The sequence below is a fragment of the bacterium genome (assembly GCA_036504735.1).
GTDB lineage: Bacteria > Electryoneota > RPQS01 > RPQS01 > RPQS01 > DASXUQ01.
Window position 1 is genome coordinate 1 of record DASXUQ010000012.1, and the last position, 57,671, is coordinate 57,671.

Here is a 57,671-nt window from a genome sequence, read left to right on the forward strand (position 1 = left end):
AGGATGCGGGGCTCCTTTCTTCCCCTCATACCCACTAGCCAGCATGCTCCGGCGTGCTGATCCATGGCCACACTAACGCCCAGCGGGGCAGGCCCCTATCCCCAGCCCTTTCCCCACTAAAGTGGAGAAAGGGGGAAAAACGAGAGCCCTGCCGCCGCGCAGCTCTGCCCTTTCCCCCTTTGAAAAAGGGGAATCAGAAGGGGGTTCTGTGCGCTTGTCCTAATATACACCGAGGTGGTATGGGTTTACAAGGGGTATTTGAACTAATGCGCAATTCCCGCAGACATGGGGTCTTGGATCCGGACCGGAATGGGCGGAATTGTTGATTTTGCGGAAGGGAGAGGATGTGAGATTTGGGGGGAAATGGTGCAGGCGGGAGGCTGAGCCTCGGGAAGACAAGACCGCGCGATGAATCGCGTAGCTACCCAGACTATTTCAGCAACACCAGTTTGCGGATTTGGGAAGCGGTGGCGGTGTGCAACTTGGCAAAGTAGATACCGGAGGACAAAGCCGTAGCATCGAAGCGGTGCTGATGCTCCCCAGCACTCATCCGTCCCAAGTTCTGCTGATAGACACTGCGGCCCAGCAGATCAAACACCTCCAGCTTGACCTCGGAGGATGCGGGCAAGGTGAAGGAAAGCGTAGTGGTGGGGTTGAAGGGATTGGGGAAGCAGGAAAGGCTGAAGGATGAAGGCGGAAGGATGACGGATGAAGTTGCATCGGTAATGTCGGTATCTCCGGGCAGGGCATAACAGAGGTAATACCCGTAGCCCAGCACCCCGTGATCGGTCGGGATCAAGGCGTTGGGGGTCACGGGAAAATCGTGCGACTCAGACGACCCGGTCAGCCACAGTCCCCGCCCCGGCTCGTAGAGCACACTGTTGATATAATCACCTGCCCCGGCATCGCCGCCAAGAAACGTGCTGTACTCAAGGCGGCGCAGGTCGTGGCTTAAGCGGCTGACAAACATGCTGTGCAGCGTCGTGTCCTCAGCATCGGCGGTGAGGGGAAAACTGCGGTCGTAGGGCATTCCCGCCGCCAGAAACGCGCCATGGGCATCGACGGCAAAGTGCGGGTAGAGAGCGCCCAAGCCTCCCAGCAGGGTGCCGTGCAGCAGCGTCCCGGGCAATCTCAGCATCGTCAGGAAGGCCTTTTGCAGATACGAGCCGTCGACCACACCGACCGTGTCGAAGCCGTCAGGGCTCGTGGGGAAATCGCGGGAATAGGTACTGCCGCATAGCACCACCGTATCGCCCCCCAACGGCAGCAGGTAATTGATCCACTCGTCGAAGGAGAGATCGGGGGGCGCGATTCCGCCGATATACGAACTGTACAGCAGCGTATCGGCCTGCCAGTCCAGCAGGGCAAAGAACGCATCTTCCTGTCCATGCAAGTCAGGCTGATAGGCGTTAGCCGTGATCGGGATGCCGCCGTGCCAGGCATCCCCGTAGATCCAGACTTGTTGCCCGGCCTGAACTGTCAGCCCGAGAGGTTCGACAAGTGTCCCGGGAAAGTAGGTGGAGTAGCGCAGTGCAGAGCTTTGCGGATCAAACACGGAGAAGAAACCACTCCTGAAGCGCATAAAGTCTCGGTACAGGGCATCGGCACTCAGCGGGAAGTCGGGAGAAGAGGTGGTGCCGCTGACATAGATCAGGCCGGCAGAATCCGCCGCCAGCGCACTGGACAAGTCCCGTCCCGATCCGCCTAAATAGGAACTGAATTCCAGCGTCGCCCCATCGCTGGAAATGCGGGCGAAGAAGCCTTCACTGGGGCCGCTCCAAGTGGTGTCGAAAGCATCCGGCGTCAGCGGATATTGGTTGATCCCGACGCTGTCAAGGTCTCCCGTAACGTAGACCGCGTTCTGGGCATCGCAAACGGCTGACCGGACCGAGTGGTTAACACCTCCGAGGAATGTCGAGAACAGCAGCGAATCGCCGTCAGCGTTGAACTTGGAGAGGAAGCCGCACCACCCGCTGGATGTCTCGCGGTAGGCTCCCGGCGTAGTGGGAAACCCAAACTCGCCCCCATTCACGTCTCCGTAGAGCACCTTGTGATGCTCATGGTCCTGGATAATGACTTCAACCGCATCGGCGAATCCCCCACCCCAGTAGCTGCAATACACGACCGGATCAATCACCACCTCTTTGGTCACATCGTAAGCACCCAGTACAAAGCGGTAGCCGCCCTCAGCGGTCAGTTCATAGCGGCAGGGAATGGTTACCTGAGTATGGTTGATGTTTTGATAGGCAAAGGGGGCTGCTTCGGTCACCGCGCCTAAAGACGTCGATAAGAGCAAACTGCCGTTTGCATCTACGGCTAATGGGGTGTCTTGGCCTTCGTAGCGCAGTTGGATAAGGGAGGGATCGGCACCGGGATGGAGGCGGTAGACGGTTTCCACCCCGGAGGGTGCGATGCGGTATTCGACATCGATGCCCGGCCAGACGTCTTGGGCGGTGACGCTGCGATAATGGCCCACACGGCTGCGCCACTTGCAGCTATCCTTGGACAGGAAGTAGTTGCTGTAGCTGGGGAGTTTGTCTTCGCCGGTTAGGATGGGGGTGGGGTTGGCATTGATATAGGAGAGTTTCAGCACGTGTCCGTGGACCAGACTCGCCCGAGGTCCTTCAGCCCGAAGACGGGCTTCAGGATGACAAAGTTGGTCGGGGGCGGTGCGGGGCTCGGGGGAATGCAGGTCGAGCGTCAGGCCGGATGAGGTCAGGAAGTAGGTGGCGCCGGGGGCGTCGTACTTGAAAGCGAAAGCACCGTCCCACTGCCCTTCATTTTGGACGAAGAAGGCGGTTTGGGGTTGCGGAGTGGCGGCGAGGGTGGCGGTGGCGATTAGCAGAAGGATCAGGAAGGAGCGCATGGTCTGGGCCTTGAGGTGCTTTTCCTTAAGATAAGAATGAAATGGGAAAGTTGAAAGAAGACGCCGGTGGGGTTTGGGATTCCGTTCCGAAGCGGAACGGAATCCCAAAGATGTGGGGGTGGGGGCCTGTTTTTCACCCTCACCCGGAGGGTGAGGAGGAGTGGGGTTTTTGGCGAAGAGGAAACGGCCCGCGAAGGGCCGTTTCTATGTCCATGATGACCGGGAGCGCACTCAGTTTTCGCCGGAGAGTTCCTTGTCATACTCCAGTTCGAAGCGCAGCTTGTGCTTGGCCTCTTCATTGGCCAGTCCCTGAAACAGCGTCCGCAGTTCGGTGCTGTCCACTGCGGCGGCGAGGTCGGAATAGAGGCGGAAGGCTTCCTTTTCCTTCTGCATGGCCACCTGCAGCATCTCGGCATAGGTCATGTAAGGCCCGACCTGCGGCGAGGCCGACTGATAATCGGCGATTTTCAGATTGGCAATCTTCTGCGGCGGAGCCATAGGGTGCCGGCCGTTTTTGACAGCCGTGAGCTTTTCCTTGTGGACGATTTCCTCTTTGGCAAAATCGAGAAACACCTGCCGCGTGGCGGGATGGTTCATCTTGTCGGCCTGTTCTACATAGAACTGCGCGGCTTCTTCCTCGCGGCGAATGGCAAAATCCAAAATCTCATCGGCAGTACGGAAATCGGGCATGGAAAAGACTCCTCGGACATCGACTGTGTACGTATCATCATGCAGATCAAGCAGTTTAGAGTGCAGGGCCGACGGGTAGCGCCCGGCCCTGCACTAAAAATGTAGCGATCAAAAAGACAAGATGCAACTGAAAGCACGCATCATCGCAGCAGAACCATCTTTTTGCTGGCGGTGAAGCTGCCGGATTCGAGGCGGTAGACGTACACGCCCGAAGCGAGCGCCGCGGCATCCCATTCCACCTGATGCGTGCCTGCCGTCAAGTAGGTATTCGTCAGTGTGGCAACTTCCTGCCCCAGCAGATTGAACAGCGTCAGTTTGGTCAGTCCCGCTTTAGCCAGATCAAAACTGATTCGCGTGGTGGGGTTGAAAGGATTGGGGAAGTTTTGGGAAAGGTTGAAGGCTGAAGGATGAAGGATGAACTCCGGACCCGAGCCGAGACTGGCGGCGACGATCCGCTGGGCATAGCAATCGAAGCTGCGCTCGGTGGATTGACCGAGGTCCTGCGACCAGAGCACAATGGCGCTGTTGTCCGCACCGGGAACCAATAGCGGGCTGTCGTAGACTTCGGCGACGGAATCACTGATGATGCCGCCGGTGTTGGCCACCCAGTAAGGATCGGGTCCGGAGGTGCCATCGGCGTTCAGATGGGTGGCGCCGACATGCGCCCAGTTGTAATCGTTGTCCAGCCACGCCACGAAGGCGCCGTCGCCATTGTCGGAGAGCACCGCCGGATTGATTTGCCCACCCGGCCTGTTGCACACCGCCACTCCGGAATCTGCCCACAGATAGGCTCCATCCGGAGAGAATTTTTGAGCATACACATCCCGCTCGAACGTGACGTCCACCGTCTGGATCCAGATGACGATCAGGTTTCCCGCCTGGTCCGACAGCGGACGGGATTGGGCTTGCAGGCCTCCCAGGGTAGAGACGGACATGCCGCCGGGACGAAAGAGAACGCTGCCATCTGCGGCGACATGCTGGGCCTGGACCCGATAGTCACCGGCGGTCATGGAGGAGGAGCGAAGCCACGTGCAGTAGGCTCCGTTCCGGCCGTCGGACGTCAGCTTGGGATAGTCCATCCAACCCACGGTGTCACTGACCTGAATATTCCACAGCACCTGGCCGTCGCCATTGACGCGCGCGAGGTGGTAGGCATACCCTGCCTCGCTTTTGTACGCCACAAGGCAGTTGCCGTCAGCGCCGGTGATAAGTTTGGTATTGTCGACGTCAATGGACGCATGGTGCTCCAGCGTCGTAGGAGTCGTCCAGATCCGCTCGCAATCGGAATTCAGGCGCAGGACATAGCTTTCGGAGGTGGGACTCGAGTAGTAGCTGAACACCACGTAGCAGCCGCCGGCGCTGTCCGGTGTGGCCAGTGCGGTGTTGATGCTGTAATCTCCCGTAGGGCCCTGCCAGAGCAGACGTGCGCGTCCATTGCCCGTGATATGTCCATCGGAAGCCATATGGGCGACAAACGCCGTGTAGCCGTATTCACTGTCGCCACTGGAGAGCACGGCGAAGAATCCGCCACTGCCATCCGGACAGGTTTGAGTGACCGCACTATACCAGACCGCGGAGTCGGGGAGGATCAGCGCGGTGTCCGCATTCAGCGTGGCGTGACCGTCGCTGTTCAAAATTTGATAATGGGTCGCGCGTTCATACCAGAGAACTGCGGTACGGCCGCCGGACATCGGCGCAGCGCCGGCACCCTGAATATTGTGGGTCGGGCGGTCCAGCATCGCCGGGCCGTCACCGGGGAGCAGCCGCTGGCCCGTCTGGCGATTCAGCATCTGGATTCCCATGCCCCGGACATCGCTCGCATACACTCCATTCTGAAACAGCACCGCATAGCGGTCACTTTGCGGCAGAAGCACGGGAATCCATTGGTCTCCGGTGGCCAGAGAGACCGGAACAATCGCCGGCGACCAGACGGGCTGTCCGGCGGAGTTCAGGCGCGTAGCGCGGATGTCGTAGCCGGCCATCGGTATATTCTGGTAAGATTGCCGTTCATCTTCCCAGCAGGTTACGAGGCCGCCGGCCCCGTCGCTAAAGAGGCTCAGGTCCTGATAGGACATCACGCTGTCGCTGAGCAGAATGCCGTTGACACCCCAGAGCGCGGTGCCGTTCAGATCGAGCTTTTGCGTATAGTAGACGTTCGGATTGGATCCGACGCGATGGTCATACCATGTCAGCAGGCAGCCATCGGGGACTCCGGCGTTCAGACTGGGAGCGACGGATGGATAATACTGTTCGGCAGGCGCGTCGCAGACCAAAACACCACCGTCATTCCATTGGGCCTGCCCGGCCGCATTCAGACGCTGGGCGAAGATGTCCATGTCGGTTTGCGCCGCCTGCGCGAACCAGGCGATATAGCAGCCGCCGCTGCTGTCCGCAGAAATGACGGACCCATAGCCACCGGATAGTTGTGATTGCACGACCACGGTGCCGAAGGGAAACGAGCCTTGCGGCGTGATGCGGCTGGCATAGATGCTACCGGAGCGGATCCACGTCAGGAAAAGTCCGCCGGAGCCATCGGTCGCCGCTTCGAAGAGGTGATACTGGTCGACAACAGTGTTGAGATGTACCGTCGGCCACGCGATCTCGCCCGCGCTGGTAATGCGCCCGGCGCAGAGATCGTAATTCCCACCGAGGACGCCCATCCAGGCAAACAGGACACCGCCGGCGGCATCGGATGCGAGTTTCAATGTGCCGCGGTAGACCTGTGCTGTTCCTTCGGCGCGAACACCTTGGGCGGTCCAGAGGATGTCACCCTGATTGTTGAGTTTTTGCAGGCGGACTTCGCCGCCGGTCATGCTGTTCTCGCCGCCCCGTGGCACATTGCGGTAGTCGATCCAGGCCACGATCCAGCCGCCTTCGGTGGCGGTGATGACGGGCTGGCTCTGCTCGAGCAGATTGTCGGTGAGCTGTACGCCGTTACTGCCATTCCAGAGGTTGTTGCCGGCGAGATCGATCAGTTGGGCATACACCTCGCGGTTGCCGGTGCGCATATCGGACCATGCCACAGCGGTATAGCCGGAGCTGTTGCCGGCGGTGGCGCGTTCCCATTCCACACGGCCCATCGGGCTGACGGACACGCCACGGGGATCCCAAAGGCGGGGATCGGCCGTTGCCGCCGCTACCAAGCTCATAAGAAGTAAAAATACCGAAGACAGTCTCATGTTCGAATTCCTCAAGTTGCGGTTCACAGAAGCAGTGCCATAGTTTATTTCAGCAGAATCATTTTTCGGCTGGCGGTGGAGCTGCCGGATTCGAGGCGGTAGATGTAGAGACCGCTGGGCAGACAGGAGGCATCGAGATTCACCTGATGGGCTCCGGCTGTTAAGTATTCATTCGTCAGGGTGCGCACTTCCTGGCCCAGCAGATTGAACAGCGTCAGCTTGGTCATCCCCGCTTTAGCCAGATCAAAACTGATCCGCGTGGTGGGATTGAAAGGATTGGGGTAGTTTTGGGAAAGGCTGAAGGCGGAAGGATGAAGGATGACGTCGGAACCCGACGCAAGGGGGGCGGCGGAGATCCGCTGAGCGAATAAGCTATAGGCGGATCCGGCAGACTGATTCAGATCCTGCGACCAGAGCACCACTGCGCTGCCCGCCGCTCCGGCGATTATGACCGGACTGACATTCGCATTGGCGGCGGTATCGCTGATGATGCCGCCTTCATTTTGCACCCAATAGGGATCGGGGCCGGAGAAACCGTCGCTGTCCAGATGCGTGGCGGAGATGTGGGATTTACCATTGTTGATGTCATTGGCATCCTCCCACGCCACAAAGACACCGCCCGCAAAATCCGAAACCACCGCAGGATTGCGCTGGCTGGTGGGGGCGTTGCAGACTACCCGGCCGCTATCGCTCCAGAGCCGTGCGCCGTCCGGCGACATTTTTTGTGCACGGAGATCATACCCGATGCCCTCTGACTCGTTCGTCCAGATGACGATCAGATTGCCCGCGTTGTCTGTCATCGGACGGGATTGAGCCTGCCATGAGGCCTGAGTGGAGACGCGCAGACCGCCGTGCGGCCAAAGCTCCTCGCCATTTTCATTCACGTGCTGGGCGTGAACGTGGAACATTTCCGGGGCGTTAACGTTTTCCATCCACGTGCAATAGGCGCCGTTCTGGCCGTCGGTGGTCAGTTTGGGATGGGGAAGATCCCAATCGGAATAGTCACTGACGGCCACCGTCCACCTGAGAGTCCCGGCGGCGGAAACACCGCCTAAACGGTATCCGGCAGAGCCTGACCATGCGACGATGCAACTGCCATCGGCGGTAGTGGCCACCTTGGTTTCATTGGACTGGTACCAGGCGACGGTATCGAGGCAGACAGGCTGTGTCCACATCCGCTGGCACTCCGCATTCATCCGCATCAGGTAGACGCCGGTCTCGGGATACCAGAGTTGGAAGGAGACATAGCAGCCGCCCGCACTATCCGGAGAAATCAGACTGGACATCATGCCATAATCGGTGACGTCCGCGCCCTCCCACACCCAGCCGGCGCGGCCATTGTTCAGCACCTGTCCTTCCGAGGACACATGGCCCAGAAAGGCTTCATAGCCGGATTCATCGTTGCCCCAGCTTTGCAGCGCAAAGAAGCCGCCGCTGCCATCCGAACAGGCCTGTCCCGTGTAGAAATATTCCGGGTACATTTCGTAATGCACACCTGTGGTATCGGGGAGGATAAAGATGGAATCCGGATTCAGTTGAGGCCGGCCATCGGTGCTTAGAATTTGGAAGCAGGTCTTTTCATTGTTGCTCCCCACCAGCGCCGTGCGGCCATTGGACATCGGAACCGGAATACCGTTGCCGATGACGGTGGTCGGGAAAGATACGAGTGTGATTCCGCGAGGCGTTAATTCCCGCTCCCCGGAGGCGCGGCCAAGTTTCTGCAAGGCCAGTTGCTGAACCTCATCGCCATGGGTGCCGGTTTCAAACACCGCGAGGAAGCCATCCGGTTGCGGAATGATGGCCGGCAGTTGATCGTCATCGAGCGGATCATCACAGACCGGAACGGTTCCCTGCGGCCAGGCGGCCACTCCCGAGGCATTCAGGCGGACGGCATTGATGCTGCGGCCTTCATAGGCCGTGCCGACCCAGAAATCCCATGCGGCGACCAAGCCGCCCTCGTTGTCACTAACGGGAGTCAGGATCTGCCCGGACGACGCGGAGTCGCAGAGCAGCGTGCCGTTTTCTCCCCAGAGTGCGGTGCCGCCGGCATCAAGTTTTTGAGTGTAGTAATGTGCCTGGCCTCCTTCGCGCTGATCATACCAGGTCAACAGACAGCCGTCGACAACTCCCGCATTGGTACTGGTGGCGATGGCCACGTCGTATTGCGTTGAGGAAGCGGTACAGACGGGAATTCCACGATCTGCCCACAGCCGTTGCCCGGTGGCGCTGACATGCTGTGCCCAGATATCGAAGTTGTTGACGAGGAGCGTATTAACCCAGCTCACATAGAAGCCGTTATTGCCATCGGAGGCAATGGCGGGCTTGTAATAGTAGCTCACGCTATCGCGCACGGTGACCGTTCCCCACGGCTGCGCGCCCGACGCGGCAATCCGGCTGGCTTTCAGCACGGTGTTCTCCACCCACGCCAGGATCATTCCATCCGAGTTGTCGGTGGTCGCGACCAACGCATTGACGCCGCTGGGCAAAACTGTTACCGTCGGCCAAGCCGCTTCGCCCGCGCCGGTGATCCGCGCCGCGTAGATATGCAAGGCACCCGAAGAAGCACGGCCCATCCACGCCAGCAGAGCGCCGCCCGTAGAATCGGGAAGCAACCGCAAGGACGCGCGGCTGACGTATGTGCTGCTGTCCACCCGGACGCCGTCGGCTGTCCAGAGCGGCTGGCCTTGGTTGTTCAGTTTTTGCAGCCTGATCTCGCCGCCGTAATCGTTGTAGTCGGGATCTCCCCGTGGCACATTGCGGTAGTCGATCCAGGCCACAATCCAGCCGCCGTCGATGGCGGTGATGAGTGCGGAACTCTGTTCCTGAGCATTGTTCGTGATCTGCACACCGTTGCCCCATAGCAGATCACCATCCGGACCGATGAGCTGAGCATAGACCTCGCGGTTGTTATTCCGCATGTCGGACCAGGTGATAGCAGCATAGCCTGCGTCATTCCAGGCGGTAGACTGATCCCATTCGACACGGCCATTGCCGGTCAGCGCCAGACCTTGCGGACCCCACAACCGGGGATCAGCCATCGTTGCTGTGCAAAAGACGGTCAGTAGCAGAAACAGAGTAGAAAGCTTCATCGTCCAGCCTCCTTAAGTTGCGGTGCACCCAATCAGGACTTACCCTACTCCACCTCTATGCAGAAAATCGCAAACTCCGCAAAACATGCAGAGCCTTCCACCATAATAGACAACCCTGTCCGCTGGCAAAAGGCTCTGTAATTTCTGAAGTTGCCTTCATTCCCGGGCATACAAAAACCGGCATCGAGCAGTATAGCACCTTGCTCAATGCACGGTTCGTGCCACTAACGCTGAAAACTACAGGATAAACGGGATCACCCGCCGGGTGTGGCGGGCATAGTCATCGTAGCCCGGATAATGGGCGCGAAGTTGGCGTTCCTCGGAGAGCATGCGGAAGACGGCACCGGCGGTGGCCAGCAGCCCCAGCAGAACGTGGAGGGCACTCCAGTGGGAGATGACGCTGGTCCAGACGAACAGGAGCACCGCGGCATAGATGGGGTGGCGCATGAGGCGATATGGGCCACTGATGACCAGACCGCCTGCGGTGGGATCAGCCGTATAGTGAAAGCTGCGGACGCCAAGAGTCAGCCGTGCCCAGACCATAAGCAGCAGGGCGATGATTTGCGGCACAATTACGAAAGGCGAAGGCGAGAACAGTGCGTGACGCAGATAGAGCACGATCACGGCGGCGGCCATGGCGGCCGTGGCAAGGGTGGAGAGAAGTTTGAGCGGCATGGGTCTGCTCCCGGACTATGCGGCAAACTGGCGGAGGTGATGGTCGAGATGCTTATGGTGCAGGCGGCCCCATTCATCGGCGGTCAGCGGGCCGAAGGCGACGTGCGGCGACCATGTGCCGGCAAGGCCGCGGGCTTTGGCGGCGCGCAGATTTTCCAGCAGTTTCTGCTTTTCGATTTGGAAATCCTTCGGATCGGTCATGCGCATGGTGTCGGAGGTTGGCGAACTCTTCATGATGGGAAGGCTGCCCACGGCCCAGCGTTTGATGAGCACGCGGAGGAGCCATGTGCTCTCGGATGGAGCGGAGATGTTGCCCATGCTAAGATCGATGGCGCGGTTGACATGGGCCAGCATTTGTCCCACATCCATTTTTCCCCACTGCCGGGGTGCGACCGGCCCGAGGGTTTGCACGCGCTTTTCGAGTGCGGCGAAGTCACTGTCGTTGAAAATCGTCTTCATCCAATGTTCCTATTTGGAGGCGTAAAAGGCATCGTAAACTGTTTTGATTTTTCCCGGTGCGAGACGTCCGGATTGAATCATGCGGATCAGAAAGCGTGAGAAGCGCTCGTGTTTTGCATTGTAGTTTTCAGCGGTCATGACACTGTAGAGGGCAACCGCAAACACGTGCATGCCGTCATCGCTCTGTGTCCAGCGCTGGCGGGGCTCCGGGGCGATGCCCATACTGCGGTTGGCCGTCTGCTCGAGGGCCTGCACGCAGTCCTCTTCGATGAAGCCGGGGAAGTCGTTGTAGCCGAAGTCGGGATTGTGATGCAGCACCTTGTCCATCAGGAAGGTATCCTGCTGCAGCGTGTTCAGCGCCGCCACCAGCACGGAGTCGCCGCTCAGGTCAAAGGGCGGATGCATCATCTCGTGGGCGGCGTTGCGGACCACGATATCGAAGGGATAGGCGACGTCCGACAGGAAGCGCGTGCCGACAATTTTGATGCCGTGGGGCTGGCAGTAGTAGAGCATGTAGACGGTGATGCGGTGGGACGGCAGCGGCGCACCGAGCAGCGCCTCATCCTCGCCGATCACATTGTAGTGCGGCAAGTCCTTGCGGATCTCTTCGATGCGGCGCTGGACTTTGGGCAGAACGGTGGAGTGCCAGTAGGCGTCGAACCCGGTCTGCTTCATCCAGACAAACACCGTGCGCAGAGCGGGCCGGAGCGCCATGAAGCCCTGCCACTGCTGCTCGTCATAATACGGCGTCTGCTTCAGCGCCGCTTGCATGGTCTCGGGATGATCCACCGTGGCGACAAGCTGATCCAGCGTAGTATCATTCACCGCGGAAAAATACAGGCAGAGCGCAGCGGAGATGATACCGTGCATCTCATCCTTGATGCCGTGACGAATTGCCGCCAGCGCGGTCTTCGCCTCGGGCGTCAGTTTCGGCGCCAGTTCATTGTAATCCTTCTGGTAATAGTCGAGGTAGAAGGAATCGGCGGAAAGAGTATTCAGCAGGCAGAGGGCGTCATAGGTCAGCGATGGCTGCAGATCCCATTCGGTGCTGTCGTGTATTGTGGGCGCAGACAGAGCAAGAGATGAAGCGAGGACGAGGAGAAGAGCGGTGATCAGGATGCGCATGGAGAAGGTCTCCGGTTGGAAGTATCATGCGAAAGGAGAGCGCGGATGGCCCTTCGGGGCACCGCGCGTTCACAGAAGACGGGCACGACATGTCGTGCCCCTACGGCAGAGGCAATACCCTTGATCTGACCGGTGTAGGGGAGGGTTAAGGTCTGCCGCAACCCTCCCGTCTTAGTGATTGCAGGATGTGGCGCGGGCGGGTTGCGCGTGTTGCATTCTCTGATGTGTGGCGTCTTCTGCTTAACCCGCCCCTACGGGGAGGTGGTGGCGGATGCGGGCAGAACCTCTTCTTATTTCCCCTTGTTCCAAAGGGGAAGGATAAGAGGCAAGCGGCGACTTAGCTTTTTCCCGGCAGCATGAACTGCTGCACGCCGGAGAGCAGGAGCTGGGCGCCGATGGCGAGCAGGATCAGGCCGAGGAAACGGAGCAGAACTTTCAGGCCGCTCTGGCTGATATGTGAGGAGAGCCACGCGGCGGAGAGCAGAATCGCCAGCAGCACACAGGTCTCGATGCCGATGGCCACCAGCACGATGAACTGGTTTGCCCAACTGTCGGAGCGCGCCGTGAGGGTGATCATGGTGGTAATGGCGCCGGGTCCGGCCACCAATGGCATGGAGAAGGGAACGATGATGGGGTCGTCGGTCTCCTCGTCGGTCTGATCATCATGCTGCACGCGGGTGGGAGTGCCACGGAGCATTTCGAGACCCATGAGGACAATCACCAGTCCACCCGCCGCCTGAAACGCGGGCAGGGAAATGCCGAACAGGCCAAGGATGTAACGGCCCAGCACAACGGCAATAGCCAGAATCAGAAAGGAGGAGACAGATGCACGGATAGCAGCACGGATCTTCTGCCGCTTGTCCATCTGCGCGGTTAAGCCGACAAATACCGGAGCGGCTCCGATAGGATCGGTGCTGGCGAAGGCGGCGGCGAAGGCTTGAATAAAGTACAGAAGCATTAAGAAATCTGAAGTTGGGAAAGGGTATCGAAGGCCAGATTGCGGGTAATGTAGCTAATTTGAACCGAAGGCGCAAACGTTGAACGGACGTTGGCGATCAGCGGGCGGATCTTAGATCCGCCCCTCCGGCAATTCGTTCAGAGTCTGCTGCATCTGTTGGCGGTATTTGTGGAAGGCTTCGAGGCCCTGCGGAGTTAGTTTCAGGAGTGTGCGGGGGACCCGCTCGACGAACTTCTTTTCCACGGTGACGTATCCTGCTGCTTCGAGCTTGCTCAGATGCGAGGAGAGGTTGCCGCGCGTCAGTCCGGTATGCTTTTGCAGGAACACAAAGTCGGCCTCCTGCACCACACAGAGCGCGGCGACGATAGCCAGCCGCGCGGGAGCATGGATCACCGGATCCAGTTCGGCAAGGGGTTTGAAATCGCCGCTCTCAGCGGGAGAGGTCATCGGCGGGATCTCCTTCGAGCACGGGATTCTCTTTGAGGAAGCGGCGGAGTTTGCGGAGGCCGAAGATAAGGGCGACACTAAATGAAATGGCGATGGCGTACAGGATGTTCACGTGCCACAGGGTTGAAGTCAGCAGCACCGCCGTTGCCCACGCGGCAATGAGCAGGATATTTCGCCATTGACGGGCACCCGCCGACGCCGATAGCATGAATATCCAAAAGGTGAAGGCATACGAGCCGTCGGATGAAGCAGAGTCAGAAGAAGTTTGCGGGGGCAAATAGAGTTTGACAATGCAGACAATGGCGATCAACACGAGGAATGTCATCATTTGCAGGATTACGAAACGGCGTTGGGGTCTAAACACCTTGTACAGGGCACTTTCTTGGCGCATTTTGGCATAGCCGACGCGGGGATAGATAATCTTCCTCCGCCAGAACATTGCCCCGAGGATGAGGCAGGCTATGGCCGCAAACAGAAAGCCAAGCCAAGGCAGCATGTCGAGTTTAAAGAATGCTGCGATGCCAATGACCGCGAACAAAACCGCATCTGAAAGCTCTCGACCGCCGCCGCCCGTCTGGTTTTCGAGAATTTGATCTTCCAGCCTGTTTATTTCAGACACTGCCATGTGCTTCTTCTTCCAATTTCGGGTTGTCACGCAGAAAGAGCCGCAGCCGCACAAGGCCGGTGATCAGCAGGGCGGCGCCGGTGGTGAGTAGTGCGTAGCCGCCGCTCAGGTTAAGAGCGTAAGCGGCAAAGATGAGCAGCCAGAGGAGCGCGGCAAAGAGATAGAGGTGCTTCATCCTGTGAAAGCCACCGACCATTGCGATGATCAGAGCGATGATGCTGCCGAAGACCAGTTTCATTTCGCGATGCTCGAACAGACCCGGATCATCAGGCGCGCCACCGGCAACTTTGTAGAGCATCGCCGCCAAGGCAATGAGCAGTGGCGCCACCACCCACATGGTCAGGACACGCACGCGCCACTTGTGGCGGCGGGTAGCCAACAATTCGATGTAGCCGAGGCGCGGATAGGTGATCCTGCGCCGCCAAGCCCGCGCCGCAAGGATAATGACGAAGAGAGCCAGTGTCATGGGGGACGTCATGTTGCCGTGGACAAGCAGACGCAATCCTCCGAGAATAAGACCGAGCCCGAGCAGAAATTCCAGTGCTCCGTCGCGGTTGTAGCGGCTTAGAATATCATCCTGAAGTTGATCTAAATCAGTCGTTTCCATTTTGATTTCCGGAAAGATGAGTCCGCCTTGTCTGCGCTGCAAACATGTTTGTAATATACAAACAGATTAGGGCCGAGTCAAGCCCTCAAGCAGAGCATCTGAAGATGTCACAGCGGGCCGCTTGCATTGATAAAGCGAATCTGTTACCTTAACCAACAGGAGATTAAAGACTTCAGATGACATAGCCAGATAATGTAAGAAGCAGTCCGATCACTTAAAGAATTAGCGAAAGGGAATGAGGCGATGGAGCGCGTCCAGTACGTTGACAAGAATATCGAGCTGAAATTCGTCGAGCGGGGGTGCAGTTTGGGTTTTGCCTGCCGGGCCTTGGGGATCGGCGCGTTTGATGTGCGGGTGTTTGAAGATGGCAAGGACAAAAAGCACGAAATCGCGCACCTTAGCGGCGGAGACGAACGAGTGCCGATGCCCACGGTCTTAAGCAATACGGACAACCTGCCCGAGGAGCTGCTGGCGGATATGTATCATATGGCGCGCTGCCGCCGGGAGATGAAACGTGTCGGGACCGACGGTCCACATTACGAAGGCTATGAAAAGGGCTACAAGTACCACCGCGAGCGCTTTCTGAAGAACTGGAAACAGCATCTCAAAGCCGAAGAGTCCCGGTTGGTGGAGCACTAAGAAAACGCTGAAATACTGAAAGTCTGAAACGCTGAAAATTGGAAAGGGCTGCGATCTTCTAAGATCGCAGCCCTTTCCGTTTGTGCCCCGGTGTTGACGGGTACAGTCGAGATTATGGCAGCGTGGAGGCGCGGACCGTGTAGAATTTGCGGTCGAGATTGGCGCCGCCGGTTTGCACGAAGGATGTGTCCGTGGTCGAGCCTACCAGCGTAGTGAACGGGCCGTCAGAAGTCAGGGCGCTGTATACGCGGTAATAGGGCGCGTGCAGGTTGGTCCAGTTCAGATGGGCGTCACTGCCCACGGTGGAGACCACAATGGTCGGCGGAGTAAGACTGAAACCTCCGGCGCGGATCATGCGATTGCCCAGCCGGGCATTGGGAAGCCCGCTGTTTTCATTGTGCCAGAGCGAATCGCAATCGTAATAGTAGGAATGTCCGGCATAGGCGCTGGAGGTATCCTGCAGGAAGGCTTCATAGCCTGTTGCGCCGCTGTTGGAGACTGTGATGTAGAAATCGCCGTTCAGGAGAAGCGGGTTGCCGGAATTGTCATTGAAGACGACATAGTCGAACGGCGCGGGAATCGGCGGCACACCACCGGGGACATTGCCGATGCTGCCCACGGTGCGGGACTGTAGCACCGTGCCGGGCAGACCGCCCAAACCATCGGCCAGACGCACCTGCACCTGCACGGGACTGTGCGACGAATCCGGATGATCCGCCGAAATGCCGATACGGGCATAGCACAGCGCAAACGGCGCGGCGGACGGCGTGAACTTCACACCCCACTGCACGAAGGGATTGGGCGACCAGTTGCTGCGTTCGGAAATGCCGTCATCATAGGCTGTCTCCGTGCCGCACATCCCGCCGACGTAGAACGTGAACGGCGTGGTCTGCGTCGCCGCGCCGACCGCGTCCGTAGCCTTCACGTAGTACACATAGCTGCCTGCGGCCAACGGCGGAACAGAGCCTGCGAACTCATTGGGGTTGGCCGTGGGTCCCATCAGCAAGGAATCGTAATAGAGCGCCGTGCTGAGCTTGTAAAAGAACCGCGTGACGAATCCCGAAGCATCATCCGTGACCAACGCCGTGACCGTGAAGGTGGCAGGCTGCTGATCGTGCAGCGGATCATGCACAATTACCGGCGGCTGGTTGGGATTGGCAAGAGCAAAGTTGTTATCGGACAGGTCATTGTAGGCTGAGTTGTTCAGACTGGTGACGCGCACCCGCACCGATGAGGAGGCGCTGCCGGCTACGGTCCAGGAGAAACTGCCGCTGTTCGGCGCGCTGGCCGAGAGCGTTTCCCACGAGCCGCCCGGATAGGCACGGTTCAGGTCGATGAACATGTTGCCCGACACACCCAGCGAGGTCCAGGTAATGGTGTGGGTTGTGCCAATTATCCAAGATTCCCCGCCATTGGGCGAGGTAACCGTGACACCCGGCTGGCCAATGAAGAAGTTGCCATTGGAGGTATCGCCCAACGTGGGATGAACCAATCCGATGATACGCACGCGGGCCGAACTGGTTGCGGGCGTGGTGGCATTCCAGACATATGATCCGGTGTTGCCCGTGCCGGCAGTGATCGTCTCCCACGTGGCGCCGGGATAGCTGCGGTTCAGTTCGATCTTGACGTTCTCGGAGACATTCGTCGAGGTCCAGGTAATGGTATTGTTGGTCCCCGTGACCCAACTCTCGCCACCGTTGGGAGCCGTTACGGTCAGGCTGCGGGTGGCAATGGTGAAGTTGGCATTGGAGGTATCGCCCACGGTTGTCTGGGTGACGCCCTTGATGCGCACCCGCGCGGTGGTGCTGACCGGGCCGGTCACCGGCCAACTGTAGCTGCCCGTGTTGCCGGTGCTGGCGACGATGGTTTCCCACGTGGCCGACGGATAGCTGCGGTTGAGTTCGATGCGGACGTTATCCGAGAAGCTTTGTGACGTCCACGTGATGTTGTTGGATTCGCCGGTATACCAGCTTTCGCCGCCGTTGGGCACGCCGACAATAAGCTGCGAGGGAGGCGGACAGCCGGTATTGATGTTGTCGATGTACCAGCCTTCGGCATTGGTGTTGGCATCGGACGTCATGCGGAAACGGATCTGCACCGGAGTGCCCGCGCAGGTCACCGGCAGGTTCACCGTAGTATGCACCCAGGCGTTCGATGACCCGGTCACCGTCGTGCCGACCTGCACCCAGCCCGAGCCGGTGTTGACTTCGACATAGCCGTAATCGAAGTTGGACTCGAGGGCATACCACTGGTCATAGATAAGCTGCGCGCCGGCACCCATGATGAGCGTGGGGCTGAGCAGATAGGCGCTCATGTTGTCGGCATAGTTGCCTGCATCCGCACCCGAGAGCCAGGCATGCGTCGCGGAACTATAGCGGCGCGTAGCCACGTGCCACTGATTCTGCGTGCCGCCGGTGGTCCAGCCATTGGTGCCGTTTTCCACCTGATCATACAAACAAGAGTTGCCGACGGTGGCATTCAGCGCGATATTCGTGTCGAGGTTGGCCGCGGTCACGTGCAAATTAAGCGGAATAAAATGGATCGCCGGACAACCGGCGGAGACGGTCAGACGAAACGGGGTGGTGTTGGTGCCCGTGGCATTGGAAATCAGATCGGCCCAGGCGGAGGTCCCTTGGGCGATGGTGACATAGGGGTCGGTGGTGGTGATCACGCCCTGAATATTTGTCAGCGAACTGGTTCCGGAATTCTTCAGCGTGACATTCAGGTTGAGACCTTCACCCGGTTCGGTGATTCCATTGCCGTTGCCGTTCACTTCACTCTGGCACTGGCTGTTGTAGGTCACCTGATAGGGGCGCGGGGCCAGCGGACCGGCGACGCGGGCGAGGAAAATAAAAGAGCCGAGATTCTCCTGAGCCAGCGGCAAGATCCGGCTTTGCGGCGGCCAGAAGCCGTCGGAGGAGTTGCCGATTTCCGTGGTCAAGGCAAAGATTTTCGAATGGCCAAGCCCGGAGGCATATTCCCAGTCGCACGAACCGCCGTTGGTGTTGTACAGAATCTGCCACGGAGCGCCCGTTGCATAGTAAATGCCGCTGTTCTGATGGATGAAATAATTCATCGAGTCCAGAATCATGCGATAGGTTGCGTCATCCGCGCAGAGACCGTTGCCGCTGGGCGGCGGATAATAGCTGGTTCCCCACACAATCAGAATGTCATCCTGATAGGTGTGGCAATCCTGTTCGGTTACAAAATGATGAGCATTTATGAAATCGCGCAGGTGCTGTGTTTCGAGTTCCGAGAATGCCGACGGGCCGCGGTAGGTTTCATCCGATGTATTCGGCGAGGAGCCGTTGTTGTCAATCCCCCAAGCCAGGTCGAAATTGCGGTTACAATCCACTCCGTAGGTGCCGTCGCCGTTGGGTTTGCGATTCTTGCGCCACATACCGCCGCCGCTGGGATTGGTGCTGCGGTTGTATTCGTAGCCGTCGGGATTGACGCAGGGCAGGAAATAGATTTGACGGTTGTTGACCAGATAGGTCGCCATCGGATCCGAGCCGTAGCCATTGGTCAGCCAGCGCGCAAAATAGAGCAGGGCTTCCATGCCTTCGGGCTCGCGGGCGTGAATCATGGAGTTGAAAAAGACTTCCGGCATCCCGTTGTCGCTGTTGGGACTGCTGGAAATTTTCATGACCCATTGGCTGCGCCCTTCGTAGGTGCTGCCGATGCTGAACTTGGTCCCGGCAATGGTGGGATGCTCATTATGGATGGAATCCATTGCGGACTGAATTTCCGCAAAGGTATGATAGCCACCCATGGTGGCGCCGGGCATATCGTGCAGCCGTGAAGCATAGAACTGCTCGATGCTCTGCTGCAGAATCTCATAAGCAAACCCATGCTCTGTCAGGAATTGCAAATCCTCGGGCAGTGCCACAAGGTTGGGTTGCATCGGAGAATCGCCGGGCACGAGATCGAGCCGGGAGTAACTGTAGAGTTCCTGAAGACGTGCTTTAGTACCGGGCAAAACACGCACTAAGAGGTGGGTGGGTGCCTCCGCAAAGGCCATTGCGGTCCACAGCAAGACCAGAGCAAACAACGCTATCCGAAAAATCTTCACGGCTTTACCTTTCTGCATGTCTGGGAAATATCACCCTACACTATGCAAACACTGTGAAAGTCAACTTTTTTCAAGGGCTTCTCAAGGCTTACAATTTAGGACTCATCTCCGCGAAAAGCAATAGAATCCCGGCTATTTCCAACATTGCCTAAGTTTAGTCCAAAGCTATGGTTTGAATTTTTCGGACCACTCCTCTACGCTTATGTTGTGCCCGCTGTGCTGGTTTTCTATTGGCTTTTTCAAGGTGTTAGCATGCACTACCCATCTGCTGCAGACCCCGCGCCGTGTATTGGATGCTCGAAGGAATCCTCCTTAGGTGCCAGCCTGAAGACTGGGAGGGGATGTCTGATGCCTTATGCCTCCCCCGGTCTATGAAAAGTGCCCCAGCACGGCAGCTTACTTAATGGCGCGGGCTCCTGCACGTGATCGGGCATTGAAAAATAGCCATCGATAACCTCCTGTGGCGGGGCGGGCACGGCAGGCGGGACGTATCCTGAATGGTTGCTGTCTATGCCTTGAATTGCTTTACTTCATCGAATCTGTGATGATCAATAAGGGTTTAAGGAGTATCTTCTACCTGTGAGGAGTGAGCGTGAGGACTGTGCCGCTTCTCAACACGTACTGCAATCTGTCGGGGTGCATTCGATTCAACTGAGAGGAATGGCATGACTACGAAGGCTAATTTCGGACCGGCTGCTTTGTTTCTGCTGTTGGCATTGTCTACCGCTTCGGTCTTTGCGCAAGGAACATTTTACGGCGATTCGGCATCGATGGGTCAAGGGACCATCCGCTCGTGGATACAGACCACGCGAGACTCGGTACCCGTGGCTATGGGCGTCACGTTTACGGCAGGCCTGCTTCAGGGGCTGCCGGGCGGTGAAGAGGATGTGAGCCTCGAACTTCCCCGCGTGGCATCGGACTCACTGTTTACACACGTCTATTTCAACTGGGAACCACAGGGGCATCCTCCCACGCCCTACATGCAGCCTCACTTTGATATTCACTTTTACATGATTTCTTCTCTGGCGCGCCGGCTGATTCCCGCCGGGGTGGACACCTTCCAGGTTCCGTCGCAGTTTGTGCCGCCGAACTATACTCCGGGTCCGCCGCCGGTTCAGGTGGTCCCGGGTATGGGCACGCATTGGCTGGACAGCACATCCGCCGAGTTCCACGGACACATGTTCACGCACACGCTGATCTACGGGTTTTATCACGGGCAGTTCATTTTTTATGAGCCTATGGTGACGCGCGCGTATTTCATGATGAACCCGGACAGCACCTTCCAGATTCCGCAGCCCGAGTCCTATCAGCGCACGGGCTACTACCCGACCACCTACACGGTCAGCTACAATGCAGACAGCTACACGTACACCGTAAGCATCGGCGGCTTTGTGTTCCGCAATGTGGGCGGCGCGGGCGTGGACGACCCGGTGGCGGCACGGCCTTCCGGCTACGAACTGGCGGACAACTATCCGAATCCTTTCAACCCCAGCACCAGCATTCAGTTTGTCCTTCCGCGAGCGTCGCGCGTCTCTCTGACGATCTACAATTTGTTGGGAGAAGAAGTGGCTTCACTTGTGGATGGGATGTTGAGCGAAGGATCGCATACCGTGCAGTTCAATGGCAGCACGATGGGGAGTGGAGTGTATTTCTATCGCTTGAAAACAGACGGCTTTGTCAGTACGAAAAAGATGATCATGCTCAAGTAGATCCCGTACCTCCACCTCTATCAGCAGAAAAGGGACAGTGATGTCCCTTTTCTGCTGGGGTAACCCCTGCACCCCAACGCAGTGCGTTGGATCACGGGGCCGGCTTCGCCGGGGGGACAGCGCGGAAGACCGCGCGGTCCCTTCCGCATTGATCCTTAGTGGCGGCCTCCGGCCTTCTCTTTACCCCCATCTATCTTCCCCCACCCCCATCCCGGCCTTCCCGTCCCGCGATAAATCGGGGACCTACCGTAGGGGAAGGAGATGAGAGCGGAACCCCCTTCTTATTCCCCCTTTTGCAAAGGGGGAAGGGCAGAAAAGACAGGGCAATCAGTTTGAGCTTACATAGTGTGTGGGATCGGGGACTCCGGCTTCGGAGAAGCCGCGCGACCGGATGAGGCAACTGTCACAGCGGGCGCAGGCGAGGCCTTCGGGGGTTGGATCGTAGCAGCTATGGGTCAGGGAATAGTCCACGCCGAGCCGCGCGCCCCAGCGGATGATCTCGGCTTTGGTGAGCATAAGCAGCGGAGCCTGAATGCTGAAACGCTTGCCTTCGCGTCCGGCTTTGGTGGCAAGATTGGCGGTTTGCTCGAAGGCGGCCAGATAATCCGGGCGGCAGTCGGGATAGCCCGAATAGTCGACCGCATTGGCTCCGATAAAAATTGTCTGTGCGCCGAGGGTTTCCGCCCAGCCCAATGCCAGAGACAAAAACACCGTGTTGCGCGCGGGGACATAAGTGATAGGAATGTCCTCGCCCATCTGCGCGGCGGTGCGTTCTTTGGGGACTTCGATATCTGCGGTAAGGGCAGAGCCGCCGAAGACACTGAGATCAATGTTCAGCAGAATATGCCGGATGACGTGCAGGCTCTCGGCGACCTTGCGCGCGGCTTCGAGTTCCACCGCATGCCGCTGGCCATAGTAGATGGTCAGGGCGTAGAGATCGAAGCCCTGATCACGGGCGACGGCGGCGGTGGTGGTGGAGTCGATGCCGCCGCTGAGGAGCACGACGGCGCGAGGATTTGGAGTGCTCATGGTTGGACCGGGATCACGGTGCCATCGGCAGGGACAGCAACCGGTTGAGGTTCGAGGCTGCGGCGTTTCCAGAGATAATAGATCGCCGGATAGACGAGCAGTTCCAAGAGGAAGGATGTGAAGAGTCCGCCGACCATGGGCGCGGCAATGCGTTTCATCAGATCGCTGCCGGTGCCGACCGACCACATGATGGGCAGCAGACCCATGAAGGCGGCGGTGACGGTCATGGCTTTGGGCCGGACACGCTTGACCGCGCCGTGGATGATGGCTTCCACCAGATCCGCCGCGTTGCGGAGATGACCTCTGGCTTTGGCTTCATCGAGGGAGAGATCGAGGAACAGCAGCATGAAGACGCCGGTTTCGGCATCGAGACCGAGGAGGGCGATCATGCCGACCCAGACGGCGATGGAGATATTGTAACCCAAAAAATACAGCAGCCAGATGGCACCGACGGCTGAGAACGGCACTGCGAGCATGACCAGCAGCGATTTGAAGGTGGATTTCGTATTCATATAGAGCAGGGCGAAGATCAGCACCAGCGTGAGCGGCACGATGAAGCGCAGCCGTTCTTTGACGCGCAGCATGTTCTCATACTGGCCGCTCCAACTCAGGGAATAGCCCGTGGGCAGTTTGACCATAGCGGCGACCGCCTGCTTGGCGTGATCCACATAGCGACCCACATCGACCTTGGAAGGATCGAAGTCTACATAGACATAACCGGAGAGCAGGCCGTTCTCATCGCGGATCATGGAGGGGCCTTCCACCAGTTTCACATCGGCGATCTCTTCCATGGGAATCTGGCCGCGGCTGATGGAGGCGGTTGGCGCGGTGCCGCCGCCCATGCCGCTGTTTGTGCCTGCCATGGAGCCGCGCGGCGGCAGAGGCAGCAGCACGCGTTTCAGGGCATCGAGGTCTTCGCGGTACTCGCGGGCATAGCGGACATTCACGCCGTAGCGCGCGCGGCCTTCATAGGTAGTGGTCTGGTTGTCGCCGCCAACGGCGGTCATGATCATCATGTTGGCGTCATCCACCGACAGGCCATAGCGGGCGAGCTGGTCGCGTTTAAGATCGAAATCGAGGAAATAGCCTCCGGCCACGCGCTCGGCAAAGACACTGCGCGTGTCGGGGATGGTGCGCATGGCAGACTCGACATCGAGGGCGATTTTCTGCACGGTAGTCAAGTCGGCTCCGGCAATCTTGATGCCCACCGGGGTTCGAATGCCGGTGGAAAGCATGTCGAGCCGGCCCTTGATGGGCATGGTCCAGGCATTGCTGATGCCGGGAAGCTGCAAGGCGGCATCCATTTGGGCAATCAGGTCCTGTTCACTGATGCGGTCATTCCAGACCGTGCGGAAGACACTCTTCAGCCACTCGGGTGCCCACGAGGAATACCAGCGCGGCCTTTCCCGCCACTGGGATTCGGGCCTCAGCAGGATCGTGGTTTCCATCATGGTAAAGGGCGCAGGATCGGTGGAGGTTTCGGCGCGGCCCGCCTTGCCGAAGACGCGTTCCACTTCGGGAAAGGTCATCAGCAACTTGTCCTGCACCTGCAGGGCTTTTTGCGCTTCGGCGACAGACATGCCTGGCTCGACAGCCGACGGCATGTAGAGCAGAGTGCCTTCGCGCAGCGGCGGCATGAATTCACTGCCCAGCTTGAAATAGACCGGAATGGTGGCCGCGACTATCAGTACACTGACCAGAATGGTGGCCTTGGCGTGGCGCAGCACAAAGCGACAGGGCGGCTCATAGATGCGGTGCAGCAAACGGCTGATGGGATGCTTTTCTTCGGCGTAATATTTTCCCACCACCAGCCGTGAGGCCATGGACGCGAGGAATTTCGGTTTGAACGTGTAGGGCTCGATGCGGGCGAACATCATGCGCATGGCCGGGTCCAGCGTCACCGCCAGCGCCGCGGCAATGGCCATCGCCAGGTTTTTCGAATAGGCGAGGGGCTTGAAGAGGCGGCCTTCCTGATCCACCAGCGTGAAGATCGGCATGAAGGCTACGGCAATGACGAGCAGGGAGAAGAAGACCGACGGCCCGACTTCCATCAGGGCTTCGAGCCGCACCTTGTGGAAATCCCCCTTCTTTCCTTCCGCCTGCCAGTGGTAGATCTTGTTGTAGGCGTTCTCGACTTCGACAATCGCGCCGTCCACCAAGATACCGATGGAAATGGCGATGCCGGCCAGAGACATAAGGTTGGCGGTCAGTCCCATCAGGTACATGGGAATGAAGGCGAGAGCCACGCTGACGGGAATGGTGATGATCGGAACGGTGGCCGAAGGAATATGCCAGAGGAAGAGCAGAATGATCAGGGCCACGATGATCATTTCTTCGATGACCTTGCTGGAGACCGTATGGATGGCGCGGTCAATCAGATCGGAGCGGTCATAGGTGGAGACAATGGTGGTGCCTTCGGGCAGCGACGGTTTGAGTTCTTCGAGCTTGGCCTTGATACGGCCAATCACGTTGAGCGCGTTCTCGCCCTGCCGCATAACGACGATACCGCCCACCACGTCACCCTTGCCGTTGTAATCGGCGATGCCGCGCCGCAATTCCGGACCGAGAGACACCGTGGCAATGTCCTTGATGGTGACGGGGGTGCCATTGGCGCTCTTCAGCACGAGCTGTTCGAGGTCCTGCGTGGACTTGACATAACCCCGGCCCCGCACCATGTACTCGCGCCCGGAGACTTCCACGAGGCGGCCGCCGACGTCATTGTTGCCGGTGCGCACCGCATCAATTACCGTTTGCAGCGACAGGCCGTAGGCCGCGAGGGAGTTGGGATTGACATTGATCTGATACTGCCGCACCTGACCGCCCACGGCGGCGACTTCGGCTACACCGGGAACGCTCTGAATGGCATAGCGCAGAAACCAGTCCTGATAGCTGCGCAATTCATCGTTGCTGTGTTTGCCGGAGGTGTCGATCAATGCATACTGGAAGACCCAGCCGAGACTGGTGGCATCGGGGCCGAGTTCGGTCTTGACGCCTTGCGGAAGTTGCGAGGTGATCTTGGACAGGTATTCAAGCACGCGGGTGCGCGCCCAGTAAATGTCCGTGCCGTCCTCGAAGATCACATAGACATAGCTGTAGCCGAAATCGGAGAAGCCGCGAATGGCCTTGACTTTGGGCGCTCCCAGCAAGGCGCTGATGATCGGGTAGGTGACCTGATCTTCAAGAATATCCGGGCTGCGATCCCAGCGGGAATAGACGATGACCTGCGTATCGGAGAGATCGGGCAGGGCATCGAGGCGGATATGCTTCATTGTCCACACCGCGATGACAATCGCGACAATGGTTGCACCGATCACGAGGAAGCGGTTTTCCGCCGAGAAGCGTATGATTCGTTTCAGCATATCTTGATGCCATTCCTACAACGGTTTTTCTTGTGTTGCCGGAAGATTCCTGTCTCCCTTTTGAATGTGCAGGCAGACCCCCATCCCCCGGCTTGTGCGTTACCCCCATCTAACTTCCCCCACCCCCATCCCGGCCTTCCCCCACTGAAGTAGGGGAAGGAGATGAGAGCAGCACCCCCTTCTGATTCCCCCTTTTGCAAAGGGGGAAGGGCAGAAATGAGTACGCGGCCAGGCTACTGCGAGATCAGGAGCCTTGCATGGCGGAGAGAGCAGCGCGGAGGGACGATTCGGAATCAATCAGGAAATTGGCGCGGGTGACAACGGATTCGCCTTCGGCGAGGCCGGCACGGACTTCCACCAAATCGCCGCTGCGCGCGCCGAGCTTGACTTCACGCGGTTGGAACCTGCCGTCTCCGGTGGAGACAAACACCATGCTGCGGCTGCCGGAGGGGATCACCGCATCGGCAGGGATGGTCAGGGCGCGATGGTTCTCCCCTTGCAAGGTGACCTGGCCGAAGAGATCCGGCTTCAGGTCTCCCTTGGGATTGGGAACATTGATGCGCACCTTGAGCGTGCGGCTGTCCGGGTTCAGCACCGGGTCAATGAAGGCCACTTTGCCGGTGTAGTCACGATCCTGAGTCTTCAGTGTGGCGCTCATGCCGACTTTGACACGATCAAGATCGGACTGATAGGCATCGGCCAGCACCCAGACGGAACTCAGGTCGGTGATTTCATAGGGCGTGGCGCCCGGCATCAGCGATGCGCCTTCCACCACGTCCTTGGCGGTGACGACACCACTGACAGGAGAATGGAAAGTGACGGTTTTGGAGGCTTCGCGGCTGTCTTCGAGGTGCTTCAATTCTTCATCCGGCACGTCCCAGAGCGTCAGCTTTTGACGCACGGCGTTTACGAGAGCCGCGCCGTCTTCTTTTGCTCCACCGCGCGCAATGAGGGCCGCGCTGGATTTTAAGGCCAGCAGATATTCCTGCTCCGCACCGTAGATTTCCGGGCTGTAGAAGCTGAAAAGAGGCTCGCCGCGATGCACCGGCTTGCCGACGAAGTCCACAAAAACACGCTCGACATAGCCGGAGACTTTGACATTGATGCGGGCAACGCGGGTGGGATCGGCCTGCACCTGTCCGACGGTGCTCCAGCCGCCGCGGATGTCGCTCTGTACCGCCGGAGCGGTTTTGAGACCGATAAGCTGCTGGCGGGCGGGGTCAATGGATACTTCGGCGCGGTCCGAAATGGTGTTGCCGTCCGTATTCAGTTCATCTTCATAGACGGCTATGTAGTCCATGCCCATGTCATCCTTGCGGGGCACGGGCGAGGTGATTTTGGGATCCATCGGCGAGCGGTAGTAGGCTACCTTGCGCGCGACGGCCTGGTTGACCTTGATGGTCTTGGTGGTTTTTTCCAGATTCATGCCGCAGATGGGGCATTTGCCGGGATGGTCCTCCACCACTTGCGGGTCCATGGGACAGGTGTAGACGGTTTTGGTCTGCGTCACGGTTGTAGAATCCGGAACGGCAGGCTTGGCAGCGGGCGGCGGCGGCGCCATGCCGGGAGCGGCCTGCGCGGGATTTTGTCCGTTTTTCATGGGCACGAGCTTCATGCCGCAGATGGGACAGTCGCCGGGGTGGTCCTGCACAATGCTGGGATGCATGGGGCAGACGTACATCTCCTTGGATGCAGAGGCGCTTGTGCTGCTACCCGTGCCCTTATGACCCAAGACACTGTATAGATTGAAAGCCACGCTGAGGACCAGCAGCAGAAGTAGCGGGACAATCCAGCGCGAGCGTTTGGTGAGTTCACTCATAGTCTATTTCTTCCTATAGTCCTTTACCCAGCGCGGCCTGCCACTGGCGGTAGACGGCCCAGCCGTCCGCCTTGTGCATGATCACATCCATCTCGGCCATGACCACTTTCATGCGGGCTTCGGACAGGCTTACAAACGGCGCTTTGCCCGCGCGGTAATCGATCAATACGGCGCGCCACGTGTCTTCGGTCTGCGGCAGAATTTTGCCCTGCTCGATGCGGCAGCAATCCACCGACTGTTTCCAGCGGGCGTAGAGGTCGCGCAGTTCCTGCTCTTTCGTGAGGCGGGCCTTGGCAAGTTCCGCCTCGCGGCTGCTTTGCATCGCCGACAGTTCCCGGACTTTTGCGCGCTGATTGCCCTTGTAGAACAGCGGCAGCGGCGCGGCCAGTTCCAGCGAGATCATCGGGTCCTGCTTGATTTTGGAATTTGTTGTGATGCCGGTCATTTCACTGGTGCTCATAGTGCGCAGATAGCCGCGCAGGCCGTAGCTCAAGCCCAAGGTGACATCCGGCCAGTAGTCGAGCCGGGCGCGGCGCACGTCGGCCCGCGCAGCGCCGCTTTCGAGGGCCAGACGTTTCAGCGCAGGCGTGTTGTCGATGGATGCTCTTTGCAGGGCGGAATCCAGCGCGATTTCCGGCGGCAGGCCTTCGGGCAAAACCGGGTTGGCCAGCGTGCTGTCCACATCGCGGCCCAGCGCATAGGCCAGCGCGGCGCGCTTGCGGCTGATGTCCGCCAGATTGTTGGTGAGTTTGACGTTCCAGCTTTCCGCTTCCAGCCGCGAGCGCATGACTTCGCTTTGCGTGCCCATGCCGGTCGAGACCATCACGGAGGCGGCCTCCGTCATTTCGTTCGCCAGTTCCTTGCCATGTTCGAGTACCTTGCGCACGGCCAGTGTGGCGGCCAGATCATAATAGGCCATGGCGACCATCGCAGCCATTTGGAAGCGGGTTTCATCCACCGTGGCCTCGGCGACCTTGGTGCGCAAGGTTCCGGCTTGCGCTGAAGCGCTGAGTTTGCCGGGAAACGGCACCTGCTGCATCAGGCCGATCTGCCACATGGTGTTGGGGTCCATGTGGGTGTCGAAGGACTGCGGCACATTCATCAGGCCGAAGCGCAGTTCGGGATTCATCCAGGCCGAGTTCATCCGCGTGCGGTTTTCTTCGGCGGCAATCATGGCCCGCATGCTCTGAATGTCGGGGTGATTCTGCCAGCTCTCCTGAACATAAGCGGCCAGAGTGCTGTCGGGAGCGGCGGTTTGGGCAAAGGCGGCAACGGCGCAGAGGGCGAGGGCCGGAAGTACGAGTTTGAGTTTCATGATAATAGAAGCTTAGTCAAAAGCCGTGCCAAAGGGTACGGACGCCGAAGACCTGCGATTCTTTTCTTGAAGATCATGTTTTGCAAGATTTTATAGTTGAGAAGATGATGAGCCTTTCACGAAATTTTTGCTTCAGAGATTCCCGGCTTGAAAGATCCTTTCACTCAGGCAATGGCAGCCTTTCACTCCGCGCCTGCACAAAGTAGAGAAAGTTGATGTCATTTGCCAGCCTATTGTTTGCAGCGGGTGGCCCTAAACGCAGAAAGCCGCCCTCCTGAGCGGCTTTCTGTGAAATGGTGACGGGACGAGACCTGTGAATCAGCCGGCAATCGGGGCGGTGATGATGTAGCGGCTGAAATGGTCCGGCCAAGCGTAATAGCGATGTGCAGCCAGATCCAACTGTCCCCAATACTGGGTCAAGCGGCCATTCTCTTCCTGATAGTAGAACCGCACCTGATCCCAGCGCACTCCCGGAGGAAGCTGCACATGTGTCAGGTCGAGCCACATCCGAATACAGCCGTTGAAGCGGTAGGGATGCGGATAGAAGTCTACGATGGCGCTGCCCGGGTTGGGGGTCGAGACGGTCACAGTCTGGTCTTCCCAGAGTTGCCAGGCTCCGATTTCAACGCCATTGTTCCGGTGGTTTACGGATCCTCCCACTTGATAGCGAATGCGGCTGGCGGTTTGATCGTCCAGCAACCCCTCGCCATGATAAGCGCGCTCATCCACTTTGAGTACTTGATATCCCGGGATGAGATTGGCAATCTGCTCATCGGTCAGCACCGGATACGGTGATGGGGCAGGCGAAGACGTCGGCTGGCCGGCAGCCGGTGCTACGGGGTTCGCCACCGGATTGTTTTCCGTGGAGCAGCCAATCACGAATAGAGCCACAACGAGGCCAAGCATGATGCACTTAATGATCAGGGCTATTTGTTTGTTCATCACATTCGTCCTCAGTTAGTTTCTGATTCATACTCGGGCATAGCTGAATTCCAATCTGTGTAGGGCAATGGATATGCCAACTATAGTAAGGCGTGAGCGTTGTTTGCATGATAATAATTAATAATAATTTATGTTTCGATATCCCTGTTTGTTGGTCTTCCCGGCGTGCGGTTTTTCGTTCATTTCAGCCGATTGGTTGATTTGAACATCGTGCCGTATGAACCACGGCTTCCGGTGGATTTAGCCGCCGTCTGGACACAGGTTTCTTTGCATTTCTTCTGTAAATGGGCTAAATTGCAGGTGTTCCCGAGATTATTTCCGCGCCATGTCTTCCCCCTCTTTCCTTTCAAAACAGCATACCGATGAAGATACCCTCCCCTGCACCACGCGTTCTGGCTACCGGCCTAATTGGCGTTTTGCTGCTTCTATGTGCCGGTTGCACCTCTAAAGATTCGGCGCCGCCTTCGCGCAAAGGCTCTGGGATGAAATTCCCGGTGGAAGTTGCCACGGTTGCTACCCACGCCGGAGATCTTGCGGTGCATGCGGTGGGTTCGCTGGAGGCCTTCGAAACCGTGCAGGTGACCGCACGGGTGACGGGCGCGGTGCAGAAGGTCCGCTTCCGGGAAGGCGAGAACGTGCGAGCGGGAGAGCCACTGGTGGAGATCGAACCGGAACGGTTTGATCTGGCCGTCAAGTCCGCCGAAGCCGTCTATGAACGGGCCAAGGCCGGACGCCGCGAAGCCTTGGCGGGACTGGCGCGGCGGGAAGATATTCAGGGCAAGAATCCGGGGTTTGTCAGTCCGGAGGATTTGGATAATTGGCAAACCAAGGCGATGTCGGCCAGAGCAGATTCGATTGAAGCCGCCGCCGCACTGGAATTGGCCAAACTGAACAAACGCGATGCCTATGTTCCGGCGCCGGTGTCGGGCATCATTCAAAGCCGCACTGTCCGCACAGGAGACTATATTCTGGCAGGCACCTTGATTGCCACCATGCTGCGCCGCGATCCGCTGCTGTTGCGATTTTCGGTTCCGGATCAGGAAGCCCAGCGGTTGCGCCCGGGCCTGAATGTGACGTTCAGAGTCCGTGGTGAAACGCAAGAGTATAAAGCCAAAATCACCGCCGTGACGGAGTCGGCGGACCCGGTGACACGGATGGTGAGTGTCGTCGCGGAGGTGAATGATCCGCAAAAAGAGGAGCTTAGGCCCGGCGCATTTGCCGAAGTGACCGTGCTGCTCGGCGATTCGCAGAGTCTGCCGGTGATTCCGCAGCTTTCGATCCGCCCCAGCGAAAAAGGATTCTTAGCGTATGTTGTGCAGGACAGCGTGGCCAAAGAGCGCGTGCTGACCCTTGGATTGCAATCGTCCGACGGTTTTGTGGAAGTGACCAATGGGCTGAAGAGCGGCGAACTGGTGGTGGTGCGTGGCGCGGAGGCGCTGCGGGATGGCGCGGGGGTGCGCGTGATTTCGCCCAGTGATTCGACCGGCGGCAAGGGCAAGGCAGGGAAGAAAGCATGAATCTGACCGAAACATGCGTTCGCAAGCCTGTGCTGGCGTGGATGCTGATGGCAGGAACGATTGTCTTCGGCCTGGTGGCACTTTCGCGGATCGGCATCAGTCAATTTCCCGACGTGGACTTCCCGACCATCAACGTGCGCATCACGTGGGAAGGCGCCGCGCCTGAAGTCGTCGAGAATGACGTGGTGGAAATTGTCGAAGAGGCTTTGGCGCAGGTGGAAGGCGTCAAGTCCATTACGTCCACCTCGCGGCAAGGAAGCGCTAACGTGACCATCGAACTCGATCTGGCGCGCGACGTGGACGTGGCTCTGCAGGATGTTCAAACCAAGATTTCGCAGGCGCAGCGGCGGCTGCCGAAAGACGTCGATCCGCCGGTGGTGTCCAAGTCCAATCCGGAAGATGAACCGATCATGCGCATCGGTCTGTCCGGACCGTTCCCCAACCAGCTCTTGAGCGACATTGCGCGCTACCGGGTGAGCGAGAAGTTGCAGACGATTCCGGGCGTGGGCGAAATTTCCATGGACGGCTGGCTGGACCGCAATATCCGGATCTGGATCGATGCGGCCAAGCTGGACGCCAAGGGTCTGACCGTAGCCGACGTTGTCGGCGCATTGCAGCGCGAGCACGTAGAACTACCCGCGGGGCGGCTGGAATCTACCGGGCGGGAAGTCAGTGTGCGTGTGATGGGTGAGGCGCTGGATCTGGATGCGTTGCGCAGCATTGTGGTGCGCAATACGCCCGGCGGGCCGATCTACCTGAAAGACGCAGCCATCGTGGAAGATGGCTTTGAAGATATGCGGCGCATGACGCGTGTGGACGGGCAGAACGCCACGGGATTGTCCATCAAAAAGCAGCGCGGGGCCAACGCCGTGGCCGTAGCTCAGGCCGTGCGCAAGCAGATGACGGAGATTCAGAAGACGCTGCCCGAAGGCATGACGCTGGGCGTCAATTTCGATACCACGCAGTTTATCGAAGAGTCTGTGCGCGAGATCGAGTTGGAACTGGTGCTGTCGATTCTGCTCACGGCGCTGGTCTGCTGGCTGTTTTTGGGATCGATATCCAACGCGCTGAATGTGGTGCTGGCGATTCCCATGTCGCTCTTCGGCACGATTGCCGTGATCTATTTCCTCGGGTTTACGCTGAACACCTTTACCCTTCTGGCCTTGGCGCTTGCCGTGGGAATTGTGGTGGATGATGCGATCATGGTGCTGGAGAATATTGTGCGCCATGCGGAGATGGGCAAGGACCGGCGGCGCGCCGCCCTTGAAGGCACGAAGGAGATCACCTTCTCCGCCTTCTCCGCCACCCTGGCCGTGATTGCGATTTTTATTCCCGTGGTGTTCATGCAGGGCATCATCGGGCGGTTCTTTCTGCAGTTCGGCATTACGCTGTGCGTGGCCATTGTCCTTTCTTATATCGAGGCGGTGACGCTGGCTCCCGCGCGGTGTTCGCAGATTCTGGACATCTCCCGTGAGAAGCGCAACCGGCTGGGCCGCTGGGTGGATGATCTTTTCAACCGCTTTTCCGGCAAGTACAAGGGACTGCTGGGCAAGGGATTGCGCCGTCCGGGAACGATCCTGGCAGGTGCGGCAGTGATTTTTGCCGGCAGCATGTTTGTGCTGAAGGCGCTGCCCAGTGAATTTGTACCGTCGCAGGACCAGAGCCGGATTATTGTGCGCGTGCAGACGGCGGTCAGTTCGGACATCAACGAGACCGATCAATTGTTCCGCAAAATCGAAGCCATCATTCTGAAACAGCCGGAAGTCGTACACGCGTTTTCGATGATCGGCATGGGCGGAAGCGGCGTCAGTGGCGGCATGGTGGCGGCGACACTGGTCCCACCGGGACAGAGAAAGATGTCGCAGAGCGAATTTTCCGCCATGCTCCGCAAGAATTTGAACAGTATTCCCGGCGTGCGGGCGGTGATTGTAGACCTCTCGCAGCAGGGCTTTGCCGCCCAGCGGGGATTTCCCATTGAATTCTCGATTCGCGGTTCCGACTGGAATACGCTGGAAGACTTGAGCGGCGATGTGACGTCCAAACTCTCGGCCAGCGGTCTTGCCGTGGACGTGGACACGGATTACCGTATCGGTGTGCCGGAACTGCGGATTATTCCCGACCGCGCGCGGTGCGCGGATCTGGGGGTGTCGGTCGAGGACGTGGCGACGTCGGTGAACACGCTGATCGGCGGCGAGCGCGTGGGCAAGTACAGCAGCGGCGGGCGGCGGGTGGACGTGCGGATGCGGCTGATGGCGGATCAGCGCAAGCGGCCCGAAGATATTTCCTTCTTGCGGGTGCGCACCCGCAGCGGCGATCTGGTGCCGTTATCCTCGCTGGTGACTTATCAGGAGCTTCCCGCTTTGCAGGGCATTACCCGCCGCGACCGCGAGCGCGCGATTTCGGTGTTTGCCAACGTGGCGCCGGGGCACTCGCAGGAGGAGGCGATTCGCTATGTGGAAGGTATGACCAAAGAGCTGCCCACAGGTTACCGGATTGTGCTGGGCGGTTCGAGCGTAGCCTTCAAAGAGTCCATGAGCAGTTTGCTGTTTGCGCTGATGCTGGGGATCATGATCGCCTACATGGTGCTGGCATCGCAGTTCAATTCCTTCTCCCATCCGGTGACCATTCTGACCATTCTGCCGCTCTCGGTGGTGGGTGCGGCGGCGGCGCTGTTGATTACCGGCAAGACACTGAACATCTTCAGTATGATCGGCCTGCTGCTGTTGATGGGCATTGTCAAGAAGAACTCGATTATTCTGGTAGACTACGCCAATCAGAACCGCGGGCTTGGACTGGATCCGCACGACGCGATGCTGAAGGCCGGGCCGACCCGCCTGCGGCCCATTTTGATGACCTCGATTGCCACGCTGATGGCCGCCATTCCGCCCGCGCTGGGAATAGGGCCGGGAACAGAGATCCGTTCGCCGATGGCGATTGCCGTGATTGGCGGCGTGTTCGTGTCGACGACGCTCAGCCTGCTGGTGGTTCCGGCGTTCTATGTCAAACTCAGCGGCTGGATTGCCGCCCTGAGCCGTTCGAAGCATGAGCACCCGCGCGCGGCTTCTTCCGAGGTTATTCCTGAAGAGGCGGATGTGATTTCGTAGAAGCTCCTTACATCTTCTCAAAGCAAAGAGGCTGACCATTCCGGTCAGCCTCTTCTGTCTCATAATGTGGCGCCGTGGCTTACACTTTCATCGCCGCTTTTTCCATCATCATTTGGCGGTTCCAGAAGCGGTGCTGCATAATGGCATGGATGAAATCCTCGGCCAAGCGGCCGGAGCGGCCATTGGCGTTGACCACAATGCCGTCGGTTTTCATGGTATCCGGCCCTGTGCCATTGCTGCCCACATGCGCCTCGTGCAGCAAGTCCACACCTTCGCCATTGGCGGCTATGGCCTTGCAGTGTTTGAAGGTTTCGATGATGAACAGCAGGGCATCCGGGTCTTTGCGCAGCGCGTCGACACTGGCCGCTCCACCAGGAAGATACAGGGCATCGAAGAAGACCGAAGCGCCCGTCATCAAACTATAATCCACGGGGATGCTTCGGCCTTTGGCGCTGCGCAAAAATCCTAAGCGGGGCGCGACGATCCGGGCCTGCGCGCCGGCATCCTTCAGCGCCTTCTGCATGTCGGTAATGGCGGTTTCGTCCACGCCATCGGCGGCAAGAATCGCAATCTGCCGTGTCTTGATCGTATTCCGGGGAGTAGTGGCCATGCTCAGCGCGGGCGAGGCGACAATCTTCCTGCCGTTGTGCATCGGCTGGTACTCTTCGGTCTTGGCATCGGCAGGGATATTCATGTTCAGCGGCTGATCCACCTTTTCCGGAATGCGCAGCCCCAGCCCGTGGGCCACGCGTTCGGCCAGCGTACGATCCACACGGGTGAGCAGGAAGAGCATGCGCTCACGGATCTGCAGACGCTGCACGTTCCCCAGTTCGAATTCCAGCGCCTGCGCGATGTGCAGCTTCTCGATTTCCGACTGGCTGTTGTAGAAGAGTGTCGCCTGCGAGAAATGGTCGAAGAATTTCTCGCTGCGGGCGCGCAGCTTGGCCGCATCCATCAGGCGTTCGGGGTAGGTCACGTAGCCGCCGTCTTTGGCCCGTGCCTGCACCGGATAACCACCGCTGATGGTGTTGGGTTCATAGCTGGTCTGGCCGACATTGATCGTCTGGCGCATGTGGCCGTCACGCTGATCGTTGTGCACCGGCGCTACGGGGCGATTGATGGGGATCTCGTGGAAGTTGGGGCCACCGAGGCGTGTAAGCTGCGTGTCCTGATAGGAGAACAGCCGCCCTTGCAGCAGGGGATCGTCGGTAAAATCGATTCCCGGAACCACGTTGGCGATGCAGAAGGCGATCTGCTCGGTCTCGGCAAAGAAATTGTCCGGGTTGCGGTTCAGCGTGAGCTTGCCCACGGGGCGCACCGGCACCAACTCTTCGGGGATGAGCTTGGTCGGATCGGTCAGATCGAAATCGAAGGAATGCTCATCGGCTTCCTCCACCACCTGCAGGCCCAGTTCATACTCCGGAAAGTCGCCGTTCTCGATGGCCTGCCACAGATCGCGGCGGTGGAAGTCCGGATCTTTCCCGGAAATCTTCTGCGCTTCATCCCACAGTACCGAGTGCACTCCCAGCATCGGTTTCCAGTGGAACTTGACAAAGCGGCACTCGCCACGCTCATTGATCATGCGGAAGGTGTGGACTCCGAAGCCCTGCATCATGCGATAACTGCGGGGGAGGGCGCGGTCGGACATCACCCACATGATCGTGTGCATCGATTCGGGGGTCAGCGAGATGAAATCCCAGAAGGTGTCATGGGCCGAGGCGGCCTGCGGCATCTCGTGATGCGGTTCCGGTTTCACCGCGTGCACAAAGTCGGGAAACTTGATGGCATCCTGAATGAAGAACACCGGCATGTTGTTGCCCACTAAGTCGAAGTTGCCTTCCTCGGTGTAGAACTTGGTGGCAAAGCCGCGCACGTCCCGTGCCAGATCGCTCGAGCCCCGGGATCCCGCCACGGTGGAGAAGCGCACAAAGACCGGCGTCTTCGTCGCGGGATTCTGCAGAAAGCTTGCCCGCGTGATCGGCGCCAGCGATTCATACACTTGAAAGAAACCGTGGGCTCCCGAGCCGCGCGCGTGGACGACGCGTTCGGGAATGCGCTCATGGTCAAAGTGCATGATCTTCTCGCGCAGGTGGAAATCTTCGAGCAGGGACGGCCCGTGCGCGCCTGCCTTGAGGGAGTTCTGGTTGTCGTTGACACGCACTCCCTGATCGGTGGTCAGAAACTCTTTGCTGCTGTCCTCCCGATTCGCGGCCAGATCCTTGTCCTTCGCAGTATCCGGATTGTGTTTGGTATCCGCCATAGATCAACTCCGATCTGTTTAAGTAAAGAGGTCCGTATGAGCAAATGTATTCTCTTAAGATAGCGAGGTTGCGTAGATTGTCAAGGGATTGGCATTGTGCGCGGCCATTTTGCTTTGGGCTTGATTATGCGTGGCTTGCATACGGAACGCACTTCAGGCCATAGAACAAAGATCAGGATGGATCAGACACTGTGGTTCGGCCGTTCAGCACATGACCTCTTGAGCCTCGCCGATACCAACAAAAAGGCTCCCGCAAGGAGAGCCTCAGACCTTCGGGAGCCTGCGCCGACTGGCTATTCGGGTTCGACGGGCAGGCTGATATGAAAGGTCGTGCCACGGTTGACTTCGCTGTCAAAGTGGATGCTGCCACCGATGCGCTCGAGGATGCTGTGGGTTACGGCCAGACCCAGACCCAAACCACCCGCGATCTGTCCGCTCTTGGTGGTAAAGAACCGCTCATAGATTCGTGCCTGATCTTCCGGAGGGATGCCGCACCCCTGATCGGCGACGCTCAACGTGAGGGTGTCTTCGTCGATCTCGGCTTCCACGCGGATATCTCCTCCCTGCGGGGACGCTTCGATGGCATTTTGCAGAATGTTGAACAGCACCTGCTTCAACGCATCCTCATGCACCAGCATGATTCGCGCCGCGCGCGCTACGTCCGCGTGAATGGTCACCTCCTGTACGCGGGTATCGCTTTGCAGCAGCATGATCACATCCTGAATCGCATCCGCCGGGTTGCAGGGCACGGGCACTTCATTTTCGGGCCGGTAGAGGCCGAACATCTGATGGACAATGCGGGCCACACGTTTCAGTTCGCGTTCAATGCGGCCCACGAACTCGTAGTGCTCGGCATCCTTGGGGATGGACTTCTTGACCACCTTGAAGGCCATGCCCACTCCGGCGAGGGGATTATTGATCTCATGGGCGATATGCGCGGCCATGCGGCCCAGCGCCGCCTGCTGCTCGTTTTCCAGACGCTCGTGCTGCAACTTGCGGATCTGCGCCGTGTGCTCGGCGATGACGGCTTCGAGAGCCTCACGTTGATGGCGAATTTCGCTCGCCGTATCTCCCTGCGCGCTTTGTTTCAAATCGGTAATGTCGCGGTTGATCTGCAGGAAGGAGATCGGCTCGCCGCCGTCGTTGCGCCGCACCGCCCAGAGGCTCTGCACAATCATCCGGCGGCCATCGCGCGCGGTCTGACGAATTTCGGTGGCATAGTAGCCCTCGCGCAGCACATGGGCCTTCAGTTCTTCCATGGGCAGCGAGTATTCGGATTTCATCAGCTCGCAGGCCAGATATCCCACCGCTTCGTCTTCCGTCCAGCCATACATGCGCTCGGCACCCGAATTCCAGAAGGTAATCCGGTCATCCATCCCGCGGACGATAATGGCGTCCGGCACGACGTTGAAAAGCTGTGCTCGCTCGCGCAGCGTGTCCGCGGAGTTCTTCAACGCAAGGCGGAAGCGGCGGTTGCTCTCCTGCAGCGCGGCTTCGGCCTGCATGTGCTTTTCGAGCCGGCGTTCCAGTTCTTCCTGCATGCGATGCGGCGAGCCCAGCGCCCTTCGCAGCGCGTAAGGCAGCAGGCCCTCCAGCGTCTGCCGCCGAGTCAGAGCATCGAACGCTCCCGCCTTCAGCAGGTCCAGAATCCGCGTCTCGTGATCCGTGTGGCAAAGGACGATTGCCGGCACGCCCGATGCAAGGCGCAGCAGGTCCAAGGCGTCGCAGCGGGGCGGGGAATCCTCGATAATCAGCACAGCGAAGGAGTCTTCTTCCAGTGCAGCCTTTAAGTCCCGCGGACGAACCGATACCACGCGTGCGGAGTGGGTACCGGCTTCGCGCAAGGCCGTGGACAGGCCGCGAATACCCGAAGGATTTTCGGTCACCGCCAGGGCTTTCAGAATGGTCAAGGATACAGGCAGATGTTCAAGTTTTCGTGACGCCATAGGTCTGCTACCCGGTGATAAAAACAAAAAGGCGGAGTCGCGTTCAAAGTGCCGCGATACCGCCTTGGAATCCATCACGTGTTATGGCCCCGGTTTCGCCAATAGTCGCGTGTCCGCGACTCCTCATATATAATGTATCTAAGTAACTATCCTGAGCGGATAAACGCAAGCGGGAGCGAACCACTTTCAGGTTTAGCATCCGGCCAGAATAAACGCCGTCGCGGCCCCGCCGCGAGTTGCTCAAGCGCGCGCAGACAAAATCTGTTGAGCACAAACACCACCAACTGCGGTCGCAGGGGCCAAGCGCCAGCGCTCGCCGAAAACAGGTAGTCTAAGGTTTCCTCCTGCGCTCTATCCTCGAGCCCGCCCCATGAGCATGCTCGGGCCGAAGGGCGTATCCTTGCGTGCAATGGCGGACAATCCCGCATCTTGCAGCCAGCTTCGGATCTCGGGTTCGGTGTAGGTGTCTCCGGCCTCGGTGCCCACCAGCATATTCAGGGAGAAGAAGGTGCCGAAGGGCGGAGTAATCCGGTCCTCGTCCATGACGAAATCCACCACGACAACCTGACCGCGCGGCCGCAGGGCGGCGGCACATTTTTGCAGCAGGGCGCGGTTTTCCGCGAAGCTGTTGCTGTGGACGATGGCCGAGAGGAAGATCAGATCAAAGCCGCTGCCCAGCATGTCGGTCTTGTAGTTGCCTTCCACCGTGTGGATGCGGTCCGCCATGCCTTCGCGCTCAATGTACATCCTGGTGAGCGGCACCACCTTGGGCAGATCGAACACCACGGCCTCGATATCTCTCTGCGCGCGGGCAAAGGCCATGGCGTAGGCGCCCGACCCGCCGCCGACGTCGAGCACGCGCCGCACGCCGTTCAGGTCCAGCATGGCCACCAGTTGCGGGGCGGATTTCATAGCGCGCCAGTGCATGGCGGCAATGAAGGCGTCGAGCCAGCTCTCCTCGCGTTCACTCACGTCCTTCTTGATTACCGAGGAGCCGTGGCGCACAGCATCGGTAAGGGTACTCCACGTGTCCCAGAGATTGACCGAGTGCATGAGGTTGCCCATGTATTCGGGTTTCTCCTGAACGAGGAAACGGGCCGCTCCCTGTGTATTGGCAAAGCGGCCATCGTGCTTGGTCAGCAGTCCCAGCGCGCACAGGGCGTTCATCAGGCGGTCGGTAGCGCGGGCATCGGTGTCCAGATCGGCGGCTACTTCCGCCGAGGTGTAGCTTTCCTCGCCCAGACAGGAGAAGATCCCCAGCTCGAAGGCGCTGAGCAGCACGCGGCTCTTCTGAAAGCCCATTGCCAGATCCATGATGTTTTGCGATGTCGGAAAGGCATCGCCCGCAGGTGAATGATCCATAACTCCTCAGGTTCGTTAAACGGGTGTTTAGGGAAGTTCGATGATAAGGCCTTCACCTTCCCGCAGCGAGACGGTTTCGCTCACGGATTCGTCTGCGCGGTCCAGTTGGGTCGAAAGCAGGACTCTGCCCTGTTCGCTCAGGCCGCTTAGAGCAAAGGTCTGCGGCCACGGGCTGAGATTCAGCACCACCAACAGCCGTCGCCGGTCATCCTGCCGCACATAGCACAGGAGATGATCCGTAGCGGCCACCGGCACGTAGCGGCCCGTGACAAACACCTCTTCTTTGCGGCGCAGGGCGATCAGTGCGCGGTATAAGGAGAGCGTGGAATGCGGATCCTGCATTTCGGCAGCCACATTCTGCGTGGCCGCATCCGCCGCCTGAAGCAGCCACGGCGTGCTTGTGGTAAAGCCTGCGGCGGGCCGCTCATCCCATTGCATCGGCGTGCGCTCGGGATCGCGCCCGAGGCCCAGGCCGGGCACATTTTTCTCGAAGGGATCCTGCACCGCTTCGGGCGGAATCGGCACGTCGTGCATGCCGATCTCATCTCCGTAATACATGGTCGGCGTGCCGCGCAAGGTCAGCAGCAGCATGGCCGCCACGCGGGCCTGCTCCGCGCTGGTGCGCGTGGCAATGCGGTGAGTGTCATGATTGCCCAGCACCCAGTTGGGCCAGCCGTAGGAGGGCAGCAGGGACTCATAATGCTGAATGGCCGCGCCAATCAGCCGCGCGTTCCACGGCAATTCGATCAATTGAAAATTGAAGGGCATGTGAATGCCTGCGCCACCGCCATAGTAGGTCATCAGCCGTTCGAGGGGCAGATAGACCTCGCCCACCATCATGCGGTCATCGTACTCATCGAGCAGCTTGCGCATCATGGCAATCACGTCGTGCACTTCGGGGCGGTCTGAGGTAAATGTGGCCAAAAATTCACGATGCGGCGATTGCCCCGGATGATACTCCGGATTGCGGGGGTTGTCGCGGAACTCTTCATCCTTGATCAGATGCCATACGACGTCGACGCGGAATCCATCGACCCCGCGATCCAGCCAGAAACGCAGCGCGTTCAGCATGGCCTCCTGCACGGCGGGGTTGCGCCAGTTGAGATCGGGCTGCTCTTTTAAGAAGGCGTGGAAGTAATACTGTCCGGTCGCGTCGTCGCACTCCCAGGCGCTGCCGCCGAAATTACTCAGCCAGTTGTTGGGCGGTCCGCCATCCGGCGCAGGATCGCGCCAGATATACCAATCGCGTTTGGGATGGGTCCGCGCGGAGCGCGATGCGATAAACCACGGGTGCTGATCGGAGGTGTGGTTCGGCACAAAGTCCAGCAACAGACGGATATGCATGCCGTGGGCCGTCGCGAGCAGGCGGTCGAAATCTTCCAGCGTACCGAACATGGGGTCGATGGCTGTGTAATCGGAGACATCATAGCCAAAATCGGCCATAGGCGACGGAAAGATGGGCGAGAGCCAGATGGCATCTACGCCCAGATAGCGCAGATAGTCCAGCCGCTGCAGGATGCCCGGAAGGTCGCCGATGCCGTCGCCGTTGGAATCCTGAAAGGAGCGCGGGTAAATCTGGTAGATGATCCCGCTCTGCCACCAGTGAAAGAGGTTGGGGTCGATCATGGGACCGGGCGCTTCACGGTCGGACGCTGCCCTTTGGGATGAATGTCCGACGGAAAACCGTTGGATGGCATGCCGGATGCTTTCGTTTCTCCGGCTGCGGGGAGTGAGCGATCCGCTTGCAGGCGCTGGGCACTCAACCAGACAAATCCGTAAGGCTCGAGCGTCACGCGCAGCGCATCACCGCGACCATCCGCCGCCGCTTCCCCCAGCACCGTGCTGAATGTGCTGCGGTCGAGCGGACCCAGCGGCAGTTCCGCCTGCTGCGGCTCAGAGCTGAGGTTGTGCGCCATGAGCAGGCCGCATTCGCGATTGTCCGAGCGGCTGGCAAACACGGCACGGTTGCCTGTTTCCAGAATCGCCTGGTTCTCGCCGATTTCCGGATGCTGCCGCCGCGTGAGCATCAGGCGCTGCATCCAGCAGAGCAGGGACTCGGGATCATGGGTCTGATCCTCCACATTCACTTTCCGGCAACCGAACGGTCCGTGCTCGATAACGGGGCGGATCAGACACTCGGGTTTGGCCGTGGTGAAGCCACCGCCCGGCCCGGCGGTCCACTGCATCGGCGAGCGCACACTCTCGCGTTCGAAGAGCGAGAGATCATCCCCCATGCCGATCTCGTCGCCGTAGGTAATCATCGGGCTTCCCCGCAGGGAAAACAGCAGGCTGTAGGCCATGCGCAAGCGGCGGAGGTCCCCATCCAGCATGGTGGCCACTCGACGGCGGATGCCGCGCTGATAGAGCTGCATGGACGGTTCCGGCGCAAAGATTTGCAGCACAAGGCAGCGTTCCTCCGGTGTCAGTTTGTCGAGGTTCAGCTCGTCGAGGTTGCGCAGGAAGTTCACCCATTGGGCATCGTCGGGCGCGGGGGGAATCAGCGACAGCGCTGCGGTCAACGGCGCGCTGTCTTCGGTTCCCAAGGCGAGGAACAGGTACTGGCTAATCAGGAAATTCAGCAGCGTATTCAAACGGCCGCTCTTGCCGAAGTAGTTTACCAATTGTGCCGGCGAAACGTTGGCTTCCCCCAGCAGCATCCCGTCGGGGATGCGCTCCTCGATCGCCTGCCGCATGATGTGCAGAATGGAGAAGGGATCTTCCGAGTTCTGCAGATAGCGTGTCCGCTTGTCGATCATCGGCCCGATGGCATCCAACCGGAACCCTGCCACGCCGAAGGAGGTCCAGAGGTGGATCAGGCGGCGCATCTCTTCGACGACATCGGGATTGGCGGTGTTCAGATCCGGCTGGAAGTGATAGAAGAGATGGTAGTAATAGGCTCCCGCGACCTCATCGTAGGTCCACGCGCTGCGCTCGGTGCCCGGAAAGGCATTCTCCCCGCCCGGCAGCACCGGTGGCGGAGTATTGCTCCATACGTAGTAATGGCGGTAGCGCGAATCGCGCGCGCGGCGAGCGGCCTGAAACCACGGATGTTCATCGGAGGTGTGATTGAAGGCCAGATCCGTGATGACCCGCATGCCCAGTTCCCCCGCGCGGTGCACCAGCTCGATGAAGTCCTGCAAGGTGCCCAGCCGCGCATCCACCGTGAGGTAATCGCAGATGTCATAGCCATTATCCCGCAGCGGCGACGGATAGAACGGCAGCAGCCAGAGGCAGGTTACGCCCAGCCGCGAAAGATAATCCAGCCGCGAGATCATGCCGCGCAGATCCCCGATGCCGTCGCCGTCGGAGTCCTGAAAGGACTTGACGTCCACCGCATAGATCAGCGCGTTCTTATACCAGAGGTCCGGCCGCGCGTTCATGGTGTTACCACGGAATAATTTTCTTGTCGTGCCAGAAGAGTCCGGTCTGATCGGGCGGCGCTTCGGTGGCCAGCCACACGGGAGTCTCCGCGCCTTTCTCCACAGAACGCGGCGCCATTGTGCCGCCCATGTCGGTGCGCACCCAGCCGGGATTGACCGCGTTGACGGTTACCCCCTTCGGCTTGAGCGCGATGGCAAGCTGGCAGGTGATGGCGTTCATCGTGGTTTTGCTGATGCTGTACACCGGCGCATAGGCGCTCATCCCGCGGCAGATCTGCCCTGCGCCGCTGGAGACATTGATCACGCGCCCGCCGTGCCGCAGCAACGGCGCCGCCGCCTGCGTGACATAGAGGCAGCCGAAGGCGTTGGTGCTCATCGTCTGGCTGAGAATGTCGGGCGCCACGGTGAGAATATTGTCGGCCTCGTCCAGCGAGATGCCCGCGTTATTCACGAGCACATCCAGCGCGTCCGCACTTTGCAGCAGCGTTTGAAAGGCGGCGTGGATCGAGCCGGTTTGCGACACGTCCATGCTCACGAAGCGCGCGTCCAGATTGCGCTCGCAGAGCGCTGCCGCCGCTTTTCTGCCGGCGGCTTCATCCCGCCCGCACAGCCACACCCGGAAGCGGCGCTGCGCGAGTTGTTGGGCGATTTCCAGGCCGATGCCCCGCGTCGAGCCGGTAATCAGAGCTGTTTTCATGGAAAGCATTCTCCCGCTCACGCGGCGCTGACAGAGTTGGACATGGACGCCGTGACGGCGCGGTGCGATCCCGGCACGGCGCGGAACGCGATGCTCAGCCGGTTCCAGCCGTTGATCGTCACCACCGCCAGCGTCAGATTCACCAGTTCCGAATCGTTGAATTGCCGGCGAGCTTCGGCATAGACTTCATCGGGCACGTGCCCAACGGTGAGCAGGGTCACGGCTTCGGTCCACGCCAGCGCGGCGCGTTCGCGGTCGGTGTAGAAGGTGGTGTGCCGCCAGGCGTCCAGTTCGTAGATTCGCTGTTCATGCTCGCCCCGCGCGCGGGCTTCCTTGGCGTGCAGGTCAATACAGAAGGCGCAGCCGTTCAATTGCGAGGCCCGGATCTTGATCAGATCCAGCAGCGATTTTTCCAGCCCGGAGTTGTTCACCTCCCTGTCCAAGACCAGCATGGCTTTGTAAACGTCCGGAGCTACCTTGTCATAATCAATCCGTGCGTGCATGTTCGCCTCATGGATTTGTGAGTAAGATGTTCGGTGGGGGCTATCCGATGTGTCTCGGCAGAGGGCAGACGGTGGGAGGAACACTCCTGATCAGACCCTATCAGAACGCGCCGCACTTCTCGGCAGAGTGCCGTGCGGGCACGTGCGCGGCGGTTTGTATACTGCGCGTTTTCTTCCACCATCCCGGCCCATCGCGATTCACCTATAATAAACTGCGCATCCGGCCCAATGTCTCCAGCGAATCGGCAGGATCATGCACATCCTGAAAAGAGAACGGGCGCGGTCAAAAACCGCGCCCGCCGGCAAGGGATCGTCTGTGTCACACCCTACGATGAAGCCGTTCGCGGCACTTCATCTTCGACCTGAACGGGTAAGGTAATGTGAAAGGTAGTGCCGCGGTTCTCGATGGTCTCGAAGGAGATCAAGCCTCCCATGCTCTCCACCAAGCTGCGGGTTACCGAGAGCCCTAATCCGAGGCCGCCGGTGGTCTCACCCTCCTTGGTGGTGAAGAACGGCTCGAAGATTCTCGACTGCACCTCTTCGGGAATGCCGCCGCCTTGATCCGCAATATCGAGGGCCAGAACGCTGCCGCGGAGAATGCACTCCACGCGCACGGTCGCGCCCTGCGGCGAGGCTTCGATGGCGTTCTGCAACACGTTAAACAGCACCTGCTTGAGCGAGTCGCTGTGAATCCGGACCGGCTTTCCGGCCCGCGCCGTCTCCTGCTCGACTTTAATGCCTTGCGAGCGGATGTTCCCTTGCAGCAGGATTACCACGTCTTGAATGGCATCCGCCGGCCGGATCACTTCCGGTTCTCGGCGCTCCGGACGGTAAAGTTCGAACATCTGGCGCACGATGCGGGCGATGCGGTCCAATTCTCGCTCGATGCGGTTGACGAACTCGAAGTGCTTGTAGTCTTCCGGAATGGCCTTCTTGACCAGCAGGAAGGAGTTCTTCACTCCGGCCAGGGGGTTGTTGATCTCGTGGGCGATGCGCGCGGCCATGCGGCCCACCGACACCTGCTTCTCGCTTTCCAGCCGCTGCCGCTCAAGCTTGCGGATCTGCGCCGTACGCTCCTCGATAATCCGTTCGAGTTCTTCCGAGTGCCGCCGGATCTGCTCTTCCGTCTTCTTGCGGTCGGTAATATCCTGCACCGCGCCGATCATCCTCTGCAGACGATGATGGTCGTCGAACACGATCACCGCGTGCTCCACAACAATGCGCATATCCCCGTCGGGCCGGAGGATGCGGTGCTCCACGGTGTAGGGCTCATGCAGGGCAATGGCGCGGTCTACCGCTTCCCGCACCAGATCGCGGTCGTCGGGGTGAACGTGTTCGAAGAACAGACTGTTGGTCACGTTGACGCCGCCGGGTTCATAGCCGAAGATGCGAAAGACCTCATCGGACCAATGCAGCGGATTTTCTGCCGTCGCATCCGAAGTGTTCGCGAATTCGAATTCCCACGCGCCGAGGTGCGTCATCTGCCCGGCCTGCGCCAGAATCGCTTCACTGCGCTGCAGGGCTTCTTCAGACTGTTTGCGTTCGGTGATGTCCGTGTGGGTGCCTACGACGCGCAGCGGCCGCCCGTTGCCGTCCCAGGCCACAACTTTACCGCGGTCCAGAATCCAGCGGTACTGTCCGTCTTTGTGCTTCATGCGGAACTCGGCTTCCACCAGAGCCTTGGTGCTGCGGGAGAGATTCTCCGTCGCCGCGAGGGCCGCGGCGCGGTCGTCCGGATGAATCAGTTCTTCGAGTGTGTGCCGGTTCTGCGGCAGTTCGTAGGGCTCGTAGCCGAGCATCGTATACCACGTGGGGCTGTAAAAGGCGCGATCGTTCTGCGGATCCCAGTCCCACATGCCGATCCGAGTGGCTTCGAGGCCGGCCATAAGACGCGCCTCGCTGACCCGCAGCGCCTCTTCCATTTGCTTGCGTTCGGTAATGTCCGTTTCCGTGCCCAGAATCCGCTTGGGGCGTCCCAGCCGGTCCCATTTCACCACCTTGGCGCGCATCAGTACCCAGCGGTACTCACCCGACTTGCAGCGCATGCGGTGTTCCAATTCAAAGCCCTTCGAACCGGGATTTAAAGCGTGCACCATGTCCTTGAGTGTGCCCGGCATGTCATCCGGATGCACCAGCTTCTGCCACGAATCGAAAGTCATGGAGAGTTCGTAGGGGGTGTAACCCAGCATGGTGTACCACTGCGGTGAGTAGTAGATTTCATTGGGCGGCTTCCATTCCCAGAAGCCGATGCGGTTGGCTTCAAGGGCGGTATTCAGCCGTTCCCGCGAGGCCGTCAGGGCTTCCTCGGCTTCCTTCAGATCGGTGACGTCGCGTCCCACGCAGATGGCCGTGTTCCGCTTCCCATGCTCATCGGCCACGGCGGTGTTGCGCCAGGAGAGCCAACGCCAGCCGTCGGTGGTCATGGTGCGGGCTTCGATCTCGCTGCGGAACGCCGGCGGCTCAAAGGTCTTCTGCCACGCTTCGTCCACACGCGTCTGATCGTCGGGGTGGATTTCCGGCACGTACCTTGTATCGAGAACCTCTTCTTCGGTCTTACCTACCAATTTCAGGTAATTGGAATTGACATACAGCCGACGGCCATCACGGCTCATCCGCGCCACCATGTCCGTCTGGTTCTCCACGAGGAACTGATAATCTTCCTTGGCCTTGCGCAGGTCCTCTTCCGCGCGTTTGCGTTCGGTGATATCGCGGTACGCGGACACATACCCCGCAATTCTCCCGTCCGCCGCCCGCAGCGCCGCAGATTGAACATGTGCGGTAAACGCCGTGCCGTCCGGATGCCGGAATCCGGATTCGAACTCCACGGTCCGTCCCGCCGCCAGATCATCGGCGATAGCCTCGCGTTCTTCCGCCGTGTGAGAAGACGGAATCACATCAAAGGCGTACTTGCCTATCGCCTGGCCGGCTTTTATGCTGAAGAGGTCTTCGGCGGCGCGGTTCCATGTTGTAATATGGAAGACCGGATCCACCGCCACGATGGCGTCGCGTACACGGTCCAGTACAAAGGCCTGGTGGACGCGATCTTCTTCAGCCTTATGGCGGTCGGTAATGTCGCTGACCGTCAGCACCGCCAGCAGCAGCTTGCCTTGGTCATCCCGCACAAGGGTGCCGGCGTAGCTGAAGACCCGCTGCCAGTCGCTGCCGACCCGCGAAATCCGCAGGTCCCAGTCCCGCAACGGCTCTCCGCGCAAGATGCGGGACAGGGGCCAATCCTCGAAGAACACCGGCGTGCCATCCATCTCCCGCAGTTCGAATACGCGGGTGAACTCCGGCAATCTGCGCCGCGCTTCCTCGAGAGTCTCATAGCCATGCATATCCAGCGCGGCACGGTTCCACTCGATGAGGTTGCCCTCAAGATCCGAGACAATCACACCTTCGGCAAGCGTGTCGATCACGGTGCGCAGTTGGGCTTCGCTGCGCCGCAGCGCCTCATCGGTCCGCCGCCGATCATAAATTTCCTCTTCAAGCTGCGCGTTCAATTCTTCCAGATCGTTGTTGAGCTGACGGAGACGTTCCGCGCGGTCGGCCAACTCCTCTTCGGCCTGCTTGCGCTGGGTAATGTCCCGGGTTACGATCACGGCGAGGATCTGCGTGCCGTCTTCTTCGAACACAGGCTGGCCGCTGAAGCTGAAATACCACTCCTGCCCGGTGTCGGTACGTCGCGCGCGCAACTCCCGTTCACTCACGGTTCTCCCGCGCAGCACATGGGAAACCGGCCAGTCTTCCAGCGGCAGCGGCGTGCCGTCCAGACTCATGATCTGGAACACCGAAGCAAAGTAATCCAGATTCTTTTTCATCTCATCGGGACTGTTGTACCCGCACATTTTGGCTTCGGCCTTGTTCACCAGCCGGAAATGGCCCTGCATGTCCGTGACCACGATGCCGTCATCCACCGACTCGAACACCGCCTCAAGCTGCGCCTGCTCGCGGACGGCACTCTGCACCGCCCACCGCAGAGCCTCTTCCATTTCTTTGCGCTGGGTGATTTCACGGTTCACCTGCATAAAGGCGATAGGAGCCCCGTTGTGGTCGCGCTGCACTGCCCAGCGGCTGGTAACCACCAGCTTGCGGACGTCCCGCGTGATGTCCGTAATTTCGACTTCGTAACTCCCCTCGCGCAGGACCCGTTCTTTGATCTCGTCATAAGGAACAGTGGTCTGCGCCATCAACAGTTCGTGCACCACCTGTCCGAGCGCTTCCTCGCGCGTCCAGCCGTAGAGCCGCTCGGCGCCGCGATTCCAATAGATGCAGCGGTCTTCCAGATCCCTTACGATAATCGCGTCGTCTTCGAGATCGAACAGATCCGCTTGATGCCGCAGCGACTGCTCCATCTGCTTTCGCGCGGTTATGTCGCGGTTGATTTGCAGAAAGGAAACTTCCTGCTCATCGTTGCGACGCAAGGTCCAGCGGCTGGCCGTAGTAATACCGCGCCCATCCTTGGTATATTGTTCCAGTTCGCAGCTATAAGATCCGGCACGCAATAGTTCGGCTTCCAGATCGCCAAAGGACTCCGGAAACTTCGTGTGGAGCAGTTCATACGCAATCTGGCCCACCGCTTCGCCGGCGGTGAACCCGTACGTGTGCTCCGCGCCCTGGTTCCAGTAGAGAATCCGGTCCTTGTCATCGCAGACCAGAATCGCGTCTTCGGCCAGGTCCAGCAGTTCGGCCTGATCGCGCAGCATGTCGGTCACTTCCCGCCGCCGGCGCATCTCGCGGCGCAGCCGCTCGTTGGCGGACACCAGATCGTCGTGCGCATCGCGCAATTCTTCTTCCGTGCGGTGCGCGGCGGTGATATTCACCGACGCCGTCAACAGGCCCGTCACGTTCCCTTTGGAATCTTTCTGCGGCTCGATGATCACATTATGGTATGTGATCCGCTTGTTGAAGATCAGCTTGATCTCATCGTGCACCCGCTCGCCGGTTCGAATCACCTGCGACTTCAGGTCTATCAGCTCTTTTCCGCCGTTCGCCCCAAACAGCTCCTCATCGGTTTTGCCGATAATCTGCTGGGCATCCGAGATCGGCGACACCGGATTGAACACCGACACGTAGCGCAGATCTTCGTCCTGCCGCCAGACGGTGACCGGAGAATTTTGCAGCGCCAGCCGCAGCGTCTCCGCGTCGAAGGCCGGGGCCTCTGCCGGCGGGGGCGGCGGGGTTTCTATGATTTCTTCGAGGCGGGGATGCTTGCCCACCGCGCGCCGCAGCGCGTAGGACAGCAGGCCGCAGGCCGCCTGCTGGCGCGAGACCACGTCGAAGGCTCCCGCTTCGAACAGTTCTATCGTGCGCGCGCAGTCATCGTGGGCGGCCAGCACGACCACCTTGCCGGTCCTGGCCGCCGAATTCAGCAGTTCGAGCGCATCGCAATCGGAAGAATCACGAATCACGACCAGATTATACGACGTTCCGCTGCTGAGAAGACCTTGCGCCTCGCGGGGACGCATCGTGGTCAACTTAGCTTGAGGTGCTCCCGCTTCCCGCAGCGCCGTCTGCAAACCGCGGATTCCCGAATCTTGTTCGGCGACTGCCAGCGCGGTGAAGGGTTCTGCGGGAGCGTCTTTCGTGTGTGACTTTCGTGACATAAGGCGATTTTTTAGATAGGGTATGACAGAGAAAAAGGCGGCTAACGCTACATCAGCTGCGCCACCGCCCCCGGCTCTACTGCAAGTATTCGGATTCAGCCCAGATGGTGCGGATGCGGCGGATACTCGCGCACGGATGCGTAAGTGAGATCAAGGTGCTGGATGATTGCTGGGTCACGTCACGCAAAATGACTTCTGCGCACGTTCCGGAGCAATTCATAGTATGCAACCACATTAATTTAGGACACGCGCGTAGGAAAAGCAAGTTGCTTCCGAATTAATTTTCCATCTCAGCGGGAGCAGGAAATTTATTTGGAAAAATTCAATTTCTAAGGGTGCGTCTCTCGCCAAGTCAAACCGCCGCATTGTCGGCATATTCCGGAAGATGCGAGCCCTTGATATTTGAACGTGTGCCTCTGCGATCAAGTTGCCGAGCCGAACGGAGCCTTAGGCATCTTAAGAGGTGACTTAGTTTATCTAACCTCATCTACCTGTATGGCTATCGAAAAGAAGATCCTTCTTGCCGATGCTCCACTTTGCTTCTGCTGGAGGATCACAGTTGATCCTAATCTGTTCGGAGTAGACGGGGCCTTCGTTGAAAAAAGAAAGACCGGCCCTCTTTGGGCCGGTCTTCACAATCTCGCTGCAAAAAAGCGTCAGATTCGCTTGGTCTGCTTCAGCAGCCGTTCCATCTCGTCCACCAGTTCGGACAGCTTCTTCATGGTGGCATCCACCGGAGCAGAGGTGCTCATGTCGACGCCGGCGTCCTTCAGCAGGTCCAGCGGGTACTTTGAGCTGCCGCCGGACAGGTAGCCGATGTAGGCTTCCCGCGCGCCCTTCTCGCCCTTCAGCACCTTCTGCGAGAGCGCCTGCGAGGCACAGTAGCTCGTGGCATACTTGTAGACGTAGAAATTACGGTAGAAGTGCGGAATGCGCGCCCACGTGTAACCGTATTCCGGATCGAGCACCACGCTGTTGCCGTAGTAGGACTTCAGCGTTTCAATGTACATCTGCGACAGGCTCTCGGCGGTCAACGGTTCGCCCGCTTCGGCGGCGCGGTGCATCTTCAGTTCGAAGTCGGCGAACATCACCTGCGTGATGACCGTTCCGCGAATGTTGTCGATGTACTGGTTGATCAGGTACAGGCGCTTGGCGGGATCCTTCTCCTTCTTCAGCAGATAATCCATCAGCAGCGCTTCATTGAAGGTCGACGCCACTTCGGCGTTGAACAGCGTGTACTGGCTGTAAGCGTAGGGCTGGTACTTGTTGCTGTGCCACGTGTGCATGCTGTGGCCCATCTCGTGCGCCGTGGTGAACATGTCGTCGAGCTGGTTATTGTAGTTCAGCAGCATGTACGGGTGCGCCATGTAGCTGCCCCAACTGTACGCGCCGTCGCGCTTGGCCTTGGTTTCATAGACGTCGATCCAGCGGCTGTTGAAGCCGACCTTCATCGGCTCGACATAATCCTTGCCCAGCGGAGCCATAGCCAGTTCGATGGTCTTCACGGCGTCGTCATACTCAACGTGCTGCTTGGTCTCGGGGATCAGCGGCGCAAACATATCGTAGAAGTGAATCGAATCCAGCTTGAGGGCGCGGCGGCGCAGATCGGCATAGCGCTGAATGGTCGCCGTGTTCTTCTTCACCGTCTCGATCAGATTCAGGTACACGGTGGTGTCGATGTTGTCATTATCCAGCGCGGCCTGCACGCAGGAATTATAGTGGCGCGCGCGGGCATAGAACAGATCGCCGGCAATGTTGCCGGTCATCAGCGCGGCTTCGGTGTTCTCATACTGCTTGTAGGTGTTCAGCATTCCGATGGCGCAGTCGCGGCGCACGCGGGCGTCGGAGGAACGCAGCAGCATGCCCATGCGGCCTTCGGAAAGCTGCACGTCGTTGCCCTGCTCATCCTTCATCGTGGGAAACTTGATATCCGTCACACGTAACGAGGTGTTGGCGTTGACATAGCCGCCGGCGGTCTCGCCGGACAGCGCCAGCAGGCGCTCTTCGACGGGGCTCAGCGTGTGGGCGCGGGTGCGAAAAGCGTCGTCGACCTTGTGGCGGTAGAGCGCCAGATCCGGCTTGCTCTTGTACCAGCTCTCCAGCGTGGCCGTAGGAATGGATACCAGTTCCGGTGTGAACCAGGACATGGCCTCGCCGATCTTGGACTGGACACTGCCCAGACGGTCCTTCATGCCGGTGTACTTCTGCACGCGGGTATCCTGATCATAAGCCAGACCGGAATAGACCTGCAGGTTGTCGATCAGTTTGCCGGCAGCTTCGGCGGCCTTGTAAAAGCCCAGCAGATCGTCCGGCGACTTGCTGACTTTGCCTTCGAAACCCTTGAGGGTCGGGACCATAGCCTCGACCGTCTTCAGATCCTTGTCCCAGTCGGCGTCCGACTTGTACAGCGCGGACAGATCCCACTTGTACTTGTCCGCGACTTCCGACCGCTCCTTGAGTTCCTGTCCCGTGACCGGCAGGGACAGCATCACGACAAGAAGTGCGCTCAAAACGAAGCCAAACAACAGATGCGGTGCTTTAGGGTGTTGAAATTGTCTCATGTTCACTCTCCGGAGTGGCAAATAGGGGAAATATGGAAGGAAGAAGCGGGTGAAGAAGGCGTGCAGGCAAACGGGGTTGCGGGGCTTTTCCTGACGCAGGGGATCTATGCTTTCAGACGGCGGGGCAAGCGATTTGTTTCGCCGGAATGATGCCTAAGATACGCTCTTTTTGGGTGGAAAACACACGGTGGAGCTTGGGGCAAATCCCCCATCTGGTTTCTTTGACCTCCGGGTCTTTGAATCTAAAGTTCAGTAAAGACAGCATCCTACATCCGGGCACCGGAGTTGCCTTGAGGAGGATACCGCTCACGGCCAGCTTGTGCACTCCCCGCAACTTATTTGAGGGTGACGATCCCGATGAAATGCCTCTATACCGCCACCATCCTCGCGCTACTTTTTTGCGGGATCTTGTCCGTCCTTGCCATGCCGCCCCATCCGGATCTGATGAAACGGATCGAAAGCGGCGCCATTCCCACACCCTACTACTTGCAGAATGAAACGGCGTTGCGGGCTGCCGGCGTGGACGCTCCCCGTACGGCGGCAGCGTTCCTGAACCGGACGGGCCGTCATCCCCTCGACGAGAATTTGAATATTCTGGTCCTGTTGCTTGATTTCAGCACCAAAGGGCATCAGGCGGCTCCCAGCGCCTTCGACAACCTGTTGTTCGGCGGCCAGACCGGTTCGCTGAACAATTTCATGTCCGAGACCACCTATGGCAACGTAACCATCGTGACGCTCAACATGCCCAGTGCCGTCGGTTGGCTGCGCGCTCCTCAAACCTACGCCTATTACGTGAACGGTCAGAATGGCTTCGGAGCCTATCCCCACAACGCGCAGAGGATGGTGGAAGACGCCGTGGCCCTGGCCGATCCGTTTGTGGATTTTTCTCCCTACGACAATGACGGCGACGGCTACGTCGATGCGCTGTTTGTCATTCACTCCGGACCCGGCGCGGAGTTCACAGGCAGCAGCAACGACGTCTGGTCACATGCCTGGAGCGTCAGCACACCGCAGACCGTGGACGGCGTGCAGGTGTGGGGCTATTCCTCCGAGCCGGAGTACTGGCAGGCCAACGGCGACATGACCTGCGGCGTTTATGCCCATGAGATGGGCCATGCCGCTTTCGGTCTGCCCGATCTCTATGACACGGGGAACGATTCGCAGGGCATTGGCCGCTGGAGCCTGATGGCGTCCGGATCGTGGAACGGCAACCTGGGCAATTCTCCGGCACACTTCGATGCCTGGAGCAAACTGAGGATCGGTGTGGTCACCCCGACTCCGGTAAGCAGCACGATGATTGGCGCGTCGATTCCCGCGGTCGAGAACGATCCAACGGTTTATCGCATGAACATTTCCGCCCAGCAGTATATGCTGGTGGAGAACCGCCAGCCTGCGGGCTATGATGCGTCGCTGCCCGGAAGCGGACTGATTATCTATCACGTTGACGACGCCGCAGGGAACAACAACGCCCAGTGGTATCCGGGCCACACCACCAGCGGCCACTATCGTGTGGCGGTGGAGCAGGCCGACGGCCTCTGGGAACTGGAGCACAACATCAACCGGGGAAACTCCGGCGACCCCTTCCCCGGTTCGACCAACAAGAGGACCTTTGACGACGCCAGCACGCCGAACTCCCGGGACTACGCCGGCACGTCCACGGGATTCTCCGTGCGCAACATCAGTAATTCCGGCGCGGTGATGACCGCCGACCTGTATCCTGTTCCGGCGCGTACCATAACGCTTACCACGCCCAATGGCGGCGAGACATGGTACAGCGGCGATGCCGACACCATTCGCTGGACCGCGGGCAATCTGACCGGCAACATCAAGATCGAAGTCAACTACGCCTATCCCAGCTACGCATGGAACGTCATCACCAGCGGCACGCCCAACGTCGGCTGGTATCGCTGGGTGGTCGGTCCCGGAATCAGCGCCAATGCCCGCATCCGCGTCACCAGTGTCAGCTACTCGCTGGTGGGTGATACCAGCGCTGCCAACTTTGCGACCGACCAGCGCAGCGTCTGGATTTCCAATCCCGCCACCAATGCCGTGTGGCTGACGGGCGATGTGGACACCATCACGTGGACTTCCGCCAACTTCAGCGAAAACCTCCGCATCGAAGTGAACCGCGCGTACCCGACAGGAAGTTGGACGACCGTCGCCGCCAGCGTGCCCAATGGCGGCGCCTATGTCTGGACGGTTACCGGACCGGCGGGAGCGTCATCGCGGCTGCGCATTCGGGGTGTCACGCACCCGGCATCCTGCGACACGTCCAGCGCCTTCTCCATCGGCGTGCGCAGTATCACGGTCACCAGTCCGAATACGGCGCTCACGTGGGTCATGGGTGACAGCACCTATGTCCGCTGGACATCGGCGAACATGTCCGAAAACGTGAAGATCGAACTGAAGCGGATGTATCCCACGGGCGTGTGGGAAACTCTGGCCGCATCGGTGCCCAATAGCGGTCAGTGCATTGTGGTGCCGACGGGAACCTTGTCCACCACGGCGCGGCTGCGCATCACGGGGGTCACTCACCCCAGCGTGGGCGATACATCCAACGTGAATTTCATCCTGGGCCAGCGCAGCATTCACGTGACTCTGCCGAACACCGCCGGCACCTGTCTGATCGGCGGTGTGGACACGGTCAAGTGGACCACGACCTGCATGACCAATGAGCCCGTGGCGATTCAGTTCAACTACGACTACCCCAACGGCCCGTGGAACGTGCTGAACGCCAACGCCGCCAACACAGGCCGGTACCCGTGGCTGGTGAGCGGGCCGGTTACGCCCAACATGCGGGTGCGAATTCTGGCGGCGGCGCATCCTGCCATCGGTGACACCTCCGATGCGGACATCGCACTCGCCGTTCCGTCCCTTGCGTTGACGTCGCCTGCCGGTGGAGAGACGTGGTACGTCGGCGATGCCGATACCATTCGCTGGATCTCGCAGAATCTAACGGAAAATGTAAAGCTCGAAATCAACCGTACCTATCCGGCGGGCGCGTGGACCACACTGGCCAGCAGCGTGGCGAACACCGGCTGGTACCGCTGGGTGGTTACCACCGGCGACGCGGCTGCCGCCCGAATGCGGATCAGCGCCGTGGCGCACACATTCGTCAAGGACACATCCAATGCCTTTGCCATCGCCGCGCGTTCGATTACCCTGATCTCGCCCAATACCGCAGTTACGTGGCTGACGGGTGACACGGCGACGATTCAGTGGAGTTGCACCAATCTGCCGGATGACAGCGTGAGGATCGAAATCAATCGCGCCTATTCCAGTGGATCGTGGGTGGCGCTGGCGACACGCGTCCCCAACAATGGATCGTATCGCTGGGTAGTCACCGGGCCGACGACCACCACCGCGCGGATTCGCATCAGCGGCGCGGTGCACACCAACACGTCTAAATTCTCGGCGGCAAACTTCACCATCGGCACGCGGCGTCTTACCGTGACCGCGCCCAACACGGCGGTGACATGGAGCACCGGCACGCTCTATTCGATCACCTGGACGTCGACCTATATGACCGACAGCGTCAAGATCGAACTGAACCGCGCCTATCCATCCGGTGCGTGGGAGACCATTGCCGCGCGCGTTCCCAACAACGGCCTCTACCGTTGGACCGCCGGCGGCGCCGCATCCACCACGGCACGGATGCGGGTCAGCGCAACCGCGCGCACCGGCATCGGCGATACGTCGAATGTCAATTTCATCATCCGCATCGTGGGCGCGCCTCCCCGCTTCCTCGATGTGACCGACGGTTCCCAAGTGCCCACGGAGTTCGGCCTGGCTCAGAACTATCCCAATCCCTTTAACGCAACCACGGAGATTACCTTTGATTTGCCTGTGACATGCCGCGTCGAACTGAAAGTCTTCGACATGCTCGGGCATGAAGTCACCACCCTGACCGATCAGATGCAGCCTGCGGGACGGTTCCGCGTGATGTGGGACGGTTTGACGGCCCGCGGCGCCCTCGCCGCCACGGGAACGTATCTCTACCGCATGCGCGCCGGAGACTATGTGGTCACCAAAAAGATGATACTGCTTAAGTAGGAGACCGCTACTCCCTTATGACGCCAAAGGCCGGTGCATGTGCGCCGGCCTTTGCGTTCATGGTATGTACGATCTCACCGCCGTTACTCCATAGGCAGCGTAATCGTAAACATGCTTCCCGCGCCGGGAGTGCTCTCGACCTCCACATGGCCTTTGTGCGCCTGCGCAATGTGTTTGACAATGGCCAGTCCCAGCCCCGTGCCGCCCAATTTGCGGCTCCGCGCTTTGTCCACGCGGTAGAACCGCTCGAACAGCCGCGGCAAATGTTCCGCACTGATGCCCACACCGTGATCGCGCACCACAATTCGCGCGCTGTTCCCGGCGCGGTACAGGTCCACCTCAACCTCCTGATGCTCCTCGCTGTACTTGATGGCGTTGTCCAGCAGATTGACGACCGCCTGTTCGAGCAGCGTCGCGTTGATCGGCGCGGTCAGTTCCTCGCAACGGCCCATGCGCAGCGCAATCCGCCGCTCTTCGGCGAGGGGAAAGCAGGCGGTCACCGCCGAGCGCACCACGTCGGCCACGCTTCCCGGCGTGGTCTTCACATCCGATTGCCCGGTATCCCGTTCGATACGCGAGAGATTGAGCAGATCGTCGATGATGGCATTCAGGCGGTCCACGTTGCGGCTGATGCGTTCCAGAAAGGTTCGCGCATAATCCTTGTCTTCCAGCGCGCCTTCCCGCAGCGTCTCCACAAAGCCTTTGATGGTGGTGATAGGCGTTTTCAATTCATGGGAGACATTGGCCACGAATTCGCGCCGCAATCCTTCGAGTTGCCGCAGGCGCGTGATGTCATTCAGCACCACCAGCACGCCCGGCTGCGTTCCGTCGGGACCGCGCAGCAGACTCCCGCTGACCTGCAGCACATGATTCGCGCGCGACGGCAGACTGATTTCCCGCGGCGCGGGCATCTCCTCTTCAGTCAGCGTGCGGCGGATGAACTGCTGCAATTCGCTGCTCCGCACGTACTCCTGCAACAGCCGTCCCTTGGCTCTCTCGCGATCCGCGCCCAGCAATTCCTCCGCCGCCGGATTCATAAACAGAATGTGCTCGTCCCTGCCGACGGCAATCACGCCCTCTC

At 59.3% G+C, this 57,671-nt stretch carries 33 protein-coding genes (1 of these 33 running past the window's edge); 6 read left to right on the forward strand and 27 right to left on the reverse strand.

Features of this window, described 5'->3' with window-relative positions:
* Nucleotides 1-430 precede the first annotated feature (430 nt).
* The 11 genes from VGL38_11540 to VGL38_11590 all read right to left on the reverse strand — a co-directional run bounded on the left by VGL38_11540 (nt 431) and on the right by VGL38_11590 (nt 14,720).
* Complete coding sequence (locus VGL38_11540; GenBank protein HEY3296059.1) at nt 431-2,866, reverse strand: T9SS type A sorting domain-containing protein; 2,436 nt, start codon at nt 2,864-2,866, stop codon at nt 431-433.
* Between the two features lie 231 nt (nt 2,867-3,097).
* Entirely contained in the window at nt 3,098-3,556 is a 459-nt protein-coding gene (locus VGL38_11545) for a ferritin family protein (GenBank protein HEY3296060.1), read from the reverse strand.
* Nucleotides 3,557-3,696: 140 nt separating this feature from the next.
* A complete protein-coding gene (locus tag VGL38_11550) occupies nt 3,697-6,735 on the reverse strand; it encodes a T9SS type A sorting domain-containing protein (protein HEY3296061.1) in 3,039 nt (1,012 codons plus the stop codon).
* 44 nt (nt 6,736-6,779) lie between these two features.
* Nucleotides 6,780-9,824: a T9SS type A sorting domain-containing protein gene (locus VGL38_11555; GenBank protein ID HEY3296062.1), complete on the reverse strand. Its 3,045-nt coding sequence runs from the start codon at nt 9,822-9,824 to the stop codon at nt 6,780-6,782.
* Between the two features lie 237 nt (nt 9,825-10,061).
* The gene (locus VGL38_11560; GenBank protein ID HEY3296063.1) at nt 10,062-10,499 is read right to left on the reverse strand and encodes an isoprenylcysteine carboxylmethyltransferase family protein; all 438 of its coding nucleotides are present in this window, start codon (nt 10,497-10,499) and stop codon (nt 10,062-10,064) included.
* Nucleotides 10,500-10,514: 15 nt separating this feature from the next.
* Complete coding sequence (locus VGL38_11565) at nt 10,515-10,958, reverse strand: DUF1569 domain-containing protein (GenBank protein ID HEY3296064.1); 444 nt, start codon at nt 10,956-10,958, stop codon at nt 10,515-10,517.
* A gap of 9 nt (nt 10,959-10,967) precedes the next feature.
* Nucleotides 10,968-12,083 carry a hypothetical protein gene (locus VGL38_11570; GenBank protein ID HEY3296065.1) on the reverse strand — a complete coding sequence of 372 codons (1,116 nt, stop codon included), beginning with the start codon at nt 12,081-12,083 and terminating at the stop codon, nt 10,968-10,970.
* A 337-nt stretch (nt 12,084-12,420) separates the two neighbouring features.
* Nucleotides 12,421-13,041, reverse strand: a complete 621-nt coding sequence (locus VGL38_11575; protein ID HEY3296066.1) for a MarC family protein — start codon at nt 13,039-13,041, stop codon at nt 12,421-12,423.
* A gap of 111 nt (nt 13,042-13,152) precedes the next feature.
* Nucleotides 13,153-13,488, reverse strand: coding sequence for a transcriptional regulator (locus VGL38_11580; GenBank protein ID HEY3296067.1), 336 nt, complete (start codon nt 13,486-13,488; stop codon nt 13,153-13,155).
* Nucleotides 13,472-14,113: a hypothetical protein gene (locus tag VGL38_11585; protein HEY3296068.1), complete on the reverse strand. Its 642-nt coding sequence runs from the start codon at nt 14,111-14,113 to the stop codon at nt 13,472-13,474. Before VGL38_11585 ends, VGL38_11580 begins: the two co-directional genes overlap by 17 nt.
* The gene (locus VGL38_11590) at nt 14,100-14,720 is read right to left on the reverse strand and encodes a hypothetical protein (GenBank protein ID HEY3296069.1); all 621 of its coding nucleotides are present in this window, start codon (nt 14,718-14,720) and stop codon (nt 14,100-14,102) included. The genes VGL38_11585 and VGL38_11590 overlap by 14 nt, the downstream gene beginning before the upstream one ends.
* A 243-nt stretch (nt 14,721-14,963) precedes the next feature.
* Here VGL38_11590 and VGL38_11595 point away from each other — a divergent pair, with 243 nt between their 5' ends.
* Nucleotides 14,964-15,359, forward strand: coding sequence for a hypothetical protein (locus VGL38_11595; protein HEY3296070.1), 396 nt, complete (start codon nt 14,964-14,966; stop codon nt 15,357-15,359).
* Nucleotides 15,360-15,471: 112 nt separating this feature from the next.
* On the opposite strand, the gene VGL38_11600 is transcribed toward VGL38_11595, so the two are convergent.
* Nucleotides 15,472-19,431 (reverse strand): M14 family zinc carboxypeptidase, encoded by a 3,960-nt coding sequence (locus VGL38_11600; GenBank protein HEY3296071.1) that lies wholly within the window; start codon nt 19,429-19,431, stop codon nt 15,472-15,474.
* A gap of 665 nt (nt 19,432-20,096) precedes the next feature.
* Between VGL38_11600 and VGL38_11605 the strand changes: the two genes are divergently transcribed.
* Entirely contained in the window at nt 20,097-21,140 is a 1,044-nt protein-coding gene (locus VGL38_11605; protein HEY3296072.1) for a T9SS type A sorting domain-containing protein, read from the forward strand.
* A 327-nt stretch (nt 21,141-21,467) separates the two neighbouring features.
* Here the strand turns inward: VGL38_11605 and queC are convergent, their stop codons facing one another.
* The 5 genes from queC to VGL38_11630 all read right to left on the reverse strand — a co-directional run bounded on the left by queC (nt 21,468) and on the right by VGL38_11630 (nt 29,604).
* Complete coding sequence (queC, locus tag VGL38_11610; protein ID HEY3296073.1) at nt 21,468-22,169, reverse strand: 7-cyano-7-deazaguanine synthase QueC; 702 nt, start codon at nt 22,167-22,169, stop codon at nt 21,468-21,470.
* Nucleotides 22,166-25,528 carry a CusA/CzcA family heavy metal efflux RND transporter gene (locus VGL38_11615; GenBank protein ID HEY3296074.1) on the reverse strand — a complete coding sequence of 1,121 codons (3,363 nt, stop codon included), beginning with the start codon at nt 25,526-25,528 and terminating at the stop codon, nt 22,166-22,168. Before VGL38_11615 ends, queC begins: the two co-directional genes overlap by 4 nt.
* Nucleotides 25,529-25,772: 244 nt before the next feature.
* Complete coding sequence (locus VGL38_11620) at nt 25,773-27,347, reverse strand: efflux RND transporter periplasmic adaptor subunit (GenBank protein ID HEY3296075.1); 1,575 nt, start codon at nt 27,345-27,347, stop codon at nt 25,773-25,775.
* 13 nt (nt 27,348-27,360) lie between these two features.
* The gene (locus VGL38_11625; protein ID HEY3296076.1) at nt 27,361-28,662 is read right to left on the reverse strand and encodes a TolC family protein; all 1,302 of its coding nucleotides are present in this window, start codon (nt 28,660-28,662) and stop codon (nt 27,361-27,363) included.
* A gap of 318 nt (nt 28,663-28,980) precedes the next feature.
* Nucleotides 28,981-29,604: a hypothetical protein gene (locus tag VGL38_11630; GenBank protein HEY3296077.1), complete on the reverse strand. Its 624-nt coding sequence runs from the start codon at nt 29,602-29,604 to the stop codon at nt 28,981-28,983.
* 482 nt (nt 29,605-30,086) lie between these two features.
* On the opposite strand from VGL38_11630, the gene VGL38_11635 reads away from it, so the two are divergent.
* Both VGL38_11635 and VGL38_11640 read left to right on the forward strand, forming a co-directional pair.
* Nucleotides 30,087-31,121, forward strand: coding sequence for an efflux RND transporter periplasmic adaptor subunit (locus tag VGL38_11635; protein HEY3296078.1), 1,035 nt, complete (start codon nt 30,087-30,089; stop codon nt 31,119-31,121).
* Nucleotides 31,118-34,225 (forward strand): efflux RND transporter permease subunit, encoded by a 3,108-nt coding sequence (locus VGL38_11640; GenBank protein HEY3296079.1) that lies wholly within the window; start codon nt 31,118-31,120, stop codon nt 34,223-34,225. The genes VGL38_11635 and VGL38_11640 overlap by 4 nt, the downstream gene beginning before the upstream one ends.
* Nucleotides 34,226-34,304: 79 nt before the next feature.
* On the opposite strand, the gene VGL38_11645 is transcribed toward VGL38_11640, so the two are convergent.
* From VGL38_11645 to VGL38_11675, 7 genes are all read right to left on the reverse strand, one after another.
* Nucleotides 34,305-36,485: a catalase gene (locus VGL38_11645; GenBank protein HEY3296080.1), complete on the reverse strand. Its 2,181-nt coding sequence runs from the start codon at nt 36,483-36,485 to the stop codon at nt 34,305-34,307.
* A gap of 293 nt (nt 36,486-36,778) precedes the next feature.
* Complete coding sequence (locus tag VGL38_11650; GenBank protein ID HEY3296081.1) at nt 36,779-38,431, reverse strand: ATP-binding protein; 1,653 nt, start codon at nt 38,429-38,431, stop codon at nt 36,779-36,781.
* A 351-nt stretch (nt 38,432-38,782) separates the two neighbouring features.
* On the reverse strand, nt 38,783-39,793 hold the full coding sequence (locus tag VGL38_11655) for a methyltransferase (protein ID HEY3296082.1): 1,011 nt from the start codon (nt 39,791-39,793) through the stop codon (nt 38,783-38,785).
* Nucleotides 39,794-39,820: 27 nt separating this feature from the next.
* A complete protein-coding gene (locus VGL38_11660) occupies nt 39,821-41,419 on the reverse strand; it encodes an alpha-amylase family glycosyl hydrolase (GenBank protein ID HEY3296083.1) in 1,599 nt (532 codons plus the stop codon).
* Nucleotides 41,416-43,173: an alpha-amylase family protein gene (locus tag VGL38_11665; protein HEY3296084.1), complete on the reverse strand. Its 1,758-nt coding sequence runs from the start codon at nt 43,171-43,173 to the stop codon at nt 41,416-41,418. Before VGL38_11665 ends, VGL38_11660 begins: the two co-directional genes overlap by 4 nt.
* Before the next feature lie 4 nt (nt 43,174-43,177).
* On the reverse strand, nt 43,178-43,870 hold the full coding sequence (locus VGL38_11670; protein HEY3296085.1) for an SDR family NAD(P)-dependent oxidoreductase: 693 nt from the start codon (nt 43,868-43,870) through the stop codon (nt 43,178-43,180).
* A 17-nt stretch (nt 43,871-43,887) separates the two neighbouring features.
* Nucleotides 43,888-44,373 (reverse strand): carboxymuconolactone decarboxylase family protein, encoded by a 486-nt coding sequence (locus VGL38_11675; GenBank protein HEY3296086.1) that lies wholly within the window; start codon nt 44,371-44,373, stop codon nt 43,888-43,890.
* A gap of 17 nt (nt 44,374-44,390) precedes the next feature.
* Here VGL38_11675 and VGL38_11680 point away from each other — a divergent pair, with 17 nt between their 5' ends.
* On the forward strand, nt 44,391-44,639 hold the full coding sequence (locus VGL38_11680) for a hypothetical protein (GenBank protein HEY3296087.1): 249 nt from the start codon (nt 44,391-44,393) through the stop codon (nt 44,637-44,639).
* Nucleotides 44,640-44,699: 60 nt separating this feature from the next.
* Here VGL38_11680 and VGL38_11685 read toward each other — a convergent pair whose 3' ends face one another.
* Both VGL38_11685 and pepF read right to left on the reverse strand, forming a co-directional pair.
* Nucleotides 44,700-49,976, reverse strand: a complete 5,277-nt coding sequence (locus VGL38_11685) for a PAS domain S-box protein (GenBank protein HEY3296088.1) — start codon at nt 49,974-49,976, stop codon at nt 44,700-44,702.
* Nucleotides 49,977-50,632: 656 nt separating this feature from the next.
* Nucleotides 50,633-52,537 carry an oligoendopeptidase F gene (gene pepF / locus VGL38_11690; GenBank protein ID HEY3296089.1) on the reverse strand — a complete coding sequence of 635 codons (1,905 nt, stop codon included), beginning with the start codon at nt 52,535-52,537 and terminating at the stop codon, nt 50,633-50,635.
* A 357-nt stretch (nt 52,538-52,894) separates the two neighbouring features.
* Here pepF and VGL38_11695 point away from each other — a divergent pair, with 357 nt between their 5' ends.
* The gene (locus tag VGL38_11695; GenBank protein HEY3296090.1) at nt 52,895-56,590 is read left to right on the forward strand and encodes a M6 family metalloprotease domain-containing protein; all 3,696 of its coding nucleotides are present in this window, start codon (nt 52,895-52,897) and stop codon (nt 56,588-56,590) included.
* 83 nt (nt 56,591-56,673) lie between these two features.
* Here the strand turns inward: VGL38_11695 and VGL38_11700 are convergent, their stop codons facing one another.
* On the reverse strand, nt 56,674-57,671 hold the 3' portion of the coding sequence (locus tag VGL38_11700; protein HEY3296091.1) for an ATP-binding protein. 778 nt of this gene lie beyond the right edge of the window; the window shows 998 of its 1,776 coding nt (coding positions 779-1,776); its start codon lies beyond the right edge, outside the window; it ends in the stop codon at nt 56,674-56,676.

Bases quoted from the DNA above. Each gene is read 5' to 3' on its own strand.
- VGL38_11540 (HEY3296059.1), bottom strand. From the start codon at position 2,866: ATGCGCTCCTTCCTGATCCTTCTGCTAATCGCCACCGCCACCCTCGCC.
- VGL38_11545 (HEY3296060.1), bottom strand. From the start codon at position 3,556: ATGCCCGATTTCCGTACTGCCGATGAGATTTTGGATTTTGCCATTCGC.
- VGL38_11550 (HEY3296061.1), bottom strand. From the start codon at position 6,735: ATGAGACTGTCTTCGGTATTTTTACTTCTTATGAGCTTGGTAGCGGCG.
- VGL38_11555 (HEY3296062.1), bottom strand. From the start codon at position 9,824: ATGAAGCTTTCTACTCTGTTTCTGCTACTGACCGTCTTTTGCACAGCA.
- VGL38_11560 (HEY3296063.1), bottom strand. From the start codon at position 10,499: ATGCCGCTCAAACTTCTCTCCACCCTTGCCACGGCCGCCATGGCCGCC.
- VGL38_11565 (HEY3296064.1), bottom strand. From the start codon at position 10,958: ATGAAGACGATTTTCAACGACAGTGACTTCGCCGCACTCGAAAAGCGC.
- VGL38_11570 (HEY3296065.1), bottom strand. From the start codon at position 12,083: ATGCGCATCCTGATCACCGCTCTTCTCCTCGTCCTCGCTTCATCTCTT.
- VGL38_11575 (HEY3296066.1), bottom strand. From the start codon at position 13,041: ATGCTTCTGTACTTTATTCAAGCCTTCGCCGCCGCCTTCGCCAGCACC.
- VGL38_11580 (HEY3296067.1), bottom strand. From the start codon at position 13,488: ATGACCTCTCCCGCTGAGAGCGGCGATTTCAAACCCCTTGCCGAACTG.
- VGL38_11585 (HEY3296068.1), bottom strand. From the start codon at position 14,113: ATGGCAGTGTCTGAAATAAACAGGCTGGAAGATCAAATTCTCGAAAAC.
- VGL38_11590 (HEY3296069.1), bottom strand. From the start codon at position 14,720: ATGGAAACGACTGATTTAGATCAACTTCAGGATGATATTCTAAGCCGC.
- VGL38_11595 (HEY3296070.1), top strand. From the start codon at position 14,964: ATGGAGCGCGTCCAGTACGTTGACAAGAATATCGAGCTGAAATTCGTC.
- VGL38_11605 (HEY3296072.1), top strand. From the start codon at position 20,097: ATGACTACGAAGGCTAATTTCGGACCGGCTGCTTTGTTTCTGCTGTTG.
- queC (HEY3296073.1), bottom strand. From the start codon at position 22,169: ATGAGCACTCCAAATCCTCGCGCCGTCGTGCTCCTCAGCGGCGGCATC.
- VGL38_11615 (HEY3296074.1), bottom strand. From the start codon at position 25,528: ATGCTGAAACGAATCATACGCTTCTCGGCGGAAAACCGCTTCCTCGTG.
- VGL38_11620 (HEY3296075.1), bottom strand. From the start codon at position 27,347: ATGAGTGAACTCACCAAACGCTCGCGCTGGATTGTCCCGCTACTTCTG.
- VGL38_11625 (HEY3296076.1), bottom strand. From the start codon at position 28,662: ATGAAACTCAAACTCGTACTTCCGGCCCTCGCCCTCTGCGCCGTTGCC.
- VGL38_11630 (HEY3296077.1), bottom strand. From the start codon at position 29,604: ATGAACAAACAAATAGCCCTGATCATTAAGTGCATCATGCTTGGCCTC.
- VGL38_11635 (HEY3296078.1), top strand. From the start codon at position 30,087: ATGAAATTCCCGGTGGAAGTTGCCACGGTTGCTACCCACGCCGGAGAT.
- VGL38_11640 (HEY3296079.1), top strand. From the start codon at position 31,118: ATGAATCTGACCGAAACATGCGTTCGCAAGCCTGTGCTGGCGTGGATG.
- VGL38_11645 (HEY3296080.1), bottom strand. From the start codon at position 36,485: ATGGCGGATACCAAACACAATCCGGATACTGCGAAGGACAAGGATCTG.
- VGL38_11650 (HEY3296081.1), bottom strand. From the start codon at position 38,431: ATGGCGTCACGAAAACTTGAACATCTGCCTGTATCCTTGACCATTCTG.
- VGL38_11655 (HEY3296082.1), bottom strand. From the start codon at position 39,793: ATGGATCATTCACCTGCGGGCGATGCCTTTCCGACATCGCAAAACATC.
- VGL38_11660 (HEY3296083.1), bottom strand. From the start codon at position 41,419: ATGATCGACCCCAACCTCTTTCACTGGTGGCAGAGCGGGATCATCTAC.
- VGL38_11665 (HEY3296084.1), bottom strand. From the start codon at position 43,173: ATGAACGCGCGGCCGGACCTCTGGTATAAGAACGCGCTGATCTATGCG.
- VGL38_11670 (HEY3296085.1), bottom strand. From the start codon at position 43,870: ATGAAAACAGCTCTGATTACCGGCTCGACGCGGGGCATCGGCCTGGAA.
- VGL38_11675 (HEY3296086.1), bottom strand. From the start codon at position 44,373: ATGCACGCACGGATTGATTATGACAAGGTAGCTCCGGACGTTTACAAA.
- VGL38_11685 (HEY3296088.1), bottom strand. From the start codon at position 49,976: ATGTCACGAAAGTCACACACGAAAGACGCTCCCGCAGAACCCTTCACC.
- pepF (HEY3296089.1), bottom strand. From the start codon at position 52,537: ATGAGACAATTTCAACACCCTAAAGCACCGCATCTGTTGTTTGGCTTC.
- VGL38_11695 (HEY3296090.1), top strand. From the start codon at position 52,895: ATGAAATGCCTCTATACCGCCACCATCCTCGCGCTACTTTTTTGCGGG.